This window comes from Staphylococcus lugdunensis, assembly GCF_001558775.1.
Lineage (GTDB): Bacteria > Bacillota > Bacilli > Staphylococcales > Staphylococcaceae > Staphylococcus > Staphylococcus lugdunensis.
The window spans coordinates 2,338,258-2,395,928 of record NZ_CP014022.1 but is presented as its reverse complement, the minus strand read 5'-3'; the positions used below and the strand labels follow the sequence as shown (position 1 = coordinate 2,395,928).

The 57,671-nt window shown below is 33.4% G+C and carries 59 protein-coding genes, 2 pseudogenes and 1 riboswitch (1 of these 62 running past the window's edge); of the genes and pseudogenes, 8 read left to right on the top strand and 53 right to left on the bottom strand.

Annotation, left to right across the window (positions count from 1 at the left end; all coding sequences use genetic code 11):
* The 4 genes from AL499_RS11205 to AL499_RS11190 all read right to left on the bottom strand — a co-directional run.
* Positions 1-144, bottom strand: partial view of a PH domain-containing protein gene (locus AL499_RS11205; RefSeq protein ID WP_002492078.1) — the start only. The gene continues 339 nt to the left of window position 1, outside the view; the window shows 144 of its 483 coding nt (coding positions 1-144); the start codon lies at positions 142-144; the stop codon falls past the left edge of the window.
* 321 nt (positions 145-465) lie between these two features.
* Entirely contained in the window at positions 466-1,980 is a 1,515-nt protein-coding gene (cshA, locus tag AL499_RS11200; protein WP_002461201.1) for a degradosome RNA helicase CshA, read from the bottom strand.
* A gap of 234 nt (positions 1,981-2,214) precedes the next feature.
* Positions 2,215-3,573 (bottom strand): UDP-N-acetylmuramoyl-tripeptide--D-alanyl-D-alanine ligase, encoded by a 1,359-nt coding sequence (locus AL499_RS11195; protein ID WP_002492089.1) that lies wholly within the window; start codon positions 3,571-3,573, stop codon positions 2,215-2,217.
* 17 nt (positions 3,574-3,590) lie between these two features.
* Positions 3,591-4,661, bottom strand: a complete 1,071-nt coding sequence (locus AL499_RS11190; protein WP_002461204.1) for a D-alanine--D-alanine ligase — start codon at positions 4,659-4,661, stop codon at positions 3,591-3,593.
* 355 nt (positions 4,662-5,016) lie between these two features.
* Between AL499_RS11190 and AL499_RS11185 the strand changes: the two genes are divergently transcribed.
* Positions 5,017-6,207, top strand: a complete 1,191-nt coding sequence (locus AL499_RS11185) for an FtsW/RodA/SpoVE family cell cycle protein (protein ID WP_002461205.1) — start codon at positions 5,017-5,019, stop codon at positions 6,205-6,207.
* Between the two features lie 413 nt (positions 6,208-6,620).
* Here AL499_RS11185 and AL499_RS12585 read toward each other — a convergent pair whose 3' ends face one another.
* From AL499_RS12585 to csoR, 3 genes are all read right to left on the bottom strand, one after another.
* Positions 6,621-6,758 (bottom strand): Lmo0850 family protein, encoded by a 138-nt coding sequence (locus AL499_RS12585; protein WP_002461206.1) that lies wholly within the window; start codon positions 6,756-6,758, stop codon positions 6,621-6,623.
* 90 nt (positions 6,759-6,848) lie between these two features.
* Positions 6,849-7,061: a putative copper chaperone CsoZ gene (csoZ, locus tag AL499_RS11180; RefSeq protein WP_002492077.1), complete on the bottom strand. Its 213-nt coding sequence runs from the start codon at positions 7,059-7,061 to the stop codon at positions 6,849-6,851.
* A gap of 12 nt (positions 7,062-7,073) precedes the next feature.
* Positions 7,074-7,367 (bottom strand): copper-sensing transcriptional repressor CsoR, encoded by a 294-nt coding sequence (gene csoR, locus AL499_RS11175; RefSeq protein ID WP_002492098.1) that lies wholly within the window; start codon positions 7,365-7,367, stop codon positions 7,074-7,076.
* 165 nt (positions 7,368-7,532) lie between these two features.
* Between csoR and cls the strand changes: the two genes are divergently transcribed.
* Positions 7,533-9,017, top strand: a complete 1,485-nt coding sequence (cls, locus tag AL499_RS11170) for a cardiolipin synthase (RefSeq protein WP_062248904.1) — start codon at positions 7,533-7,535, stop codon at positions 9,015-9,017.
* Between the two features lie 121 nt (positions 9,018-9,138).
* Complete coding sequence (locus AL499_RS11165; protein WP_002492092.1) at positions 9,139-9,780, top strand: HD domain-containing protein; 642 nt, start codon at positions 9,139-9,141, stop codon at positions 9,778-9,780.
* Between the two features lie 383 nt (positions 9,781-10,163).
* Here AL499_RS11165 and yidC read toward each other — a convergent pair whose 3' ends face one another.
* From yidC to AL499_RS11130, 7 genes are all read right to left on the bottom strand, one after another.
* Complete coding sequence (yidC, locus tag AL499_RS11160) at positions 10,164-11,039, bottom strand: membrane protein insertase YidC (protein WP_002461212.1); 876 nt, start codon at positions 11,037-11,039, stop codon at positions 10,164-10,166.
* An 89-nt stretch (positions 11,040-11,128) separates the two neighbouring features.
* Positions 11,129-11,767 carry a thiamine phosphate synthase gene (thiE, locus tag AL499_RS11155; protein ID WP_002492090.1) on the bottom strand — a complete coding sequence of 213 codons (639 nt, stop codon included), beginning with the start codon at positions 11,765-11,767 and terminating at the stop codon, positions 11,129-11,131.
* 2 nt (positions 11,768-11,769) lie between these two features.
* Positions 11,770-12,558 carry a hydroxyethylthiazole kinase gene (gene thiM / locus AL499_RS11150; protein ID WP_002492088.1) on the bottom strand — a complete coding sequence of 263 codons (789 nt, stop codon included), beginning with the start codon at positions 12,556-12,558 and terminating at the stop codon, positions 11,770-11,772.
* Positions 12,551-13,372 (bottom strand): bifunctional hydroxymethylpyrimidine kinase/phosphomethylpyrimidine kinase, encoded by an 822-nt coding sequence (thiD, locus tag AL499_RS11145; protein WP_002478968.1) that lies wholly within the window; start codon positions 13,370-13,372, stop codon positions 12,551-12,553. The genes thiM and thiD overlap by 8 nt, the downstream gene beginning before the upstream one ends.
* 4 nt (positions 13,373-13,376) lie before the next feature.
* Complete coding sequence (tenA, locus tag AL499_RS11140; RefSeq protein WP_002461217.1) at positions 13,377-14,054, bottom strand: thiaminase II; 678 nt, start codon at positions 14,052-14,054, stop codon at positions 13,377-13,379.
* Positions 14,055-14,140: 86 nt separating this feature from the next.
* Positions 14,141-14,244: riboswitch (TPP riboswitch) on the bottom strand.
* Between the two features lie 222 nt (positions 14,245-14,466).
* A complete protein-coding gene (locus AL499_RS11135) occupies positions 14,467-15,174 on the bottom strand; it encodes a transglycosylase family protein (protein WP_002492081.1) in 708 nt (235 codons plus the stop codon).
* 478 nt (positions 15,175-15,652) lie between these two features.
* Positions 15,653-16,054 (bottom strand): single-stranded DNA-binding protein, encoded by a 402-nt coding sequence (locus tag AL499_RS11130; protein WP_002461219.1) that lies wholly within the window; start codon positions 16,052-16,054, stop codon positions 15,653-15,655.
* A gap of 189 nt (positions 16,055-16,243) precedes the next feature.
* On the opposite strand from AL499_RS11130, the gene AL499_RS11125 reads away from it, so the two are divergent.
* Positions 16,244-16,696 carry a YwpF-like family protein gene (locus AL499_RS11125; protein ID WP_002461221.1) on the top strand — a complete coding sequence of 151 codons (453 nt, stop codon included), beginning with the start codon at positions 16,244-16,246 and terminating at the stop codon, positions 16,694-16,696.
* Between the two features lie 339 nt (positions 16,697-17,035).
* Here AL499_RS11125 and AL499_RS12580 read toward each other — a convergent pair.
* The 3 genes and pseudogenes from AL499_RS12580 to AL499_RS11115 form a co-directional block, all read right to left on the bottom strand.
* Positions 17,036-17,143: pseudogene (locus AL499_RS12580) on the bottom strand (IS200/IS605 family transposase); the annotation flags it as partial.
* On the bottom strand, positions 17,142-18,653 hold the full coding sequence (locus tag AL499_RS11120) for an ABC transporter ATP-binding protein (protein WP_425424578.1): 1,512 nt from the start codon (positions 18,651-18,653) through the stop codon (positions 17,142-17,144). The gene AL499_RS11120 and the pseudogene AL499_RS12580, both read right to left, overlap by 2 nt.
* Before the next feature lie 192 nt (positions 18,654-18,845).
* A complete protein-coding gene (locus tag AL499_RS11115) occupies positions 18,846-20,672 on the bottom strand; it encodes an ABC transporter ATP-binding protein (protein WP_002492095.1) in 1,827 nt (608 codons plus the stop codon).
* Between the two features lie 77 nt (positions 20,673-20,749).
* Between AL499_RS11115 and AL499_RS11110 the strand changes: the two genes are divergently transcribed.
* Positions 20,750-21,724 carry a helix-turn-helix domain-containing protein gene (locus AL499_RS11110; RefSeq protein WP_037540684.1) on the top strand — a complete coding sequence of 325 codons (975 nt, stop codon included), beginning with the start codon at positions 20,750-20,752 and terminating at the stop codon, positions 21,722-21,724.
* Positions 21,725-21,848: 124 nt separating this feature from the next.
* On the opposite strand, the gene tnpA is transcribed toward AL499_RS11110, so the two are convergent.
* The 27 genes from tnpA to fdaB all read right to left on the bottom strand — a co-directional run bounded on the left by tnpA (position 21,849) and on the right by fdaB (position 45,177).
* On the bottom strand, positions 21,849-22,331 hold the full coding sequence (gene tnpA, locus AL499_RS11105; protein WP_062248903.1) for an IS200/IS605 family transposase: 483 nt from the start codon (positions 22,329-22,331) through the stop codon (positions 21,849-21,851).
* A 291-nt stretch (positions 22,332-22,622) separates the two neighbouring features.
* Positions 22,623-23,063 (bottom strand): 3-hydroxyacyl-ACP dehydratase FabZ, encoded by a 441-nt coding sequence (gene fabZ, locus AL499_RS11100; protein WP_002461222.1) that lies wholly within the window; start codon positions 23,061-23,063, stop codon positions 22,623-22,625.
* Between the two features lie 36 nt (positions 23,064-23,099).
* Positions 23,100-24,365: a UDP-N-acetylglucosamine 1-carboxyvinyltransferase gene (murA, locus tag AL499_RS11095; RefSeq protein ID WP_002461223.1), complete on the bottom strand. Its 1,266-nt coding sequence runs from the start codon at positions 24,363-24,365 to the stop codon at positions 23,100-23,102.
* Between the two features lie 163 nt (positions 24,366-24,528).
* Positions 24,529-24,762, bottom strand: coding sequence for a DUF1146 family protein (locus AL499_RS11090; RefSeq protein WP_002478965.1), 234 nt, complete (start codon positions 24,760-24,762; stop codon positions 24,529-24,531).
* 137 nt (positions 24,763-24,899) lie between these two features.
* Positions 24,900-25,301 (bottom strand): F0F1 ATP synthase subunit epsilon, encoded by a 402-nt coding sequence (locus AL499_RS11085; protein WP_002461226.1) that lies wholly within the window; start codon positions 25,299-25,301, stop codon positions 24,900-24,902.
* Positions 25,302-25,322: 21 nt separating this feature from the next.
* Positions 25,323-26,735 (bottom strand): F0F1 ATP synthase subunit beta, encoded by a 1,413-nt coding sequence (gene atpD, locus AL499_RS11080; protein WP_002461227.1) that lies wholly within the window; start codon positions 26,733-26,735, stop codon positions 25,323-25,325.
* Positions 26,736-26,756: 21 nt separating this feature from the next.
* Positions 26,757-27,623: an ATP synthase F1 subunit gamma gene (gene atpG / locus AL499_RS11075; protein ID WP_002461229.1), complete on the bottom strand. Its 867-nt coding sequence runs from the start codon at positions 27,621-27,623 to the stop codon at positions 26,757-26,759.
* Between the two features lie 31 nt (positions 27,624-27,654).
* Positions 27,655-29,163, bottom strand: a complete 1,509-nt coding sequence (gene atpA / locus AL499_RS11070; RefSeq protein WP_002461230.1) for a F0F1 ATP synthase subunit alpha — start codon at positions 29,161-29,163, stop codon at positions 27,655-27,657.
* 19 nt (positions 29,164-29,182) lie between these two features.
* Positions 29,183-29,722, bottom strand: coding sequence for a F0F1 ATP synthase subunit delta (locus AL499_RS11065; RefSeq protein ID WP_002478964.1), 540 nt, complete (start codon positions 29,720-29,722; stop codon positions 29,183-29,185).
* On the bottom strand, positions 29,722-30,246 hold the full coding sequence (locus AL499_RS11060) for a F0F1 ATP synthase subunit B (RefSeq protein WP_002461233.1): 525 nt from the start codon (positions 30,244-30,246) through the stop codon (positions 29,722-29,724). Before AL499_RS11060 ends, AL499_RS11065 begins: the two co-directional genes overlap by 1 nt.
* Before the next feature lie 91 nt (positions 30,247-30,337).
* Positions 30,338-30,550 (bottom strand): F0F1 ATP synthase subunit C, encoded by a 213-nt coding sequence (gene atpE, locus AL499_RS11055; protein WP_002478963.1) that lies wholly within the window; start codon positions 30,548-30,550, stop codon positions 30,338-30,340.
* 31 nt (positions 30,551-30,581) lie between these two features.
* Entirely contained in the window at positions 30,582-31,310 is a 729-nt protein-coding gene (gene atpB, locus AL499_RS11050) for a F0F1 ATP synthase subunit A (protein WP_002478962.1), read from the bottom strand.
* Between the two features lie 26 nt (positions 31,311-31,336).
* Positions 31,337-31,687, bottom strand: a complete 351-nt coding sequence (locus AL499_RS11045) for an ATP synthase subunit I (protein WP_002478961.1) — start codon at positions 31,685-31,687, stop codon at positions 31,337-31,339.
* 280 nt (positions 31,688-31,967) lie between these two features.
* Positions 31,968-32,597: a uracil phosphoribosyltransferase gene (upp, locus tag AL499_RS11040; protein WP_002461237.1), complete on the bottom strand. Its 630-nt coding sequence runs from the start codon at positions 32,595-32,597 to the stop codon at positions 31,968-31,970.
* 21 nt (positions 32,598-32,618) lie between these two features.
* Positions 32,619-33,857: a serine hydroxymethyltransferase gene (gene glyA, locus AL499_RS11035; RefSeq protein ID WP_002492366.1), complete on the bottom strand. Its 1,239-nt coding sequence runs from the start codon at positions 33,855-33,857 to the stop codon at positions 32,619-32,621.
* 22 nt (positions 33,858-33,879) lie between these two features.
* A complete protein-coding gene (locus AL499_RS11030; RefSeq protein ID WP_002492358.1) occupies positions 33,880-34,404 on the bottom strand; it encodes a TIGR01440 family protein in 525 nt (174 codons plus the stop codon).
* A gap of 108 nt (positions 34,405-34,512) precedes the next feature.
* On the bottom strand, positions 34,513-34,935 hold the full coding sequence (locus tag AL499_RS11025) for a low molecular weight protein arginine phosphatase (RefSeq protein WP_002492355.1): 423 nt from the start codon (positions 34,933-34,935) through the stop codon (positions 34,513-34,515).
* Positions 34,936-34,940: 5 nt separating this feature from the next.
* The gene (locus tag AL499_RS11020; RefSeq protein ID WP_002478957.1) at positions 34,941-35,975 is read right to left on the bottom strand and encodes an L-threonylcarbamoyladenylate synthase; all 1,035 of its coding nucleotides are present in this window, start codon (positions 35,973-35,975) and stop codon (positions 34,941-34,943) included.
* An 87-nt stretch (positions 35,976-36,062) separates the two neighbouring features.
* Positions 36,063-36,902, bottom strand: coding sequence for a peptide chain release factor N(5)-glutamine methyltransferase (gene prmC, locus AL499_RS11015; protein WP_002478956.1), 840 nt, complete (start codon positions 36,900-36,902; stop codon positions 36,063-36,065).
* Positions 36,889-37,965: a peptide chain release factor 1 gene (prfA, locus tag AL499_RS11010; RefSeq protein ID WP_002461245.1), complete on the bottom strand. Its 1,077-nt coding sequence runs from the start codon at positions 37,963-37,965 to the stop codon at positions 36,889-36,891. Before prfA ends, prmC begins: the two co-directional genes overlap by 14 nt.
* A complete protein-coding gene (locus AL499_RS11005; RefSeq protein ID WP_002478955.1) occupies positions 37,965-38,564 on the bottom strand; it encodes a thymidine kinase in 600 nt (199 codons plus the stop codon). The genes prfA and AL499_RS11005 overlap by 1 nt, the downstream gene beginning before the upstream one ends.
* 199 nt (positions 38,565-38,763) lie before the next feature.
* Positions 38,764-39,021 (bottom strand): type B 50S ribosomal protein L31, encoded by a 258-nt coding sequence (locus AL499_RS11000; RefSeq protein ID WP_002492359.1) that lies wholly within the window; start codon positions 39,019-39,021, stop codon positions 38,764-38,766.
* A gap of 116 nt (positions 39,022-39,137) precedes the next feature.
* Positions 39,138-40,454: a transcription termination factor Rho gene (gene rho, locus AL499_RS10995; protein WP_002478954.1), complete on the bottom strand. Its 1,317-nt coding sequence runs from the start codon at positions 40,452-40,454 to the stop codon at positions 39,138-39,140.
* Positions 40,455-40,643: 189 nt separating this feature from the next.
* Positions 40,644-42,071: an aldehyde dehydrogenase family protein gene (locus AL499_RS10990; protein ID WP_002492362.1), complete on the bottom strand. Its 1,428-nt coding sequence runs from the start codon at positions 42,069-42,071 to the stop codon at positions 40,644-40,646.
* 248 nt (positions 42,072-42,319) lie between these two features.
* On the bottom strand, positions 42,320-42,652 hold the full coding sequence (locus AL499_RS10985; protein WP_002478952.1) for a winged helix-turn-helix transcriptional regulator: 333 nt from the start codon (positions 42,650-42,652) through the stop codon (positions 42,320-42,322).
* Positions 42,653-42,783: 131 nt separating this feature from the next.
* Positions 42,784-44,052: a UDP-N-acetylglucosamine 1-carboxyvinyltransferase gene (locus AL499_RS10980; protein WP_002461253.1), complete on the bottom strand. Its 1,269-nt coding sequence runs from the start codon at positions 44,050-44,052 to the stop codon at positions 42,784-42,786.
* A 267-nt stretch (positions 44,053-44,319) separates the two neighbouring features.
* Entirely contained in the window at positions 44,320-45,177 is an 858-nt protein-coding gene (gene fdaB / locus AL499_RS10975) for a class IIb fructose-bisphosphate aldolase FdaB (RefSeq protein ID WP_002461254.1), read from the bottom strand.
* 204 nt (positions 45,178-45,381) lie between these two features.
* Here fdaB and AL499_RS10970 point away from each other — a divergent pair, with 204 nt between their 5' ends.
* The gene (locus AL499_RS10970; protein WP_002461255.1) at positions 45,382-45,903 is read left to right on the top strand and encodes a DUF2529 family protein; all 522 of its coding nucleotides are present in this window, start codon (positions 45,382-45,384) and stop codon (positions 45,901-45,903) included.
* Between the two features lie 47 nt (positions 45,904-45,950).
* Here AL499_RS10970 and AL499_RS10965 read toward each other — a convergent pair whose 3' ends face one another.
* From AL499_RS10965 to AL499_RS10955, 3 genes are all read right to left on the bottom strand, one after another.
* On the bottom strand, positions 45,951-47,558 hold the full coding sequence (locus AL499_RS10965) for a CTP synthase (protein ID WP_002478950.1): 1,608 nt from the start codon (positions 47,556-47,558) through the stop codon (positions 45,951-45,953).
* Between the two features lie 322 nt (positions 47,559-47,880).
* Positions 47,881-48,402, bottom strand: coding sequence for a DNA-directed RNA polymerase subunit delta (gene rpoE / locus AL499_RS10960; RefSeq protein WP_002478949.1), 522 nt, complete (start codon positions 48,400-48,402; stop codon positions 47,881-47,883).
* Between the two features lie 110 nt (positions 48,403-48,512).
* Entirely contained in the window at positions 48,513-49,373 is an 861-nt protein-coding gene (locus tag AL499_RS10955; RefSeq protein WP_002461258.1) for a GNAT family N-acetyltransferase, read from the bottom strand.
* A gap of 157 nt (positions 49,374-49,530) precedes the next feature.
* Between AL499_RS10955 and coaW the strand changes: the two genes are divergently transcribed.
* On the top strand, positions 49,531-50,331 hold the full coding sequence (gene coaW, locus AL499_RS10950) for a type II pantothenate kinase (protein ID WP_002492349.1): 801 nt from the start codon (positions 49,531-49,533) through the stop codon (positions 50,329-50,331).
* A 47-nt stretch (positions 50,332-50,378) separates the two neighbouring features.
* Here the strand turns inward: coaW and AL499_RS10945 are convergent, their stop codons facing one another.
* The 3 genes and pseudogenes from AL499_RS10945 to AL499_RS10935 all read right to left on the bottom strand — a co-directional run bounded on the left by AL499_RS10945 (position 50,379) and on the right by AL499_RS10935 (position 53,680).
* A complete protein-coding gene (locus AL499_RS10945) occupies positions 50,379-51,044 on the bottom strand; it encodes a DUF2750 domain-containing protein (RefSeq protein ID WP_002461261.1) in 666 nt (221 codons plus the stop codon).
* A gap of 261 nt (positions 51,045-51,305) precedes the next feature.
* Positions 51,306-52,493 (bottom strand): annotated as a pseudogene (gene ldmS / locus AL499_RS10940) (L-aspartate--L-methionine ligase LdmS).
* Positions 52,494-52,495: 2 nt separating this feature from the next.
* Positions 52,496-53,680 carry a M20 family metallopeptidase gene (locus AL499_RS10935; RefSeq protein ID WP_002492361.1) on the bottom strand — a complete coding sequence of 395 codons (1,185 nt, stop codon included), beginning with the start codon at positions 53,678-53,680 and terminating at the stop codon, positions 52,496-52,498.
* Between the two features lie 254 nt (positions 53,681-53,934).
* Here AL499_RS10935 and AL499_RS10930 point away from each other — a divergent pair, with 254 nt between their 5' ends.
* The gene (locus AL499_RS10930) at positions 53,935-54,405 is read left to right on the top strand and encodes an S-ribosylhomocysteine lyase (RefSeq protein ID WP_002461265.1); all 471 of its coding nucleotides are present in this window, start codon (positions 53,935-53,937) and stop codon (positions 54,403-54,405) included.
* Between the two features lie 404 nt (positions 54,406-54,809).
* Here AL499_RS10930 and AL499_RS12415 read toward each other — a convergent pair whose 3' ends face one another.
* The 3 genes from AL499_RS12415 to AL499_RS10920 are packed head-to-tail and all read right to left on the bottom strand — an operon-like array spanning position 54,810 to position 57,214.
* Positions 54,810-54,971 carry a FeoB-associated Cys-rich membrane protein gene (locus AL499_RS12415; protein WP_002478945.1) on the bottom strand — a complete coding sequence of 54 codons (162 nt, stop codon included), beginning with the start codon at positions 54,969-54,971 and terminating at the stop codon, positions 54,810-54,812.
* A gap of 11 nt (positions 54,972-54,982) precedes the next feature.
* Positions 54,983-56,977, bottom strand: coding sequence for a ferrous iron transport protein B (feoB, locus tag AL499_RS10925; RefSeq protein ID WP_002492360.1), 1,995 nt, complete (start codon positions 56,975-56,977; stop codon positions 54,983-54,985).
* 9 nt (positions 56,978-56,986) lie between these two features.
* On the bottom strand, positions 56,987-57,214 hold the full coding sequence (locus tag AL499_RS10920) for a FeoA family protein (protein WP_037540521.1): 228 nt from the start codon (positions 57,212-57,214) through the stop codon (positions 56,987-56,989).
* Positions 57,215-57,671 lie beyond the last annotated feature (457 nt).

The following is a 57,671-nucleotide window of genomic DNA, read 5'->3' as shown; positions in this document are numbered from 1 at the left end:
ATGGTACCAATGATTTGTGTACCAAAAATAAGTCAAAACACTCAAAACAATAAATTCAATTACAAAGTAAAGACTATACTTTATCCAGTAATATTTTAATGCCTGCTTAGGACTTTGCTTAAAAACATTGTCACTATAATCCATAAAGAACTCCTTCCTGAAATTTACGTTCATTATATCATAGAAGTAGTGGTAATTGATGGCTACTTAATACTTCAATGGAGGCACATAAATGGATTTATAGTTATAACATATAACACTCTAAGGTTTTAAATAATAATAGGCATTAAATTTGTATATAAAAAAGGAGCGTGACAGAATTCATAATGAATTCGTAGCCCCGCCCCAGCAAGGTTGACTAGGATTGAAAAAGCTTGGTATAAGCTTATTTTCAATCCAATCAACTACTGCCATTATTTAGTTCATAGTTTAAGACATGATGTCCCAGATTCAACAATAGTTATATTATTTTTGCATGTCAGCAAATGTACGTCCTTTTGTTGTACGATTCTTGCTTGATTTATCTTTACGATCGAAATTATTTGACTTTTTCTTATTATAATTACCTTTTGTACGTTTATTACGTGTTTCAAATTTTCCACCACGTTTTTTGTTACTTCTTCTGTGGTTTCCACCGTTCTTGCTTTGGCGATTTTTACGTGCTAAAGGTTTTTCGAATGTTAATTGAACTTCTACTTCATCATTTGCCTCAACTAATTCTTGAAGTAATGACGCAACTAATTCTGTTGAATCGTATTCTTTTAACAATTCGCTTGAAATACGTTGTAATCTTGGTTCATTATCTTTTGACATCCAGTTTTGAACTTTTTCTTTAATGTCATCCTCACGCGCTTTTAAAACTTCTTTACGATGCGGTGGTCTCAAAGCAGTCATTCTTCTACTATTAACTTCTTCAATTTGACGAATATAATCCATCTCAATTGGATTGACAAAGGTAACAGCTATACCTTCTTTACCAGCACGGCCAGTACGACCAATGCGGTGTGTATAACTTTCTGTATCTTGAGGGATATCAAAGTTATAAACGTGACTTACCCCTGAAATATCTAAACCACGCGCTGCTACATCTGTAGCAACTAAAATATCAATTTGATCATTTTTGAATTTTTTTAATACTTCTAGACGTTTGGCTTGTGTTATGTCTCCATGCAATCCTTCTGCTTTATAACCTTTTGATAATAAAGCACTTGTTAATTCATCAACACGGCGCTTTGTTCGACCAAATACAATGGCAAGTTCTGGTTGATGAACGTCTAAGAAATTAGTAAAAGTATCAAATTTTTCTAATTCTTTAACAATTGTATAATACTCGTCAATTTGAGGATCTGACATTTCATTGTTCATAGTCTTAACAATTTGAGGTGTTTTCATAAATTGTTGCACGAGTGCTTGAATCGCTTTTGGCATTGTAGCAGAGAATAGCATCGTTTGTCTTTGCTCTGCCGGTATCTTATCCATAATGAATCTCATGTCATCGATAAAGCCCATATTCATCATTTCATCAGCTTCATCTAATATCAATGTGTGAATGCCATTCGTTTTCAATGTTCTACGATTTAAATGATCAATAACTCGTCCAGGTGTTCCTACAACAATTTGAGGTCCTTTTTTAAGCGCCTTGATTTGACGGTCAATTGGCATACCTCCAAATACCGTAACAACCTGAACATTTTGTCCACGACTAAACTCTCTTAATTGTTCTGCTACTTGCATCGCTAGTTCACGTGTAGGTGCTAAAATCAGTGATTGTACACCTGATTTATTTACAACTTTTTCTATTAGAGGAATACCGAAAGCACCAGTTTTACCTGTACCTGTCTGTGCTTGTCCGAGGATGTCTCTTCCTTCTAATGCATAAGGGATACTGTCTTTTTGAATTGGCGTAGGTTCTTTAAACCCCATATTTTCTAGGGTTTGAACTGTTTTTTCAGAAATCCCTAAGTCTTTAAAATTTTGCAATATAATTCTCCTTTTATCTATTTATTTCTCGTCGTACTATTTACGTATACGTTCGTATTTGTTTCGTCAACTTCTTAATAGTACCACCTATATTATCTTATAGCAATAAAGGGTTTCTGCAATCAGATAGAAAAAATTTAATCATACATTGCTAAAAGCGCTTGGATAGGCTTTTTTTATAAAAAATGACCTAATTATATTTTTCAATACAATTAGGTCTTGAACTACGTTATATTAAATAATTGCGTTAACAATATCCTCTAATTTATTACCTCTAGAACCTTTCACTAACACTTTGTCGCCAGCAACTAATTCTTTTTTCAATTGCTCTATAATTGCTTCTTTAGACTCAAAATGTTGTGCATGTGACACATAGGGCTGTCCAGAACGATGAATATATTGTGCTTCTTCACCAAAAGTATATAGCTCATCAATATTTCTATTTTTTAAATATTCACCTATTTCTTCATGCATATGTTGACTGTTGTCACCTAACTCCAGACAATCGGCCAAAATCAATATTTTTCGTCCCTCCATATTACTTAACGTATCTATAGACGCTTTCATACTTGTTGGACTTGCATTATAGGCATCATTAATCACTGTAATTTGCTGTTCTGTTACATGTCTTTCCATGCGCATGCCAGTTAATTGGACATGTTTAATATTGTGTTGAATCATCTCATATGATAAGCCTAACTCATGTCCAACTGCAATGGCAATCGCAGCATTCCTCATATTATGAACGCCTAAAATAGGTAATTCATAATGTTCTGTATTATTAATATTAAAAGCAATACCATCATTTTGATTGGAATCAATTGTACAAACATACGTATTATGTTGTTCCAAGCCCACACTGATTAATTTCGCATGCTTTACTTGTGCTACATGTGGCTGTAATAGTGGCTCGTCCCCGTCATAAATAAAAATACCGTTATCTTTTAGTCCAGTAACAATTTCAGATTTCGCTTTTGCAATACCCGCTCTTGAACCCAAATCTTGCATATGCGATTCACCAATATTCGTAATCACGGCAATATCTGGCTCTGCAATACTAGACAATAATTCAATTTCATGAAATCCAGACATACCCATTTCTAAAATTGATATATCAGTGTCATAATCCAATTCTAAAATTGTTAAGGGCATACCAATTTCATTATTATAATTACCTTGCGTTTTTTTCACTTTAAACTGTGTTTTTAATACGCTCTCTATCATATCTTTAGTAGTCGTTTTGCCATTTGACCCTGTCACAGCTATCACTTTAGGTTGAACATAATTCAAATATGCTTTAGCAAGCTGTTGTAATGCAGTCAAAGTGTCAGAAACATAAATTAATGGTTGCTCTTCTAATGAAGAACCAATTTCTTGACCTGTTTGATAAAATGCAGCTGCAGCACCATCTTGTATACTTTGTTTAACAAAGCGATGCCCATCTACATGCTCTCCTTTAAAAGGAATAAATAACATTTGCGGTTGAACCGCACGTGAGTCAATTGTTACGCCTTTGATTTTAACATCTAAAAATTGGTCATCTATATCACAATCGATCCATGATTTAATTTGTCGCAAAGTTACTTCTATCATAATGACTTACCTCGCTCTTAGTCTATGCTATATTTATTTTTCTTTTTATCTTCGTAACGCTCTTTTGCTAATTCTATAAGTTTTGTAATTAAATCTGAATATGATAAGCCCATATTTTCCCATAAACTTGGATACATACTAAATGCAGTAAATCCAGGCATGGCATTCGTTTCATTGATGAAAATTTGGTTGTCTTCAGTTACGAAGAAATCGGCACGTACTAAACCTGAACAGTCCGTTGCTTTAAAAGCTTCTAGTGCCATATTTCTCAAAGTAAGTTGCACTTCTTGATCTAACTCTGCTGGGATTTGTAATCTAATTTTCCCATCTTTATATTTGGATTTGTAATCATAAAATGCAACATCTTTAACTACTTCTCCAGGCCAAGTCGTTTCTGGATAATCGTTACCTAAAACTGCAACTTCTACTTCACGGGCATTTATGCCTTGTTCAATTACTAATTTGCGATCAAATTGAAATGCTTCGGCAATGCCAGCTTTTAATTCTTGTTCATCGTTACATTTACTAATACCTACACTTGATCCCAAATTCGCCGGTTTAACAAAAACAGGATACTCTAATTTGTCTTTTACCAATTTAATGATATTTCCTTGATACTTTTCATATTCACTGCGTAAAAAACTAATATAAGGTAATTGTGGTAGCCCTCTATGCTCAAACAATTGTTTCATTACGAGCTTATCCATTGAGCTTGAAGCAGCTAACACGCCATTTCCGACATATGGAATATCCAATACTTCAAACAGACCTTGTATCGTACCGTCTTCCCCATTAGGTCCATGTAATAGTGGAAATACTGCATCATATGCTTCACCAGCACTACTTTGCTTTAATAATAAAGTAATATCTTCTGGCTCAACATCTGTTAAAGTAAGTTCTTCTGGAGATTCAATCGTTGCTGTTATGTTACCTTTCTTTTTCCATAAACCATCATTTGTTATATAAATAATGTCCACTAAATATTTTTCTTTATCAATAGCATTTAATACATTTTGTGCTGTTAGCTTTGAAACGTCGTGCTCCGCACTTTTACCACCATAAATAATACAAATATTTTCTTTTTTCATTATGTATTCCTCCAATATTGATTCAACATTAAGCAATTCAATACGTTATACCAGGTCAAAGTATAAAATGAATACCTTTAAATTCATTACTGTTTATACAGTATTCACACAAAATATGCGACTTAACGATCCTCTAAAGATTACTTTCTGAAACTTAATATTACCATAAAACATGAGTTGAATGCATTTGATGATATAAAGGTTATCCGAAAATTTTGTAACATTTTTAAAACGATTTACAACACGTTGTTGTGCAACTAGCTGCTATCATAGATATTCTATAGTCAAATGTTTTAATCTACAGTAAAATCATTGTATAATCAATTTAGAAACTAACGAAATTAAGGAGTTACAAATGAAATATTCATCCCGTCAAACGCCTAATAAACATTGGCTCAAACGAATAGACTGGGTGCTCATAGGTATTTTAACTATACTAGCCATTTTTAGTGTCACACTCATTAGTTCAGCAATGGGTGGCGGTCAATATAGTGCCAATTTTAGTATAAGACAAGTTATTTATTATATTTTAGGTGCTTTCATCGCTCTTATTATCATGCTTTTTTCACCTAAAAAAATTAAAAAAAATACATATTTATTATATTTTATTTTTTGTGTATTGCTTATCGGTTTACTAATTTTACCCGAAACGCCTATTACACCTGTGATTAACGGGGCATCGAGTTGGTATAGTTTTGGACCAGTAAGTATTCAACCATCAGAATTTATGAAGATTGTATTAATTTTAGCATTAGCGAAAATTGTAGAACGACATAATCGTTTTACATTCAATAAGTCACTACAATCCGATTTAGTTTTATTTTTCAAAATAATAGGTGTATCAATTATTCCTATGGCGCTCATTTTATTACAAAATGATTTAGGTACGACACTTGTTATATGTGCTGTTATAGCTGGAGTAATGTTGGTTAGTGGTATTACATGGAGATTGTTAGCACCTTTGTTTATTTCTGTCATTGTGTTTGGAAGTAGCATTATTTTAGCCATTTTATACGCACCTTCTGTAATTGAAAAGTCTTTAGGTGTTAAGATGTATCAAATGGGTCGTATTAATTCCTGGTTAGACCCCTATTCATATAGTGGTGGAGATGGCTACCACTTAACAGAATCGTTAAAAGCTATTGGCTCAGGACAGCTATTTGGTAAAGGCTATAATCATGGTGAAGTTTATATTCCTGAAAATCACACGGATTTTATTTTCTCAGTCATAGGTGAAGAAATGGGCTTTATAGGCGCAGTAATTTTACTATTTGTTTTTTTACTTTTAATTTTTCATTTAATTCGTTTAGCAATTAGAGTAGAAGCTCCTTTTAGTAAAATTTTCATCGTAGGTTATATCTCTTTGATTGTATTTCATATTCTTCAAAATATTGGTATGACAATACAGCTATTACCTATTACTGGTATTCCTCTACCCTTTATTAGCTATGGTGGTAGCTCTCTTTGGAGTTTAATGGCTGGTATCGGTGTTATTCTATCCATTTACTACCATGACGTATCAAAGTCTTCAATAAAGCTTAAATAGAGAGGTTTCAGATTTAAATTACAAAGTAAAGAAAGGAGCGGGACAGAATTTATTATGAATTTGTAGTCCCGTCCCCCAGTAAAGTTAACTAAATTTGAAAAAAGCTTGCTATAAGCTTATTTTCAATCCAGTCAGCTACTGCCAATATTTAGTTCATAGTTTAGCTCTTCTCTATTAATTTTCTTACATTCAATTATCAATATGAAGAAACCATGTTTACTTTTGTCTTAGTTTATTCCATGAGTTCACATTTGAGTGAAAATCAGAATAACAATCATAAATTCAAAGCCAGAAAATGAGCGTATAAACTCATTTTCTGGCTTGTTTTTCTAGGAATGATATCCAATATTCCTTTTTATAGCAATGTAAATCGACTTAAAGACGCACTCGAACCTTTGAATAAAAGTGACATGTTACTTTAGTTTATGAGTGACTGTTGCTGAGGCTGGCAAAGTATTCATTATGTCTAAACGAGATTTTGTTTTCTTAATATTTACACCTAGCGATGTTAAGTATTTAACCATGTTTTGAATTTTATCGACTTGTTTCATAATTTCACCTCGTTATATGGCCTTTCACATACATACTACCCTAATTAGCTGTCGTTTACTACATGAATTGAAAATTTATTTGAAATTATTTTATAAATCATCTATAGCATGATAGCCAGCATCATATATTTCTTTTTCAAGTGCATTTAAATTAGTTGATGTTTCGAAAGTAACATTAACTGCACGTTCATCAAAATTGATCACTACTTCATTAACACCAATCATCTCTAATAACCTTGTTCGTAAGTTTTCCAAGTCGTCTTCATTAGTCACATTTGTAATATAAATTAATCGCTTTTCCACAATTTTCTCCTCCTAGTCTTTTAGCATCTTTTGAAATGTAACTAGCAATTCCTCCATCGCTTCAACTTCCTGCCCATCGTTTATTTTATCCATGATACAACTTTTCATATGATGCTCTAATAGTTTTGTTGCTACACTCGTTAATGCTGAGCGTGTTGCTCTTATTTGTGTTAACACATCATCACAATAAACATCATCTTCAACCATGCGATTAATTGCCCGCACTTGTCCTTCTATACGATTTAATCTAGATTTTAAATTTGCTTTTACAATTTTAGAATGATGTGCATGATCTTGTTCGTTCAAGGTAAACACCCCTTTATTCAATTACTTACTAATTATTGTATATTACAATGAGCAAATTCAACCACTTTTAACAATTACAATATGATATTTATCAACTACATGATACAATTGTATTATTCATTTAATATTGTGACAAACATAAAATGTTAGGCTAGGAGGTTCTATATGGTTGAATTCTTTTCATTAACTTTGGCACATTCTAATTTACTAATAAACATATTTTTAATTAGTGCTTTTATTTTAAACCTTATCTTTGCCTTTACAATCATCTTTATGGAAAGACGCAGCGCCGGATCAATTTGGGCTTGGTTATTAGTTCTTGTATTTCTTCCTATTATAGGTTTCATACTCTATTTACTTTTAGGTCGACAAATTCAGCGAGAACAAATATTTAAATTAAATAAAAACAATAAAATTGGTCTTGAAATGATTGTTGGTGAACAGATGAGAGCTTTAGAATCAGACAACTTTTCTAAAGGGAATCATCAAATTGTTAAATATAAAGATATGGTGCGTATGTTGTTGTATAATAATGCTGCCTTTCTAACTACTGACAACACTATTAAAATATTTACAGATGGCAAAACAAAATTCGATTCGCTCATTGATGATATCAATCATGCGAAAGATTATATACATATTCAATATTACATTTTTAAAAGTGATGACTTGGGTCATAAGATATTGACAGCTCTCGAACATAAGTTGGATGAAGGATTAGAAATTAAAATGCTATACGATGATATGGGTTCACGTGGGCTTAGAAAGAAAGATTTAAAGCATTTTCGAAACAAAGGTGGCAAAGCTGAAGCCTTCTTCCCTTCTAAATTACCATTGATTAACTTGCGTATGAATAACCGTAACCACCGTAAAATTGTCGTTATAGATAGCAAAATTGGTTATGTTGGTGGTTTTAATGTTGGCGATGAATATATTGGAAAATATAAAAAATTCGGTTACTGGAGAGATACACATCTACGCTTAGAAGGAGATTCTGTAAACGCCTTACAATTAAGGTTTATACTTGATTGGAATTCTCAAGCTGCGCGTGACAATATTGAGTACAGTGATCGTTATTTCCCAGATGTAAATTCAGGAGGCCAAAAAGGTGTACAAATTGCTTCTAGTGGACCAGATGAAGATTGGGAACAAATTAAATATGGTTATTTAAAAATGATTTCATCTGCGAAAAAATCAATCTACATACAATCACCATATTTCATTCCTGACCAAGCCTTTTTAGACTCTATTAAAATCGCAGCACTGGGGGGTGTTGAAGTTAATATAATGATACCAAGTATGCCAGATCATCCATTCGTTTATTGGGCTACATTAAAAAATGTCGCCTCTCTATTAGAAGCTGGCGTAAACATTTATCAGTATGACAATGGTTTCTTACATTCCAAAACTGTTGTTATCGATGATGAAATTGCTAGTGTTGGAACAACAAATATGGATCATCGAAGCTTCACACTTAACTTTGAAGTAAATGCCTTTATTTACGATGTGGATGTTGCACATCAATTGAAAACAGCCTTTATAGAAGATATGAAAGTTTCTTATAAATTGACACAAGAACTTTATAATCAACGTGGCTTAATTATTAAATTTAAAGAGGGTATTTCTCAATTATTATCCCCAATATTATGACACAAGTCACATCATTTTAATGATAAGCTTGCCTGTTGAATGTAGCTTACATTTAGCTTTAATCAGTACTATATGAGCTAATATATTTAATTATATCTGAAGAGATTTAAAGGAGTATATAATGAATTTAAAAGCGCAACTTGATTTATGTAGACAATATATGTTGGATTTTCATGCTCATGATTATAGCGGCCATGATATTGCACATGTTGAAAGAGTAACTTCCTTAGCATTAAAAATCGCTAAAGCAGAGCAATGTCAACGTATAGATATTGTTGAAATAGCTAGTCTATTGCATGATACAGTTGATAGTAAACTAACGACTAGTGATGCTGCAACAATAAAACTAGAAAATTTTTTATACTCTATTGATCTCGATACATTAACAATTAATGAAATTATTTTTATTATTAAACATTTAAGCTATCGCAACGGAGAAAATAATCAAATTCCCCTTTCTTTAGAAGGACAAATTGTTAGAGATGCTGACAGACTTGATGCAATTGGTGCTATAGGTATCGCTAGAGCATTCCAATTCGCCGGGCACTTTAATGAACCGATGTGGACAGAGTTACCAACTTCATCAATACCTTCAGCAGATGAAATAACAACCTTTGAACCATCAGCGATACGTCATTTTTACGATAAATTGCTAAAATTAAAGGATTTAATGCATACTGAAACAGCACGTAATATTGCCATACAACGCCATGATTTCATGAAACAGTTCATCAACCAATTTTTTGATGATTGGTATCAATAATAATGCAGTCGAGATAAACGTATTTTGGGTTTGAGCAGAATAGACAACTTACACTATACACTACCAATGGAAACTTCAATTCTTATTCCTACAAATAATATTTCTCGATATGTATGAAACAATCCCAGATAATGAATTCAATCATCATCGTGGTGCAACATCATATCATCCAAAAATGATAACGAGCTGTACATTATCTAATACACAAGGTAAAAGACAATTTCTATCAAATAATTTTAATAGAAATTGTCTTTTTACATTGTTTAAGAACTTAATGTCCTAGCCCCCTAAGTAAACACACCGATAATACGTATTTTTGTAAATAAAGAAGCCAGTAAATGAATTTACAAAACTCATTTACTGACTTCTTTTTCTATGAATTCTTATTTTTTCTTTTTATTATTTTTTGAGACTACTTGTGTGTTTTTACCTTTTTTTGTTCCTTGATTTTTTTCTTTTTCATATTGTTTAATCATTGGTGCTACTTCTTCTTTAGCACGTTTTGAATAATACATGTTAGCGAAGTATGTTTGAACAATCAAGAAAGCGGCGCTGACTGACCAATATAAGCCAAGTGCTGCGGCTGATTGATATGAAATCCATATAATCATGATAGGTGACACAATCATCATCATATATGCCATTTGACGTTGCTCATCTGGCATCGTTTTCGTTGAAATGTAAGATTGAATAAAATATAGTACCCCGGCAATAGCTGTAATCCAAATATCTGGTTTAACTAAATTAAACCATAAAAAATGTGGGTGGTGTGTAATTCCACCGCCAATTTGATATCTAAGTACAAAATATAATCCCATGACGATTGGCATTTGAATTAAAACTGGTAAACAGCCTAACATACTTGCCATTGGATTGATATCATATTTTTTATAAACCTGCATCATTTCTTGATTAGCTGCCATTTTTTCTTCTTGAGTTCTTGCACGTTTAACTTTTTCTTGTACTTCACTTACTTCAGGTTTGGCCACTTTCATTTTTTCACGCATCATATGACTATTTTTATAGTTTGATAACATGAACGGTAATAAAACAATCCGAATAACTAAAACTAATACAATGATAGCTAAACCATAATCATTATTAAAAATGCCTGAACCTAACCAATGTAGTATCTTTTCCATTGGATCTACGAATGTATTATAGAAGAAACCCGTGCGATTTCCTTGCTTAGAGTAGTCACACCCTGCTAAAAAGACCATTATCCCTAGAAACAAAGGTAGTAGTGCTTTTTTCTTCATTTTTCCACCTCTATTATGTTATTTCACATAGATGTTATTTTATCATACTAATACTACAGTAGAAAACAATATGTGGAAAAATTTCTTTGTTAATTATAATAACTTAAGAATTTATTAACAGTGCTGTCAATATTTTGACTTCTAGCGATAGCTGATATAACTGAAATTCCATCCGCACCTGCATCAACTACTGCTTGTGCATTATTTTCGGTCACACCACCAATAGCCACGATTGGAAAATTACCTATTTCTTTTCGTAACGTTAGAATCATTTCAGGACCTACTGGTGTACTAGCATCAGACTTTGATGGTGTCTGGTATATAGGGCCAACCCCAATATAGTCGACATGTGTTAAGTCAGAATGTTTCAATTCATCTAGATTGCTCACGCTTAAACCAATAATTTTATCATGAAATTGTTCAAAAAAGTCTTCAACTTTGGCGTCATCTTGACCTACATGTATACCATCAGCTTGTACTTTTAAAGCAAGTGCAACATTGTCGTTAACAATAAATGGCACCTGATAGTTATGGCAAAGTTCCTTTAATTTTAATGCCAGTTGTTCTATCTCTTTGTCTTGAGATACTTTTGATCCTTTTTCTCTAAATTGAAACATTGTAACTCCAGACTCTAAAGCTTGTGTTACTACCTGTTCTAAACTTTTCCCTTCATGTATATCTTGTGTACCGCATATAAAATATACTTTTAAATCTGTACTTTTAAACATTTCTATACCTCTAATCTTCTAACATTTTGTTGATATAATTCATAGGTCATTTGGTACATATGATCTAATAATTCTGTTTGAAAACTTCCTGGTCCCTGACAATGTGGACTTTGTTCAGCAAGTTCGGCGGCGATATTATAGAAACTTATTGCCTCTTCAAGCTGTTGTAATGATGGGTGTATGTTGCCGAATAAAAAGCTGGCAATAATGCCTCCTAATAAACATCCTGCGCCAGTCACTTTGGCTAATAATGGTGAGCCATTAGATAATTGAACGATTTGATTATCTTGAACAATAATATCGTCTTTTCCGGTTATCACAATGGCAGTTTGATATTTTTGGTATGCTTTTTTAGCAATTGCTATGGTGTCAAGATTGCTTGCTCCATCTGTACCTTTCATTGTTGTATTCATATCAACAAGCGTCAATACTTCAGAAGCATTTCCCTTAATAACAGAAACTTCTACTTCAGCTAAAAAACGTTCACAAAAGGTTTTGCGATATGTTGATGCCCCTACAGCTACTGGATCAAAAACAATTGGCGTTCCTTGTTTATTGGCAATTCTCCCAATCTTAATAATATCCTCTTCATTCGCTTTTGTGAGTGTACCAATATTGATTAACAATGCTTGAGCAACTTTATAAAACGCTTCTGCCTCTTCAGGTGCTTCACTCATTGCCGGACTTGCACCCATACTTAACAATCCATTAGCAGTGAAATTTTTCACAACATCATTCGTATAACAAACAATTAAAGGATTATCTTCACGTAATTTTTCTAAATTATTCATCATCTAGTCCTACTTTCTTTAAGTATGCAAAATGGTTTACTGGCCCTCTACCTTGACCTATTTCAGGTGTATATTCAATGCTTAAAGATATGAATTTCTTTGCCTTTTTCACAGCTTCATAAATTGAGCGACCTTTAGCTAATTCTGCAGCGATAACAGCAGAAAATGTACAGCCCGTACCATGCGTATGCGGAGTGTTAAAACGTTGATTTTCAAATGTATAAACATCATCTTTTGTAAACAAATAATCTTTAGCAATATTTGGGTCTTCGGAATGACCACCTTTAATTACAACACCTTTACTACCAATATCATTGATGAATATATTACCTGCCTTATAAATATTCGCTTCACTATCAATTTTAATACCTGTAATTTCTTCAGCTTCCGGAATATTCGGTGTAACAACATCAGCTAAGGGTAACAATGTTGACTGTAAATGTTTTTTAGTATCATCATCCATAAGTGAATCGCCACTTTTAGCTAACATCACTGGATCGATGACATATGGAATGTCTGCATATTTTGTAAGGTAGTCACGTACTAGTTCCATCGTGTCTTTAGTTGCAATCATGCCTGTTTTAATTGCTTGAGGTAACTCATCATCAAATACGCTATCCAATTGTTCTTTAACCCATGATGTTTCCAGATTATGAATGTGTTGAACACCTTTCGTATTTTGAGCAACGATGCTTGTAATGGCAGCCATACCATAAACACCACAAGAATGAAATGATTTTAAATCTGCCATAACGCCAGCACCACCTGAGGGATCAGTACCTGCAATTGTAAGCGCAATTTTCGGTTTATTCATGCTTTTAACCTCCAAAGTTCCATTGTTCATTCGTATATGCCATATTAAAGAAATGTCTCTCATGAATCGTACTTTGTAAAAAGCTTTCTTTAATTTGTTGTTTTTCTACGTCTGAGCTGTTTTCTGTTAATTGATCTAGCAGCTGATCAAAAACATTTATAAGTTCTCTCATTTCTGTGCTATAAAATTCAAACCATTTAGATAAATTTGTAGCTTTGTTTAATTCAGGGTCTTCTATTGCTCTTAATGCAATCACTTCATAAACATATGGACAAGGTGCCATAGCTGCAATTGCATAGGCCGCATTTTCATGCGTATAAGCATGATAATACATATGTTTAATATAATGATCTCCACTTGGCGGCCAAACCTTTTCTTTAATAATTTCTTCATACGGCTCGTTTATATAATCCGCCAATATTTCATGTGCTTCAACTTCCCCTTCAGTTAAAAACTCAATTTGTTCAACAAGAAATTTAATACTTTCAATATCAGTAACTTTAGGAATAAGTAATGCGTATATATTCATAAATTCTTTTAAATAGGATGCGTCAGCTCTTAAATACTGTCTGATTGCTTCTTTAGAAATTGTTCCCTTTAATAAGTCTTGTATGAAACCATCTTGATAAATTTCATCAATAATTGGTTGTGATGCTTGTTTAATTTCATCTGAAAATTTCACTTGTATTGCCTCCCAGTATAAGTCTTTAAAAAATAAAAACTACATTTCAACGTAGAAATGTAGTTCATCCCAAACAATATAATGGCAGATTATTGTTGCTACTTTCCTACGTTGGTTCTAACCAAATCAGGTTATAAGGGTCTGACTAATTTCGTCATCTCAGCCAATAAAGGCTCCCCTAGTAGTTTCCTATTACATTTAACATATCAAAGCCAAACTCATTAATCAAATGTAAAGCAACCATGTCATACCTCTAGATACATATCATCATATTCATTTTTAAATGTGTTAACTTCAAATACAAAATTTAATTATTGAAGACAGTCAAAATAATAGCTGATATATCTTTTAATATAAATAGAACCCACCTCATGATTATGAAGTGAGTTCAGAATTTAATTTAGGTTGGGCCCTAAGCTGTTGTCCAGTGGCCTGCACCTTCTGTATCATATAATTTTTGTGCTGCAGCATCTTGAACATGTTCTGGAGCATTAGCTGGTGACACACCTTTATATTCAGATGGCGCTACATGATTCCATGTTGACTGCATAAATTGATATTTACCTGCTGCACCAGATGATGGATTAACTGCATGAATATCTCCACCAGATTCACGTTGTGCTATTGCTTTCAAGTGACTGTTAACATTAACTGATGAATGACTTGAAGCTTGGCTTGCTGAACTTGACTGACTATGAGATGTTGCTTGTGTTTGTGGTTGTTGTGTTGATTCGCTTTGAGGTGCTTGCTCAGTTTGAGCTGGCTGAGCTGATGTTGATTGTTGAGTTGCAGCACCTTGAGATGATGACATTGTTCCTTGTTGAGCTTGTGAATTCATTGTTGTATCATCAGCTGCACCATTTGATGGATAGTATTGCCATTCAAAATAAGTACCATCAGAAGCAAAGTGATAAGTAGTCCCTTCATAATTGAATGTAAAATCATACGCTCCTGATTGTACAGGCTTTTCATTTAATGATTGATCATTTGATTGTGCTAATTGTGCTAACTCAGCTTTAGTATTGACATTTAATTCACTCGCATCTGCATCATGACCTGCATTTCCTGCTACTAAACCTAAGCCTACTGCTAGAGATGATGCAATAATTGTTTTTTTCATAATTATATATCCTCCTAAATTTGAGTTCATTTCATATTTAAATTTACAATTCATAATGTAACATCCATAAAAAATAAGCAGGTTACAGTGAAATAAAAATAACTGGTAAAAATTTACAAAGACATTACAAAAACAAAGAAATAATTATACATACCAAATACGTAAAAAATACTTTGATGCAGGACTAAAAAATCTATAAATTCCAATTACCTGTGTAATATTTTGAAATTTGTCAGATTATTGTGTGAGTTTAACAGATATTCTCATATAGAATATGATTGTAATATATGTATATTATTTAATACTTCTTCAATAAACAGCTAGGAAAATATAGCAAAATTTAGCACAATTCACCATATTTCCCATCACTGTTAAGCATAATTGAAAGGATTTATATTAAAGAAGATTATTGGGAGTATGAATAACTAGTCGGATATAATTTATGGATAAAATTTGAGTTTTAATATTGAAAAAGCAATTATTCGATATTTAAGAGTTTCATTTCATCAACTGAAAAAGGTTGAATATTAGTAGTTGGATGTTCTTCGAGGATTTCGTGTGTTTTGCCTTTAGAGGACATGAATTTAATAGTTTCTACGTATAATTCTGTAACAAAATGTGTTTGTTGGTCTTTAGTATACTTTCTTGAGCGCATTTGACCTGTAATACCAACCAATGATCCCTGACTGGTATACTTTTCAATGTTAGTAGCAGTCCTACCATATGCTTTACATAGAATATAATCTACGATTTGCTCGTTGTTATCATCTTTATAATTTCTTTCCGTAGCCACACAAAATGTAGCAATTTTAACCTCCTCTTTCTCGTATATTTGGGCATCTTTAGTTAATCGTCCAACGATTACGATTTTATTTAACATGTGTCACCTCCTTTGATTAGTTATAGTTTATGTATTTCTAATGCTAAAGTCAAAACGGTATAATTTTAATTTTACTTACGCTTTACCGCTAAAATTTGTTATATTTAAAGAAAATAATGTATTTTAGAACACGTACAACTTAAAAATATTATTTTTTATAAAATTGAGAGCCAAAAGGGATGATGAGATATGAAGACATTTAAAGCTGTGCGCTTTCAAATAGTAAATCAAAACGGTGGTATCACTGAGTATGAATTAGAAGATGGTGTAATCATTAATAAAGAAAATAGCGGTACTGGATGGTTGCTAGAAATCGTTATTTCAAATGATCATTATGAACAGATGAAGCAATATCAAGAAGAACAAACTTTATTAGACATTCGTGTAGTTATCACAAGACCGGCTAATGATCCAGCATTATTTGATGCTACAATTAAGCATATTGTTAACTTTGAAACAAAAATGTCAATTGTATTAGAGTGTCACATATACACTTTGAGACAAGTTTATGCAGAAAGTTTATTAGAACAATTAATAGATGATGGTTTATCAGGAGAAGCATTAAAAACAACATTCAAACGTATGATGCAATCTAAACCTAAACTAAAAGATGAAAAATTTGAACGTGATAATACATTATAAAAGACATTTTAATATAAATTCACATATATAAACTTCGACGAGACACTAGAGTAAATAGACAAGCTGAGGAGACCCCGACAGAGAGAATTTCGAAAAGAAATTCACCAAGCAAAGCAAGTTGGGGCGGGACCACAACAAAGAGAAATGCGCTTCGCATTTCAACAAACAAAGCAAGCTAGAGTGGCTGAAGCTGTCTCCTAAGCAAGCGAGCCAATTATATGAATTATTGTAAATATAGAATCAAAACCACCCGTGTTAATGGGTGGTTTGTTCTGCGGCTATACCACTTCCATACTGGCCAGCCCTAAAAGGGTACTGACAACTCAGCCAACTGCACTACTATTCCAGCAACCCTAAAGGGTTACTATTTTTTCTTTCTTCCATTGAATTTTGATCTGCAACGATATCCTCTTGTAATTGATTTCGTATATAATTTTCAATTACCTCAATATACAAATTCTTCTGCTAACCTTGTTTTTTCTAATAAATCATTATAAAGCTTTGATTTTCCCAATAATTCTTTATGACCACCTATACTTTCTACATAGCCATTTTCAAGGATTACAATTTTATCTACATTTTCAATAGATTTTAATCTGTGAGAAATAATAATAACCGTTTTATCTTTTATTAATTTATTTAAACTCTCTTGAATTTTCTTTTCATTGTCCACATCAAGACTTGCTGATATTTCATCTAAGATAAGAATTGGTGCATCTTTTAAAAAGGCTCTTGCAATGGAAAGTCTTTGTCTTTCTCCACCTGAAAGTTCTGCTCCGTTTTCTCCTATAACTGTATCAAAGCCCTTTGGAAGTTTTTCTATAAAATCCATACAATTTGCAAAAATTGCAGCTCTTTTTACTTCTTCATCACTGGCATCTTTTTTACCTATACGGATATTTTCTAATATCGATGTATTAAATAGGGTAACATCTTGAAAAACAATAGAAGTTTTCTTAAATAAAGAGTCTGTGGATATATTTTTTATATCTTTTCCATCTATTAAAATCTCTCCTTTATCATAATCATATAATCTTGAAATTAATCTTAGTATACTTGTTTTCCCAGAACCAGAAGCACCAACAAGAGCTGTAACCTCACCTTGTTTAGCTGTAAAGCTAATATCTTTTAAGACCTCGTTATCATCTTCATAGGAAAAAGCTACATTTTTAAATACTATATCAAACATATTCAACTCTACATCTTTTCCCTCTTGTATTTTTGTTTCTTTAATCTCTCTTATCCTCTCTACACTTGGATCTATAAAGAAAACTTCAAGCAAGCCTTCCTTCGATAGATCAAAAATATCTTTTATCTTTATGGCTGCCATTAAATAACCTATTAGATATAGGATGTCAATTTCTCCAGATAAAATAAGATTCATCCCTACAAGACTAACTACTGCAATGCTTACAAAGGCAAATAGAGAGGATATCCCAAGTACAAAAATAGTGCCTTGTTCAACTTTTAGGTGTATTCTTTCACTGTCCTCCATTTTTTTATATAATGAATTCCTCACCTCATTTGACAAATTAAAGCTACTTATTTCTTGTTGAAGCTCAATAGTTTCCTGAAATTGTTCTGAATTTTCTCTAAGCACTTTGTGGTATTTCTTGTTTGCCTTTACTTGAGATTTTTTAGCTATAGGTATTAAGATAAAGCTTAAAATAGTTGGAACTATTACTGCAAACCCCATTTTTATATTGCCTACCATTAGCATAATTCCTATTAAAGGGAAAAACAAAACCATTGCCCCTACTTTAGGTATAGCATGACTCATAGCGTGTTCTACCATTTCCACATCTGCCATAATTGTCTGAGATATATCAGATAAGTCATGTTTTGAGAAATAAGAAAGTGGAAGTTTAGAAAGTGTTTCAGCAATTCCTATTCTTAAATTTGCACTCTCCTCATAAGTTGTAGAATAAAGATTGTCATATTCTTTTGCTAATAACATATACATAAGTATAAGAGTAATAATAGATGATCCTAAATAAAGATAAGTGCTTTTTATATTTTTTAAAATAAGTTCATCTGCTAAAAGTATTAAAATAAAGGCAGGCACCATATTGATACAGTAAACCCAAAACATGATATAGTCGCTTTTGTAAGGTCTTTTGCTCCTTTATCAGTTAAACAAAAACGCTTTTTATAATACTTTTTCATCTTTAACCCTCCATTCATTTGCGTTAGAATAAAGTCCAACTAAATCCTTATATTTCCCATCTTTTGAAATAAGTTCTTCGTCGCTACCTCTTTCAATTATCATTCCATTTTCTAAAACTAAAATCTCATCAACAGAACGGATACTACTCATCCTATGAGCAATCATAATAACAGTTTTATCCTTTATTAGATTTTTAAATGCCTTTTGTAATTCATACTCATTATCTGGATCAATAGATGCACTGGCTTCATCCATAATTACTATTTTAGATTTTTTAAGCATGGCTCTTGCAATGGCAATTCTCTGTTTTTCTCCACCTGACAAGTAAACTCCCTTTGAGCCAATCATGGTGTCCTCCCTCTTAGGAAACTTATTTAATATAACATTGCAACCTGCAAGTTCCATTGCCTTCATAACTTCATCTCTACTTGCTTTTCTATTGGCAAGTGCTACATTTTCATAAATTGATTTTTTAAAGAGTTTGCTATCTTGAAAGACAAAGGAAATTGTATTTATTAAAGCATCTTTACTATAAGATTCTAATGGCTTTTCCCCTATTTTTATGCTACCACCATCTACTTTATAAAAACCGGACAAGAGTTTGGCAATTGTAGACTTCCCAGAACCAGAATGTCCCACTAAGGCATATACCTTTCCCTCTTTCAATTTAAGGGATAAGTTTTCCAAAACTTTGTTTTCATTGTAGGCAAATGTTACATTGTCAAACTCTATATTATAATTTTTAAATTCACTTTCCTTACCATAATTTATTTTATCTTCGTTCATCTTTTTATATAAGTCTTCTAAAGTATCAACTGCATACTTAGCATTAAAAATATTCATACTTGCCCACATGATTTTCATAAAGGAAATCATCATTACTCCACTTAAAAATAAAACCATAAAAAGTTCTACTACAAGCATATTTTGGTCTGATACCTTATTTAAAATAAAAACAAGTGGAAGCAGTAAAATAGTTATAATTCCAAAAAATATCCATTGATATAGTACATATGGCTTTTTACAGCTTATTGAATAATTAAGAGCATATTTTGAATATTCTTTAATAGCATTGTAAAGATTTTTAAAAGATTCTACTCTTGCTCCAAATATTTTTACAACTTGCATACCTCTAACATATTCAACCGTTTCACCACTTAATGTTTCCAAGGATTCTTGGTAGAGTTTCATAAATTCTCCTCCACCCATCATATTTTTTAAAATTAGGGCACATACTAGGCTTAAGAGTAAAATTATTATTCCTACCCTAAGACTAATAAAAAAAGCAAGTATTAAAGATAAAACTGGAACTAAAAAAGCTTGTGAATTATCTGGAATCATGTGTGCTACAGCTGTATGCGTTTTCGCTGCATTGTCGTCAATTGTCTTTCTTATCCATCCAGATGGATTTAAGTCAAAAAAGCGAAAACTTGCATTAGTAAGTCCATAGATTCCCTTCTTTCTCAAATTGGTCTCCAAGCGAAAACCAAGTTTATGAGAAAAAAAGCCCGACACTAAATATACTAAAGCTCCTACTGTCAAGTACAAAACAGCTTGAATAGACAAATTTTTTGCCAAAGATTGGTTTCCATCAACTACAGAACTTTTTAATAATTTATATACTAAAAGATATCCATACACAGTTAAAAAAGCCGATAAAGCTGATAAAAAAACCGCTATATATCCATTATGTTTCCCTTCAGGAGCATAAGAAAAAAGCCTTTTATAAATTTTCATATTTTCCTCCTTAATAATGTTTTGATAAGCTTGTAATAAAAAAATCACTTCTTCATTGATAAATATTATCATATATATTGTAAAATATTTTTATCCACTGTACTATATAAATAGAGTTTTTACGTCTAAACGTGTTATCGGAGGTTTGTATGGAAAATTTTGAAAGTTTAATAAATAATTATGTTTCATCGGAATTAAAAGACGAGAATTATTTTCATCCTCTGGGGAAATATTATATAGCTAACACAAAATTATATAATGGCTATTACTGGTATTATGAAAGTAGCGACTTTATAATAGACATTCATAATCTTTTTATTCTAGAGGATTTTGTAGAAGATGATTTTAATTCTATGAAAAATGATGTTGTTTTTATTTCTAATTTTGTACTTTCCGGAAATGGAGAATGGTTTAATCCATATCAAGCTATTGAGCCTTTCTCTATGTTTGTTATGGATCCTAGCGATAAAAAGAATAGATATCTTATACATAAGGATTCTAGATTATTTCTTGTAGGTATAAAATTTAAAAAAAGTTTTTTGGAAAAATACTATCCCCCATATGCTTACTCAAATAATATAGATGATTTAAAAAGTATTTTTTTTCAATCTAAAAATTCAATTGTCAATCCAATTAGTAAAATTGCTAAAGAAATTTTAACTTGCAAGCTTGGCAATCAAGAAGCTAAAGAGTTTTTTGAAGAAAAGGTAAAAGAGTGGTTTTGTATAACTGTTAAGGCTAGTGAAGACTTAAAAATTTATAAGTCTCTTTCAGCCGAAGATGAAAAACTTATTGAAAATGTAGAAAGATATATTAGTGATTATTATTCTAGCAACATACCTCAATCACTTCTAGAAAAAATCGCTTGTATGAGTGGAACAAAGTTAAAAGAAAGTTTTAAGAAAAAAAATCACTTGAGTATTACAGAATTTACCCAAAGAAAAAGAATGAATATAGCAGAGCAATTATTAGTAACCACTGATCTTGAAATAAGACATATAGCTAAAACTGTTGGATATACTTCACCTAGCCGATTTAGCAAACTTTACAAAAGATATAAGGGCGTCTATCCTAATGAGGTTAAACTTATAATTAATTTAAATAAATCTCAACCATATTCATAATCAAAACCACCCGTTCACACGGGTGGTTTGTTCTGCGGCTATAAGCCTTTCATACTGGCCAGCCCTAAAAGGACACTGATAAGTCAGCCAACTGCACTACTATTCCAGCAACCCTAAAGGGTTACTATTTTTTCTTTCTTTTTTTAATTTCTTCTCCTGTAAACGGATCTAGGTATTCTTCCATTGAGATTTGATCTGCAACGATATCCTCTTGTAATTGGTTTCGTATATAATTTTCAATTACTTTTTTGTTTCTACCTACAGTATCTACATAATATCCTTTGCACCAAAACTTTCTATTTCCATATCTATATTTCAAGTTGGCATGTCTATCAAATATCATTAAACTACTTTTTCCTTTTAAATAGCCAACAAATGATGATACACCTATTTTTGGCTGAATACTAACTAACATGTGAATATGATCTTTACATGCCTCTGCTTCAATTATCTCTACGCCTTTTCTTTCGCACAATTGACGCAAAATCATTCCAATATCTTTTTTTATTTTTCCATATATCACTTGTCTTCTGTATTTAGGAGCAAAGACGATATAATACTTACAATTCCATTTTGTATGTGCTAAACTGTTTGTGTCGGATGACATTAAATAGCATCTCCTCGTGTTGATTATTTTGGTTGGCTGACCAATATTAATTCTAGTACGAAGAGATACATTTTTTGTGACAATGGTAGAACCTTTTCTGAACCATACGCATAGCGTATGGTTTTCTTTTTACAAAAATACCTAAGACATAATCATTATGTCTTAGGCACTTAACTATATATTGGTGACTAGGATTAAAAATATACTTATTCTAAGCTTTTTAAACCCTAATCAACCTTGCCAGGACGATATTACGAATTCATAATGGATTCTGTCCTGACTCTTTTTATATTATTTTGCGTCTTGAATCGCAAATGTTAATTCACAGCTACATGCAAGTTGCCCATCAACTGTCGCTTTTGCTGTACCTTTACCAATAGGACCTTTTATTTTGGTAATTTCAACTTCTAACATTAAAGTATCCCCTGGTGTTACTTGCTTTTTAAAACGACATTTATCTATACCTGCAAACAATGCGATTTTGCCTTTGTTTGCTTCACTGTTTAACATAGCAACTGCACCTGTTTGAGCTAGTGCTTCAGTTATTAGAACACCCGGCATCACTGCATAATCAGGAAAATGACCTTGGAAAAAAGGTTCATTACCTGAAACTTGTTTTAATCCTACACATCTTTTGCCTTCCTCATATTCAACTACTCTATCAATTAATAAAAAGGGTTGTCTATGGGGAATAATTTTTTTAATGTCATTATAATCGAATATTGTTTCCATAATTGAGCATCCTCCTAATAACTTATAGCTCTATTATTAAGCATTTATACGTTGTATATCTGCTCCTAATTCTTTTAATTTACCATGGAAGTTCACATAACCACGGTCTAAATGTTTAAGTTCAGTAACTTGTGTTGTACCATCTGCTACTAAACCAGCTAAAATAAGTGCTGCTGCAGCTCTTAAATCAGTTGCTTTAACCTGTGCACCTTGTAATTCACTTTTGCCTTCAATTTTAGCGTTACGACCTTCTACAGTAATATTGGCATTCATTCTTCTAAATTCTGCAACATGCATAAAACGATTTTCAAATACCGTTTCTGTAATAACTTTATGGCCCTCAGCTGTCAACAATAAAGCCATCATTTGTGATTGCATATCTGTAGGAAAACCTGGATGAGGTAACGTTTTCACATCAACAGGCTGTAATGTATCTGGCGCTGTTACACGTACACCTTCTTCGTCAAAGGCTAGTTGTACACCCATTTCTTCAAGTTTGTACACTAAGCTTGTCATATGTTCTTTAATAGCACCTCTTACATAAACGTCTCCCCGCGTTATTGCACCTGCAATAATCATTGTTCCTGCTTCAATGCGGTCTGGAATAATAGAATGAACAACTCCGGTTAATTTATTCACACCGTGAATTGTAATCGTATCAGTACCTGCGCCAGTAATTCTACCGCCCATTTCATTTATATAATTCGCTAAATCAACAATTTCTGGTTCTTTAGCTGCATTTTCAATCACAGATTTGCCATTAGCTAAAGATGCAGCCATTATAATATTTTGTGTAGCTCCTACGCTTGGAAAGTCTAAATGAATATTAGCTCCTTGCAAGCCATTTTTTGCATTGGCATAAATATTTCCATTTTCCAAATGAATATCGGCACCTAAGGCTTCAAACCCTTTAATATGTTGCTCAATCGGTCTACTTCCAATAGCACAACCACCTGGTAAAGCTACAATTGCATGACCTAAACGCGCTAGCAGAGGTCCCATAACTAAGATACTTGCACGCATTTTACTTACATATTCATAAGGCGCCTCTTCATTTAATGTCGCAGTTGCATCAACAGTCACAGCATTTCCTGCAATATCATATGAAACATCAGCATTCAGTGTTGATAACACATTATTTATTGTTTCAACATCACTCAATTTGGGAACATTAATCAGTTTGCTAGTACCTTCTGTTGCCAATAATGATGCTGTTAGCACTGGTAATACTGCATTCTTAGCACCTTCTACTTGAACTTCTCCTGATAGGCGATGCCCACCTTTTATAACTATTCTATCCATACATATCCTCCACTTAAGACTACAATATACTTACTTTCATTTCCCTATATTTTATTATTCATTCATTAATTATAGCTATTTTTTCAAAAAAAATACAATTATCTACAAGACAGTCATCATTACTTTAATGACAGAATTTATAATAAAGAATTATAAGAATACTTTATTTTAACAAATATTTTACCTGTGTTGAATATTGCATTAAATCAATAATAAAATTGCTAACACTTGTACCTAACAAAATAGCAAAAAATATCATACAAATTTGAATTTGTCTTATATGCCCTTTTTTAAATAATTGTTCAAGTCTTAAAGCATTAAGTGCCCAATAAGCCACACAAATGCAGATGACGTGTAAAACCAAATGTACAACTGCAAATTGTCCTAAATAATTCATAGTTAACCTCTCTAATAATTATTCTGTAGTACATTGTACCTGAATTTGTTTAATAATGATACTATTCATTATTAAACAAATTAAAACACAAATTAAAAAGGTTTGGAAATACAGTTACTCTGTACTTCCAAACCTTTTTATTTTAAGTTAGCTACTCGTAATCTATTTTCTGCTCTAGCAAGTGCGCGTTGTGCGCGATAAATATCACTATTATCTTCATCATTCAAATGAGATTGGGCACGTTGCTTAGCCAATTTAGCTCTTTCTACGTCTATTTCTTCAGCTGTTTCAGCCGTTTGTACAATAACAGAAAGTTTATGTTGTCTAACTTCAACAAAGCCACCACTAACAGCTAAGTATTCAGAACCATTGTGAAATCTAACTTTGATATGGCCTGTTTTTAATGCGGCTACTGTCGGAATATGTCCACTCATGATACCCATTTCACCTGCTGTGGTTTGTAACACAACAAGTTCAACATCTTCTCTTTTGTAGACTGAACCATTAGGAGTGACAATATCTAGATTTAATGTATTCATTATCCATTCCTCCTAATTTGATTAGACTTCAACACCCATATCTTTAGCTTTTGCAAGTACATCTTCCATACTTCCAACTAAACGGAATGCATCTTCAGGAATATGATCATATTTACCATCAAGAATGCCTTTAAAATCCTGAACAGTTGTTTTAACTGGTACATAAGAGCCTTTTTGACCTGTAAATTGTTCAGCTACATGGAAGTTTTGAGATAAGAAGAACTGAATACGTCTTGCACGTTCAACCGTTTGTTTATCTTCTTCAGATAATTCATCCATACCTAAAATAGCAATAATATCTTGTAATTCTCTATATTTTTGTAACGTTGATTGCACTTGACGTGCTACATCATAGTGCTCTTGACCAACGATTGAAGGTTCTAATGCTCTTGATGTTGAAGCAAGTGGATCAACTGCTGGATAGATACCCATTTCGGTTAATTTACGTTCTAAGTTAGTCGTTGAGTCTAAGTGAGCAAATGCTGTCGCTGGCGCTGGGTCAGTATAGTCATCGGCTGGAACGAATACAGCTTGAATAGATGTTACAGAACCTTTATTTGTAGATGTAATTCTTTCTTGCAATTGTCCCATTTCTGTAGCCAATGTTGGTTGATAACCAACGGCAGATGGCATACGTCCAAGTAATGCAGATACTTCTGAACCTGCTTGTGTAAAACGGAATATATTATCGATAAACAGCAATACGTCTTGTCCTTGCTCGTCACGGAAATATTCAGCCATTGTTAAGGCAGATAACGCAACTCTCATACGTGCACCAGGTGGTTCATTCATTTGGCCAAATACCATCGCTGTTTTCTTAATTACGCCACTATCGCTCATTTCATAATATAAGTCATTACCTTCACGTGTACGTTCACCTACTCCGGCAAACACAGAAATACCACCATGTTCTTGAGCAATATTGTTGATTAATTCTTGAATTAATACCGTTTTACCTACTCCGGCACCACCAAACAATCCAACTTTACCACCTTTAATATATGGTGCTAATAAATCAACAACTTTAATACCAGTTTCAAGAATTTCTACTTCTGTAGATAATTCATCAAATTTAGGTGCTAGTCTATGAATTGGATCTCTACGCACAGAGTCATCTAGCTTTTCTTCTAAATCAATAGATTCTCCTAAAACGTTAAATACTCTTCCTAATGTTTCATCTCCAACAGGTACACTGATGTCTTTACCTGTGTTTTGAACTTCCATACCACGTTGAACACCATCAGTTGAATCCATTGCAATAGTACGTACAACATCGTCACCTAATTGCAAAGCAACTTCAAGTGTTAAACTGATTGTTGTATCACTTTTAGGAATTTCAACAATTAGCGCATTATTTATTTCAGGCACTTCATTATGTTCAAAACGGACATCAATTACAGGACCCATAACTTGAGTTACACGGCCAATTCCCATGTTGTTTCCTCCTTTAAATAATTATTCTAATGCAGCAGAACCACTTACGATTTCTGTAATTTGTTGCGTGATTTCAGCTTGTCTTGCTCTGTTATATTCTAATGATAAGTCGTCAATAAGTTCAGTAGCATTATCAGATGCATTTTTCATAGCAGTCATACGTGCCGCATGTTCACTTGCTTTGGCATCTAATATCGTGCCATATATTAAGCTTTCTACATATTGAGGTAAAATAACGCTTAATATTGCTTCTTTATCAGGTTCAAATTCGTATGATGACATTTGACCTTGGCCTTGACTAGAATCTTCTTGAGATAAAGGTAGAACTTGTTTAACCGTTGGCTTATTCTCAAGAACACTGACATAATGGCTATGATAAATTTTAAGTTCGTCGATATGTCCTTCCGTATACAAATCAATTGCATGTTTTGCAATGGATTGTATCGATTTAAAAGAAGGTTGGTCTGGAACATCTACAAGTGAATCTTCAATGTCATAATTCCGTGTTTTAAGAAAGTCTACACCTATTTGACCTAAAGCCACAATTGAATATTCACTGGCATCCGCGTGCTTGCTAGTAATATCGTTAACTAATTTTTTTAGTACGTTAGCACTATAGGCACCGGCTAAGCCTTTATCACTAGTTATAACTAGATAGCCTGTACGGTGTACTTCGCGAGGTCGCAACATAGGATGACTTGAATTTGAATTAGCACCTGCAATCGCAGTTATAGCATCTTGCATTTTTTCCATATAAGGTTGAAACTGTTTCGTATTCTTTTCCGCTCTACGCAATTTAGAACTTGAAACCATGTTCATTGCCTTAGTAATTTGTTTCATTTTCTTAGTCGATTTAATTCGACCATCAATTTCCTTTAGAGAAGCCATTATCTCACCACCTTTTCGAACTTAACTTTAATTATTCTGATTTACTGAAACTTTTCTTGAATTCATTAATCGCTTGTTCAAATTTTTCACCGTCAGGTAATGATTTTGTTTCTCTAATTTCACTTAACAATTCAGCCGCATTCGATTTAGCCCATTGATTTAATTCATCTTCAAAACGAATAATATCTTCAACAGGAATATCATCTAAATATCCTTTAGTAAGTGCATAAATAATCAAAACTTGATTCTCTACTGGAAGCGGCTTGTTTTGGTCTTGTTTTAATACTTCTACCGTACGTTTACCACGTTCTAATTTGCGTGCTGTAAATTCATCTAAGTCAGAACCAAATTGAGCAAATGATTCTAATTCTCTATATGAAGCTAAATCAAGACGTAACGTTCCGGCAACTTTCTTCATTGCTTTGATTTGAGCAGAACCACCTACACGAGATACGGATTGTCCTGCATTAATCGCTGGTCGCACACCTGAGAAGAATAAATCTGATTGTAAAAAGATTTGTCCATCTGTAATTGAAATTACGTTAGTTGGTACATATGCTGAAATATCCCCAGCTTGTGTTTCGATAATTGGTAAAGCCGTAATTGAACCGCCACCCAATGTATCATTTAATTTAGCTGCACGTTCTAATAATCTACTATGTAGATAGAAAACGTCACCTGGATAAGCTTCACGACCTGGCGGACGACGTAATAATAATGATAATTCACGATATGCAGCGGCTTGTTTTGTTAAATCATCATATACAATTAAGACGTCTTTACCATTAAACATAAACTCTTCACCCATGGCTACGCCAGAATAAGGTGCAATATATAATAATGGTGCTGGTTCAGCTGCAGAAGCTGAGACGATAATTGTATAATCTAAAGCACCAGCTTGTCTTAATTTTTCAACGTTCGCTCTCACTGTAGAATCTTTTTGACCAATAGCTACGTAAATACAAATAGTATCTTGGCCTTTTTGATTCAAGATTGTATCTATTGCAATTGTCGTTTTACCAGTTTGACGGTCACCAATGATTAATTCACGTTGACCTTTACCAATAGGAACTAGCGCATCAATCGCTTTAATTCCTGTTTGTAATGGTTCATCAACTGATTTACGGTCCATTACACCTGTTGCTTTTTGTTCTACTGGACGTGTTTTATCCGTATTTACTGGACCTTGCCCATCAATAGGTTGACCCAATGGATTTACGACACGACCAATTAATTCGTCACCAACTGGAACTTCCATGATACGTCCTGTACGTTTAACCTCATCACCTTCAGTGATATCAGTATATGGTCCTAAAATTACAACCCCTACATTTGATTCTTCAAGGTTTTGTGCTAAACCAAGTACGCCATTTTGGAATTCTACTAACTCACCAGCCATAACATCGTTTAGTCCGTGAATTAATGCAATACCGTCACCGATTTGAAGAACGGTACCAACATCAGTTACTGAGACTTCAGACTCATAATTTTCGATTTGTGAGCGAAGTAATGCACTGATTTCTTCAGCTTTAATGGCCATCTATGTCACTCCTCTTTTATTAATTCGATCTTTTAAATTTCGTTGTTAATTGTTGAAGGTCATTTTTAACACTGCCATCAATAACAGTTGTTCCAACCTTCACGCGTATACCACCAATTAATTCCGGATTAATTTTAGTAGTAAGTATAACGTGAGATAAATTCATTTGTTGTGTAATCACTTTCTCAATTTGAGCAAGTTCCTCTTCATCAAGTTCATATACTGATTCTACTTCTGCAAAATCTTGATTATATTTCTTGTTGTATAGTTTTTGAAATGAACTAAAAATATCATTTATTAAAGCTAAATGACGATTATTCGCTAACACAAACATCATATTTTTCAAATAGTCATTTACTTCACCAAAAACATTAACTGCAAACGTATGTCTGTCCCTTGCAGAGCGTGTAGGATTTTCATCGAAAGCTTTTAATTCATCAATTTGTGTGCTAGCCACATTACTGACAGTTTTAAATTCATTAAATATATCATCTAAGATATCTTGGTCAACTGATACATCAAATAGGGCTTTGGCGTATTTTTGTGCTACATTTGCCATTATTTATCGCCTGCCTCTTTTATATACTTATCAACTAACGCTTTTTGATCTTGTTCTGAGATTTCTTTTTGGAGTACTTTAGAAGCAATTAATACTGATAGTTCAGATACTTGATTGTTGATATCAGCTAATGCACGTTCTTTTTGACTGTTGATTTCGCTTTGTGCGGTTTCAATCATGCCATTCGCTCGTACGTTGGCTTCATGAATAATCTCTTCTTGTTGCTTACGCGCTTGAACTTTCGCGTCTTCAAGAATACGTTGTACTTCTTCTTGTGTCTCTTTTAATGTTTTTTGATTTTCTTCTTCAAGTTTTTGAGCATTTTCTTTTGCTTGTTCAGCGTCATCAATATCTTTATTAATGTCTCGCTCACGTTTATCCATTACTTCTTTTAATGGACCCCAAGCAAATTTTTTCAAAAGTGCTAATAAAATGGCGAAAGTAGCTAATGTTACAATAATTGTTCCCCATTCCACATCTTTGATTGCTGCACCAAAAACGAATGTGTGAGTTAAAGCAGTCACGGCATATGACACTCCTTTCGTTAATAATCATCACTTGGTCATCAAATAAAATGAATGGCGAAGGTCAAAGAGACTTCGCCTTTAGTGCTTCTTATCTAAATAATGTCATGAATGCAATAACTACACCAATGATTGGCAAAGCTTCAACTAAACCGATACCGATAAACATAATACTCATCAATTGACCACGCGCTTCTGGTTGACGTGCTACACCTTCAACTGTTCTAGAAACGATAAGTCCGTTACCAATACCTGCACCTAGTGCTGATAGACCGATTGCAATTGCTGCTGCGATTAAACCCATATTAATAATTCCTCCTAAAATTTGTTAGTTATTAGTGTGCGTCCGATACTTTATGGGACATATAAACCATTGAAAGCATAATGAAAATATATGCTTGGATAGTTCCAACAAAGATTGAGAATCCTTGCCAGATGATTAAGCCAGGTAAACTAATGATCCAACCCCAATGTGGTTGTTGGAATACAAGTCCTGCTAATAAGGATAACAGTAACTCCCCAGCAAAAATGTTACCGTACAAACGAAGACCAAGTGTTAACGTAGATGAAAACTCTTCAAAGACGTTTATAATTACAAGTGGCCAGAACGGCTTAAAATAATTGCCAACATAAGCTTTACCACCGCGCATCTTAACACCATAGTAATGTGTGAGTAAAATCATCATGGTAGACAACGTCAGTGTTACAGTCGCGTCTGCTGTTGGTGATTTCCACCACAAGTAATGCTCATGTGTCACGATAGAGAATGGTAATCCTAACATGTTGGCAACAAAGATGAATAATATCAATGTGACTGCTAAGAAGTGGAATTGACCACCTTTTTTCCATGCTAAATTACTTTCTATAATACCTCTGACAAAATCAAAAACCCATTCAATAAAATTTTGTTTACCTGTAGGTCTCTTTTGTAGATTACGCGTACAGATGATAGCTATAAGGAACACAATTGCAGCGGTAATCACTAACATTAAAATGCTAGACAAGTTAAAAACAATATCGAAACCGAATACGTCCCAACTTACCTTTGGTGATTTATGATCCATAATCTCACCTCTTTCACTTTTAAATTTTACTCCCTTACAAGTAGAGGGCGAAGTATGATTAAAACATAAGAAATCATAAGACCTACTACAACACCAAGAATATTCATTTCATCCTTAAATAAATACCAGAAGGCACAAACGACAAGTGCAACTAAATAACGCCAAACGCTGCCCGTTGAAATATGTATTGTATCCGGTTGTTTCGCTCGCGCTAAGTAAATTTCAAAGATGAAGGTATTTATTAAAGAACCTATTAAACCAAGAATCATACCTAGAATATATGGTGAAGACCATATTAGATACAAAATATACAATATTATCAATGAATAAAGATAATATTGTATAAATTGTTTAAAAATGAAGCTAAAACGCAACATTAAAGTGTGCCTCCAAACAACTTATATCAACCATGTAAACCGTTCCACTCATACAATCTCAATAATAATATAGTAAACAATTGTGTGTCAATTCTATTCATAGAGATGTTACAAATGACATCGTTTACGACACAAAACCGACACATTTAATCATCTTTTTTAGCAAATTCTAAGGCTGTTTGGTCAATATTGCTAAAAGTCATGTGTCAACCCTTTTAGTTAACACTAGTTCACTTGCTAACGACACGTATTAACATCAGTCATAACTAACTACCAGTTACTATTTTGTACCAAACAATCTATCTCCAGCATCGCCTAAACCTGGTGTAATATAAGCTTTGTCATTTAGTTTTTCATCTAAAGCTGCAATGTAAATATCCACATCATCGTGTGCTTCTTTCATTTTTTCTACACCTTCTGGCGCAGCAATCAAGCACATAAATCTAATGTTTTTGGCTCCGCGTTTTTTCAATGAAGTAATTGCTTCAATAGCAGATGCACCTGTAGCTAACATTGGATCTACAACGATTATTTGACGTTCATCGATATCTTGTGGCAGTTTAACAAAATATTCTACTGCTTTTAATGTTTGTGGATCTCTATATAGTCCAATATGTCCCACTCTTGCAGCTGGAACTAAAGATAAAACACCATCCGTCATACCTAGGCCTGCGCGCAAAATAGGTACAACAGCTAGCTTTTTCCCAGCTAAACGTTTAGCGGTCATTTTTGTAACTGGCGTTTCTATTTCTACATCTTGTAACTCTAAGTCTCTTGTTACTTCATACGCCATGAGCATACCTACTTCATCCACAAGCTCTCTAAATTCTTTTGTTCCGGTATTTACATCACGAATATAACTCAATTTATGTTGAATTAACGGATGATCAAATACGTGTACTTTACTCATTTACATTTCCTCCAGTTAAACTTATTCGTACAACGGGTGTTTAGCAGTTAATGCACTCACACGTTTTGTTGCTTCTTTTATTTTCTCTGCATCATTGGGATTTTTTAGTACAAGACTTATGATTAGTGCAACTTCCTTGATAGCGTCGGTATCAAATCCTCGAGTCGTCACTGCTGGTGTACCTAATCTGATTCCACTTGTTACAAATGCTTTCTCTTGATCAAATGGGATTGTGTTTTTATTACAAGTAATACCAACGGAATCGAGTAATGATTCGGCTTCCTTACCAGTAATGTTGACCGAGCCCTTAACATCTACTGCAACTAAATGATTATCCGTGCCTCCTGACACAATTCTAAAACCTTCTTGTTGTAATGTTTCTGCCAAAACACGCGCGTTATCAATCACTTGTTGTTGATATGCTTTAAAATTCTGATTCAATGCTTCACCAAACGCTACGGCTTTTGCCGCAATGACATGTTGTAATGGGCCACCTTGAATACCAGGAAAGATTACTTTGTCTATGTCTTTTTTATATTCTTCCTTACACAATATTAAGCCACCACGAGGTCCTCTTAATGTTTTATGAGTAGTTGTTGTTACAAAATCTGCATATGGTACAGGATTAGGATGCAAACCAACAGCTACCAGACCTGCAATATGTGCCATATCAACCATTAATTTTGCACCAACTTCATCAGCAATTTCTTTGAACTTTTTAAAATCAATTGTTCTTGAATAAGCTGATGTACCGGCAACGATTAATTTGGGTTGATGTTGCACTGCGAGTTGTCGAATCGCTTCATAATCAAGCAATTCTGTTTCCTCATTCACACCATATTCAACAAAATTGTAAAATTGACCACTAAAATTGACGGGAGACCCATGTGTTAAGTGACCACCGTGACTCAAATTCATTCCTAAAACTGTATCTCCCATGTTTAAAGCTACAAGATATACTGCCATATTGGCTTGTGAACCTGAATGCGGCTGTACATTAACATGTTCGGCTCCAAACAATGCTTTAGCACGTTCAATTGCTATCGTTTCAGTTACATCCACATATTCACAACCACCATAATAACGTCGCCCTGGATAACCTTCAGCATACTTGTTCGTCAACACTGAACCTTGAGCTTCCATAACAGCTTCTGAAACAAAATTTTCAGAGGCAATTAATTCAATGTTATTATTTTGACGATTATATTCACTTTGTATGGCATCAAAAATGGCTTTATCTTGCTTTTCGATATAAGACATAGCACTACCCTTCTTTCATCAACTATTCATATTTCGCTCTTTCTCCACCAATCTTTTTAGGACGTGAAGTTGCAATCGTTACAACTGCTTCACCAATTTTGTCAACAGTTGTACGCACTGGCACACACACATGTTTCACATGCATACCAATAAGTGTTTGACCAATATCAATACCCTTAGGCACTGTAATGTGTTCAACAACGATAGGATCTTGCATGTGACGATAGGCATATGTTGCAAGGCTACCTCCAGCATGGACATCCGGCACCACTGTCACTTCTTCCATTGTAAGTGGATTGAAATTTTTGCGTTCAATGGTAATAGCTCTATTGATGTGTTCACAGCCTTGAAAGGCAAATGATACACCCGTTTCTTCTTGAACTTGCTGCAATTGAGTAAATATTTCTTGTGCTACTTCCATTGAGCCAACTGAACCTATTTTCTCACCTAACACTTCCGATGTTGAACAACCAATAACAACGATTTCCCCCTTTTTGAAAAAGGATTGGGATTTTAATTCGCTTAATAATGTTGTTAACTCTTGCATTTTAAAAACACCCACCTTTTGCATAAAATAAAAAGGAACATAGCAATTTGCTATACTCCTTTATTATAACTTATTTCTTTACCAACATATACTAATTGTAAAAGATTTTTACACAAGCTTATCCTTAACTATCTTGTTAATTTTACGCGCTAATTGTTGGTATGTTTCTTCATAAACATCTAACGCTAAACCATATGGATCCTTGATATCTCCTGTTTCTTGTACAAAATGAGATAATGTATCCATTTGAGGATACGAGCCAAACGATTGGATTAATAATCCAAGATGTTCCTGTGTCATAGTTAATATAAGGTCTGCAGTTAAATCATCTTTAGTAAAAGGCTGCGCATTTGTAGGCAATTCCAAATGATGTTTTTCAAGTATTGTTTGGGCATGTTTAGAAATTGTTTGTTGTGACACAGCAAACAAACCTCTAGATTCTATCTGATGCTCTGGTAAAAGATGTTTCGCTATGCTCTCCGCCATCGGACTTCGACATGTATTACCTGTACAGACAAAAATAATTCTCATTACTCTCACTCACCTATCATTCTATTCGCAGCGGCTTTTAGCATACGATTCATAATAGCTTGCGTGCCATCATTAATATCAAAACCATAAATATAGGCCTTGTGAACATGATCCATGTTATCTAAGTCATGTAAAATTTTATATAAATTATGATTAGCTGTTTTAATATCCTGGTCATCTTTGCACAAAGGTATAAATAGGCTTTCAGAAGGTATTTGTTGGCGATAGACTTCAGGAAAAATGAATGCAGCATGTTCCTTGTCCATGATTTCTGGTATATGTTTACCCTTCATTTTTACAATCGTCACTGGTGTGTCAGGTGCATAATGTTTATACTTCATGCCTGGTGCAATGGGTCGAACCATATCATTATAATTACTGTCAACAACTGCATCAGGCAAAATTGCGTTAATCATAGACTGCGTAATCGCTCCAGGTCTTGCTATTTTAAACGGATATGTAGTGCAGTCTAAAACTGTACTTTCTAATCCTTCTTCACTTTGATCGCCATTAATAATACCGTCGATTTTTCCATTTAAATCATGGTAAACATGGTCAAATGTTGTTGGAGATGGTTTCCCACTCGTATTCGCGCTCGGCGCAGCTATAGGTAAATCAACATATTTCAAAATAGCTCTCCCAATTGGATGACTTGGCATTCTAACTGCAATTGAATCTAAACCACCAGTGACTTTTTCACATAAATAGCCTCTTTTTAAAGGTAAAATAAATGAGATAGGACCAGGCCAAAAATAATTCATTAGTATTTGTACTTTATCGGTTATTGTTTCAATAAAAGGCGTTAATTGTTGCTGGTCATAGATATGAACAATTAATGGATTATCACTAGGTCTACCCTTTGCCTCATAAATCTTTGTTACTGCCTCTTGATCCTTTGCATTAGCACCTAACCCATAGACTGTCTCAGTTGGAAGCGCGATTAACCCACCTTGTTCATATACATGCTTGATTTCATCTAAGTATGGATAATCCTCGCTATGATGACTATATTGACGCATATCCCAAATTTGTGTCTTCATCGTTCTATCAAATCCTTTATCATTAATTATAATAAAAAGGTTTTAACTAAGTTTATCAAACATCCCTCGGTACTGTTAGTCTTTCACCTATATCCACTTAAATGAGACAATTCGATCTAAACCATTTATGTCTTTCGTTACCTTAACGTCTAACTTTGGATAACGTTGTAATACAAGTTGTTTTAATTGAAGACCTTGCTGATAACCAATTTCAAAGGTTACAAACGCATCTTCATTTAATACTTTTGGTAAGTCATCTAAAATCGCTTCGTAGATTGCAAAACCGTTATTTTCTGCAAATAGTGCATGATGCGGTTCGTATTTTAAAACTGTATTTGTCATTTGACATGTTTCTTTTTCACTAATGTATGGTGGATTAGAGATTAAGCCATCAACTTTTATATTCTTTTGAATCAGTGGCTTTAACACGTCACCTTGCATAAAGATAATATCAGCGTCTAAATAACTTGCATTTTCTTGTGCAATAGTCAAGGTCTCTTTATATAAATCAGTGGCAATGACTTTCAATTGCGGATTGAGCTTTTTGATCGTAATAGCGATTGCACCACTTCCAGTTCCCACATCAACTATGCTTCCTTGAGAATGACAACCATTAAGAAAATGGAGCATTACCTCCTCAGTCTCCGGCCTAGGAATCAAACAGTTTTCATTAACCTTAAACGGATAACCATAAAACGACTGAAAACCAACTATGTACTGTATTGGTTCACCTAATAGCATACGTTGCACAGCCAAATTGAATTTGGTTTCTTGTGCAATAGTCATTTCATCATACATATGCATTAAATAATCTGTTCTCGTCCAATGAAACAAATCTAGCATTAACCATTCTGCACGTGACTGTTCAAACCCTTTTTGTGAGGTTGATTGGATTGTTTCTGTTAACTTATCTTTAAAGTTCACCATTGTTAAGTTCTTTCAGCTTTTCAGTTTGTTCAGAAAGCGTTAAAGCATCTATAATTTCATCTAATTTACCTTCCATAATTTGATCTAGTTTTTGAAGTGTCAATCCAATTCTATGATCAGTGACCCTACTTTGTGGATAGTTGTAGGTTCTAACACGCTCTGAACGGTCTCCTGTTCCGACAGCTGATTTACGCTGTGCTGCATATTTTTGTTGCTCTTCTTGTAACTTCATATCATACAAACGAGCTTTTAATACTTTAAGTGCTTTTTCCCTATTTTGAATTTGAGATTTTTCTGATGATGTGGCAATGACACCTGTAGGAATATGTGTGATTCTTACTGCTGAATCTGTCGTATTAACGTGTTGCCCCCCTGCACCACTGGAACGATACGTATCAATTTTCAAATCTTCATTGCGAATTTCAATTTCTACATCTTCTACTTCAGGTAATACTGCAACTGTTGCTGTAGACGTATGAATTCTACCACCTGACTCTGTTTCAGGAACACGTTGAACACGATGTGCGCCATTTTCAAATTTAAGTTTGCTATATGCTCCGGCACCTGATACTTGGAAGCTGACCTCTTTGTAACCACCATGATCACTCTCTGTTGCTTCAACTACTTCTGTTCTAAATCCGTTTGCTTCTGCATATTTCGTATACATTCTCATTAAATCGCCAGCAAAAATTGCCGCTTCATCTCCACCGGCTGCCGCACGTATTTCAACGATTACATCTTTGTCATCATTTGGATCTTTAGGGATTAACAAGAATTTTAATTTTTCTTCAAGTAAAGGCAAGGCATCTTTCAAATTAGAGCTCTCTTCTTTTAACATTTCAATTTCTTCTTTATCATCCGTTTCAGATAACATATCTTCTATATCTGATAATTCTTCTTTTTTATTTTTGTATTCTCGATAAACATCAACTGTTTTTTGTAACTCGGCCTGCTCCTTAGAATACTTTCTTAATTTATCCGCGTTATTTACAACGTCTGGATCACTTAACATCTCATTTAATTGTTCATATCGTTCCTCAACAATATCTAGTTGATCAAACACTACAATTCCTCCTTCTCATCATCACTTGGTGCTATAATATGATGCGCTCTACATCTTGGTTCATAACTTTCATTAGCCCCAACGAGTATAATAGGGTCATCTATTTTAGCCGGTTGGCCATTTATCAATCGCTGAGTTCGGCTTGATGGCGAACCACAAACTGCGCAAACAGCTTGTAATTTCGTAACTTGCTCGCTGACCGCTAATAGTTTTGGCATTGGCTCAAATGGTTCACCTTTAAAATCCATGTCTAACCCTGCAACAATAACTCTATGTCCATTTTCAGCTAGTTGCTCAGCTATATCAACAATTTGATCATCAAAAAACTGTACTTCATCGATACCTATCACATCAACATTCGTTAAATCTTGTGATAATATTTCTTTGGCAGCTACAATATTAATCGCTTCAATAGCATTACCATTATGTGATACCACTTTTTCTTTATGGTAGCGATTATCGATTGCTGGCTTGAACACAACTACTTTTTGTTTAGCATAAATTCCTCTACGAAGTCGACGAATCAGCTCTTCTGATTTACCGCTAAACATGCTACCAGTTATACACTCAATCCACCCAGAGTGATATGTCTCATACATGTTAGTTCCACCCTTTTTTAAAAACATAATCGCTTAATTATATCATATTTTACTACTACAAGTTATTCAGAATTTAATTAAATTTATTCAATTATATAAACTTTAGCACGATTACAATATCGTACTTAGATATGTAAAAATACAAAAAACTGTCTGCATCTCTTTATAGATAGATTACGCAGACAGTTGATATTCACTATTAGTTGTTGTTTGATTTGAGACCAAACTTTTTGTTGAATCGTTCCACACGACCATCCGCAGCAGCGAATTTTTGACGTCCTGTGTAGAAAGGATGTGAATCAGAAGAAATGTCTGAACGAATAACTGGGTATTCATTTCCATCTTCCCATTTCATTGTTTCTGATGAAGTCTTAGTAGAACCACTTAAAAATTTGAAGTCTGTAGTAGTATCTAAAAAGATAACTTTGTGATATTCAGGATGAATTCCTTGTTTCATTATTTTCAGCTCCTTTGCCCTGAACCATCTGGAACAGAGTTATTTGTGAGTTTTTACCCAATACTTGATAAGTATAATAGCTTTGATACTAAAACGCAACCCTTTAAAGCAGATTATTAAATAATTGGTTTTCCTGTTTTAGTACTTTCTTTTGCAGCTTGCTGTAATTGCTCAAAAAATTCTTTGTTTGATTTAGAACGTTTTAACTTACGAATAAATCGCTCAGTAAAATCAGTTGAATCTGTAAACATATTGCGCAATTGCCATAATGAATCCAACTCTGATTTACTAATAAGCAATTCTTCTTTACGTGTTGAGCTTCGTCCAATATCAATAGCAGGGAATACACGACGTTCTGCTAATTTTCTGTCTAAGTGAAGTTCCATATTACCAGTACCTTTAAACTCTTCGTAAATCATATCGTCCATTCGTGATCCCGTATCTACTAAAGCTGTCGCTAAAATGGTTAAACTGCCACCAGCTTCTATATTACGTGCAGCGCCAAAGAAAGCTTTTGGCTTATGCAACGAAGCTGGGTCTAATCCACCAGATAAAGTACGGCCACTAGGAGGTATAACTAAGTTGTATGCTCTTGCTAGACGTGTAATGGAATCCATGAGAATGATAACATCTTCCCCTATCTCAACTAAACGCTTAGCACGTTCTAATAAAAGTTCAGCAACTTTAGTATGGTGTTCTGGAGGTTCGTCAAACGTCGAGTTTACTACTTCAGCAGATTCCACTGATCGTTCAATGTCAGTGACTTCTTCAGGACGTTCACCTACAAGTAAAATAAATAATTTTGCTTCAGGTTTATTCACACTAATTGCATTAGCTATTTCTTTTAATAACGATGTTTTACCAGCTTTGGGTGGTGCAACAATAAGTCCACGTTGACCAAGGCCAATTGGTGTAACTAAATCCATAATTCTTGTTGAATAGTTGTGAGAATCAGTTTCTAAAATGATACGTTCTTCCGGATAAAGTGGAGTTAAAGCTTGGAAGTGAGGACGTTTTTTTACTTCTTCGGCGTTCTGATCATTGACGAAATCTACTTGTAATAGACCATAATACTTTTCATTATCTTTTGGCTTTCTAACTTTCCCAGTAACCTTGTCGCCACGTTTAATTTCAAAGCGACGAATTTGGCTCGCAGATATGTAAATATCTTTTTCCCCTTTTGAGTAGTTAACTGTTCTTAAAAAACCATAACCATCTGGCTGGATATCATCTAAAATACCCTCCATGTAATAATTCCCATCTTTTTCCATCTGGGCTTCCATAATGGCTAATACTAATTCTTTTTTATTTAATTTACTGTAATTAGATAACTTTAAATCTTTTGCTTTTTGCGTTAAATCTTTCGTTGTATAATTTTTATAGAGTTCATGAAATGACTCATATTGCGGTGATGTTCTTAATCTTTCAGGCATAGATTGCACCCATTTCATTATATTTTTATAAACGCCAAAAACAAAATGACGTTAAACACTAGATTAAATATAGCAAATTTTCATTTTAATTACAAAATGATTTTATTAACTATAGACAAAATAAAACAGCACAATGAACATTAAACGTTCATTGCACTGTTTCTTTTTATTTTTAAATTAAAATTTAAATTATTTATAATATCCAGCTATAGACTTGATTTCTAAGAATTCATCAATACCATAATCGCCCCATTCGCGTCCAATTCCTGATTGTTTATAACCGCCGAATGGTAAATCTGGTTTTCTGCCTGCTTCATTAATTTCTACCGTGCCAGCTTCAATGCTACGAGCTACTTTAATTAGTGTGTCTTTATCTTGCCCAATCACATAACCAGCCAGACCATATTTTGTATCATTTGCTATACGAATAGCTTCATCTAGATCATTATACGTGATCACAGAGGCAACCGGACCGAATATTTCTTCTTGTGCAATTGTCATTTGATTATCAACATTGACAAATACTGTTGGACGAACAAAATAGCCAACATCCAAGCCTTCAGGTTTGCCAGGACCTCCGTAAAACAATTCTGCGCCTTCAGCAATGCCTTTATCAATATAGGATTGTACCGTATCAAATTGCTTTTTGCTTACTATTGGGCCAACTTCAGTGTCCTCATTACGAGGATCGCCTACCACTACTTGACTGAACTCTTCTTTTAAAGCCGTTAAAAATTCTTCTTTAATACTATTAGGAACTAATATTCTTGTTCCAGCTGTACACACTTGTCCTGTATTATTAACAACTTTACCTTTTGTTGCTTTTGCAGCTTCTTTAATATCAACATCATCAAGGACGATATAAGGTGATTTACCTCCCAATTCAAGTGACACTTTTTTAAAATCATGCGCAGCTTTTTCCATTATTTTGGCACCTGTTGGACCAGAACCTGTGAAAGACATCATTCTTACTTTTGGATGTTCACTTAATGGTGTACCAACGCCTTCACCGTCGCCATTTACCAAGTTAAATACACCTTTAGGAACGCCTACTTTATCGAAAATTTCAGCTAAAATAATTGCTGCAAAAGGTGTCTCTTCAGACGGTTTTAATACGACAGGACTACCTGCTGCAAACGCTGCCGCTAATTTAAGTGATGTTTGATTTGTTGGGAAATTCCAAGGTGTAACTAAACCAGCAACACCAATTGCCTCTTTAACAACTAAATCATCACCACGTTGTTCTTCAAATTGGAAAGTATCTAAAGCATCTCGTGCAGCTTGGAAATGATTAAGTCCCATTTGATAATGTACATTTTCTGATACTGTAATAGGTGAACCTAGTTCATCTGTAATGGCATCAACGATATCGTCTTTTCTATTCTTATATTCAGCAACAATTTTATCTAACAATGCTTTTCTTTCATCCACGCTACTATGTCTAAATGATAAATAAACATCATCTGCAGCTTGGACAGCTTTATTAACATCTTCATTATTTCCTTTTGCTATTTTACCGATTACTTCTTCAGTGGCTGGATTAATAACATCTATTGTTTCATTGCTCGCACTTTCAACCCATTCACCGTTTATATATTGTTTAGTGAAATTTCTCATTGCATATTCACTCCTTAGTAATTTAAGTCATAGTACTTTAATAACCATTGTCCGCTAATTTCAAACATCTTATTGCTCATGCGAGAACGATTATATTAAATAGTTAATCATTAAAAAGTGAAAGCAACTCATAAATATTAATTAGCACTCAATGACCTCCATTAACATAACCTGCTAAGATACAAAAAGTACTCCCTTCATAGCTATATGATTTATCATCTGCTTTGAAAGGAGCGCTGTATTTAAAATTAATTCTGTTGTGGTTCTTCTAATTCAATATATGATTGCGCCCATTTTTCTATAGGCACTAGTGCTTCCGCTAAAGCTTGACCTTTGTTGGTTAGTTCATAAATAATTGACACTGGGCTTGTTGAAATAATTTTCTTTTCAACGAGTCCCCATTCGGCTAAATCTGTAAGTTTAATACTTAATGCTCTTGGCGTTATCGTTTTTAAATCTCGTTTCATATCTGAAAAATGTGCAGAATGTTGTTCGCATCTCGATAAATAATTAATAATTAAACCGTTCCAACTTCTTCCTACAATTTTAAAGGTTTCTTCTAAATAAGGACAAATTTCCAATATGCTCACCTCAATTCTATCTGCTTCTATGTTGATACTTACTAAACTTGCATTTTCAATTTATTTCCCATACGTTTGCTCATTAATAATTATCCAATGAATTGTACAACTTCGATATAAATAGTATACCACTAATCGACTTTCTCCGTCCAAATATCTGCGCCTAGCTGTTCTAAATGCTCTACTATATCTGTGTATCCTCGGTAGATATGTTTAACATTATAAATGGTCGTTACTCCTTCAGCAATCAATCCTGCAATAATTAGACAAGCACCTGCGCGTAAATCACTTGCATAGACTTCTGTACCATGAAGCGTTGAAGGTTTAATTGTGGCTGTACCGGTTACTTCATCTGCTTCAATATTAGCACCCATATGTTGTAATTCCTCTACATGTTTGAAACGAGCTGGATAGATTGTTTCTGTGACAAAAGAAGGCCCACTTGCTTTAAATAATAATGGTGTAATCGGTTGTTGAAGATCTGTAGCAAACCCTGGATAAACCAATGTTTTAATATCTACATTTTTATATTTTGCTTTACCTTTTATGATTGCATATTCATCTTCTACTGTAATATCAACACCTAATTCTTGTAGTTTAACCATTAAAGCTTCAACGTGTTTAGGTACGATGTTATTTATCTTTACTTCTTGTCCACAAGCAGCCGCCATACACATATAAGTTCCCGCTTCGATTCTATCGGGTATCACCTGATATTCAGAACCATGTAATGCATCAACACCTTTAATTTTTAATGTACTTGTACCAGCACCTTTGATGTTAGCACCCATGCTCATTAAAAAATTAGCTACATCTACTACTTCTGGCTCCTTAGCTGCATTTTCAATAATCGTTTGGCCTTTAGCATGTACAGCAGCAAGCATAATATTGATTGTCGCACCAACACTTACCATATCTAAAAAGATAGTAGTTCCTATAAGTTCCTTTGCTTCTATTTTCATAGAAGTATCACTTGATTCATCAATTTCTGCGCCTAATGCTTTAAAACCTTTGATGTGTTGATCAATCGGGCGGGGTCCAAGCGGACAGCCACCAGGCAAGCCAATCACACATTTTTTAAAGCGACCTAACATCGCCCCCATCATATAATAAGAAGCTCGCAATGATTCAACTTTATTATTTGGCAATGGTGCATTTTTAATTTCTGTAGTATCAACTTCTAAAACTGTGTCATTAAGTTGTGTTTTAATATTTAAATCCTCTAATAAGCTTACTAGCGTTTCTACATCAGAGATTTGTGGTAATCCGTCTAATTGCACTTTACCTTGTGCAAGTAAAGTAGCTGGTATGATAGCAACCGCACTATTTTTTGCACCACTAATATTGACTTCTCCTTTAAGCGTTTGACCACCACGAATTTTGATTACCTCTTGAGTCATATGATTAATCTCCTTTGTTTCTCTAGATATTTAATAAAATTGTACATAATCCATTCAACAAAATACAATATTTAACATTATAAATATTGTACTTCGCTGCTTTGTTTTTATTACATTTAGTAGTCCAGCTAATATATAATATCGCCAGCTCCCCCAATTTTTTATAATGTAATAAGTTTAATTATCGTTTAGTAAAATTCTTCATTTATTATAGCATAAAAAATAAGCCATTAAACCCGTAGGCTCAATGACTTTTTTATGTTGCACTTATTTCGCACGATTAGAAGTACCAAATTCTCTAATTTTACCTTTTACTGTTTCTTTAATTGCTTCACGCGCTGGCCCTAGATATTTACGTGGATCATAAACGTCTTGGTCTTTATTTAATACATCGCGTACCGCTTTTGCAGATGCAATTTGGTTTTCAGTATTAACATTAATTTTTGCTGTTCCATATGGAATTGCTTTTTGAATATCTTTAGTAGGGATACCAGTACCACCATGTAGTACTAATGGTAAACCAGTTGAAGCTCCAATTTCTTCCATTTCTTTAAATCCTAATTTAGGTTCGCCTTTATACGGTCCATGAACAGAACCTAAGGCAGGTGCTAAAGCATCTATTCCAGTTTTTTCAACAAGCTCTTGACATTCTTTAGGATCAGCATAGATTATGCCGCCAACAACATCATCTTCTTGACCACCAACCGTTCCTAATTCAGCTTCAACAGATACACCATGTTGATGCGCATATTCAACCACTTTTGATGTGATTTCAATATTTTCTTCAAACGGGCTGTGTGAAGCATCAATCATCACTGAGGTGAAACCAGCATCAATCGCTTCTTTACACTTATCAAAGCTTGAACCATGGTCTAAATGTATTGCCACAGGAATCGTGATATTTAAATCATGTATTAAGCCCTCAACCATTTTTACTACAGTGTAAAAACCACTCATATAGCGTGCTGCACCTTCTGAAACTCCAAGAATAACTGGTGCTTTTTCTTCTTGAGATGCTTCTAAAATTGCTTGAGTAAATTCTAAATTATTTAAGTTGTACTGACCCACAGCGTAACCATTTTCTTTTGCATCGATTAACATTTCTTTCATTGAAACTAAAGGCATGAAAGTTCCTCCTTGTTGTGCATATGCACGATTTGTTTGTTTATTATACCAAATTTATATTAGTAATGCATTGGAATATACTTTGTTTTCTGAATATATGTTTTTATCATTTATCATAGCCTACAATGTCATTATTAAAGTATCTAACTTATTGAATATTATATTGCATCGTTTTACACTATTATCATAGAATGGAGGATTTAAATGTCTAAAATATTAAATACACAGCTAACTGGTATTTTTAATCGCATAGAAAAACAAGCTATGGAAATTCAAATGGCTGCTCAATGTATCGTACAAGCTATTGGTGGAGAAGGTTTTGTCTATATTAAAGGATATGAAGATTTGGCATTTTTTGAGCCCTTTATATTACAAAGCCAAGAACGTTTGCGATCGAGTCGTCAACTCTCAACATTAAACAGTTTTGATGATTTAGATACAACAGATAGAGTATTTTTATTTTCACCTTTTTATAATGAAGCTGTTGCTCAAGATATATCCGCTTTACTTCAGCGCGATATTGATATTGTACTCGTTAGTAATCGCCCTAAATCAGACGATTTCCCAGAACACTTACTACATTTTATTAACTTATCGACACCGAGACCTATCGTCTATACTGAAGATTACGATAAAATTGTCCAACCACACTCAATGGCATTTAATTATATTTATTATGATATTTACACTCAAATGGTGGAAATGACACGAGATTTAGAGTTATAGAAATAAAGCACATCTAACCTTATCACAGCTAGATGTGCTTTGTTACATTATTTATTTTGATATTTATAAGCTGCCTCAACAAACGCCTTAAATATAGGCTGAGGTCTATTCGGACGAGATAAAAATTCTGGATGGAACTGACAAGCAATAAAGAAATCATTTGCTGGAATTTCAACCATTTCAATTAAACGGCCATCAGGACTTGTACCAGAAAAGACCATTCCTTTATCTTCAATTTGTTGACGATAATCATTGTTAAATTCATAACGATGTCGATGTCTTTCTTCAACGTGATCTACACCATAAATATCGTATGCTAATGTATCTTTTTTAATTTTACTTGGATATAAGCCTAAGCGTAATGTACCGCCTAAATCTTCAATGTCTTTTTGTTCAGGCAATAAATCAATAATTGGATGTGGTGTATTTGGATCTAATTCTGCAGAATGTGCGCCTTCTAATCCTAGCACATTACGTGCAAATTCAACCGTAGCTAATTGCATACCTAAACATATTCCAAAATATGGTACGTTATTTTCTCGTGCATATTTAATTGCAGCGATTTTTCCTTCACTCGCTCGGAATCCGAAACCACCCGGGACTAGGATACCATCCACATCACTCAGATAACTCGCAACATTTTCATCTGTAACCACACTAGAATCAATCCATTTTACTACGACATCTTTTTTCAATGGATAACCTGCATGTTTTAAAGCTTCAACAACTGATAAATAGGCATCTTGTAAACTAACATATTTTCCAACTAAGCCAATAGTGATCGTTCCATCTAAGTGATTAACAGTATCTAATAGATATTGCCATTCATCTAATTGCGTATCATATTTAGCATCTAAGCCCAAACGTCGAATAACGATATCATCCATATTCTGTGCGCTAAGTTGCAGTGGAATTTCATATAGCGATGACGCATCTCTACACTCAATAACACTCTCTTTATTGATATCACAGAACAATGCAATTTTATCTTTTAAGTCTTGAGTCATTTCATATTCAGAACGAACGACAATCAAATCAGGTTGTATACCTAATCCACGAAGTTCTTTAACACTGTGTTGTGTTGGTTTTGTTTTCATTTCGCCAGCTGCTTTAATAAATGGTAATAATGTACAGTGAACATACATCACATTATCTCTACCTAAATCACTGCGAATTTGTCGTATAGCCTCAATAAATGGTAAAGACTCGATATCACCTGTTGTTCCGCCTATTTCTGTTATTACTACATCTGCATTAGTACTTTCACCAGCCAGTAATAAACGTTCTTTAATTTCATTTGTAATGTGTGGAATGACTTGAACTGTACCACCCAAGTAGTCACCACGACGTTCTTTTTTCAAAACATGTGAATATACTTTCCCAGCTGTTACATTAGAATACTTATTAAGATTAATATCAATAAAGCGTTCATAATGTCCTAAATCTAAATCGGTCTCTGCACCATCGTCCGTTACAAAAACTTCACCGTGTTGATAAGGACTCATCGTACCTGGGTCAACATTTAAGTATGGATCAAACTTTTGTATTGTAACTTTTAATCCTCTGTCTTTTAATAATCTTCCTAGAGAAGCAGCTGTAATACCTTTCCCTAGAGATGAAACTACGCCACCTGTTACAAAAATAAACTTTGTCATATTTTGACCTCCTGCATATATAAAGGGTTGCTTTCTTTATTTAACACTTTTTAACAAGTCTTGATTATTAAAATATTCCATTCAAAATGTATAGTTATAATTTAAACTTTTATTCATTTCCTTCTCTATACATTTAATGCTGAAATAATTTTTAAAATAAAAAAATCGCTCCCTCTCACATCCATTGTAAGGGGAGCGCATAACATTTATACACGTGTCCTAATTAAAGGAGCCCGAATAAAATTTTATCATTTTTTTAATAAAAGTCAATTGTCAATTTTATTAACTTAAGCAAAGCCTTACCATTCAAGGCCTCACTAAATTAAAATTTTTCTTCGTCGTCAATTTCCTCTTCGTCGTCTAAATCTTCATCATCTTCATCTAAAACAATATCTGTTTCATTCATTTCATCTTCTACTGGTTCATTGTCATCATCATCTAATGTTTCTTGATCGTCAGTTTGAGCTGGAATATCATCGTCGTCATCCATTTCGTCTTCGCCCAATAATTTAAGATTTTTATCTTCTTCATCTTCATCATCTAAAATATCAAATTTTTGAATTGTTGGTGCAATCTTTTCTTCGATATCATCTACTGAGTACCAGTCACGTAATCCCCATTCATTTTCACCAACATTTAAAAAGCGTCCATCAGTATTTAAATCAGTATAGAATTGCACAACTCGATTTTCAATTTCCTCGTAATCATAACCACCTAAAGATCTAAATTCATCAATAATATCATATAAATTCATTGTTGCGCCTTTTTCATGTAATAACGTATAAGTCATATCAATGAATGATCTCTCATCGATCATTTCTTTTGTGTAATCTTGAATTTTCATTAAAAAATACTTCCTTTCACAGGATTTTTTGAAATTTATAAGTTATTTTGCATTTATTAATAGTAACAAAATTAAATTATAAATGACAACTCTTGATTTCGCAATGTCTACTAATAATTAATATACTTTTCAAAAATTGCGACATCTTCTGATTGTTCAATCTCAACAAATCCACTATTCTGACATAACGGTTTTAATTCATTATGTTCACCAAATAACATTATATTTAATGTTTGTATATTATTAAAATGTTTTCTAACATACGTTGGTAACTGACGCAATGCGCTTTCAGCAATGCCTGATTGTCTGTGTTCTTTATTAACTTCTATTGCAGCTATATTCATTCTTGTCGCATGCTGTTCTACAGCTATAAATCCTACTTTATCCCCGTCTTTCAATAAGTCTATGATTTGCACTGTTCCAATACTAGATTGACTATTGGCTTGTAACTTTAGTGAAGACACATGTTTCGTATCTAAATCTAGATAATATAATCTTTCCTTCCCTATTGGCCCTTCCTCTTTAGTTGCTGTATGAATAAAACCAGCACGCTCGTATACATTCCATGCACTTTGATTTTCAGTATCAACCACGAGGTACAAGTGATTAAAATCTGGAAATAATAGTTGAACATATTGTGGAATATGCATCATCATTGTAGTGCCATAGCCACGTCCTTGATATTTTTCATTTATTGATAATGATCTTACATAAACGACATTTTCTGGTGTATCGTATCCTTCATGTTGATAGTAACGATGTAGTATAAAGAATCCAACCACATCTCCTTGTTCATTTATAGCAATGTTAGCGACACGATTTTCATCTTCTAATGCTTCTTGAAGCACTGTTTTAGGTAATGATGAATAAACTTGTTGTCTTTCGCTTAATTCAAAATCTAAAACATGTTGTCGATAACGTTCTTCAAATACCTGAATTGTTATATTATCATATTGCTGTTTTATAACCATAATCTATCCCCTTATTTCTAACATTGTTAGCCTTCTGACTACTTATTTAAATTTTATCATATCATGTTATACCCTAATTTTTTTAATTTCTACTTGTATTTCAGTGATTTTATTATACTATAAACATTGACCCTAATTAATTGCAGAGGTGAAAGAAATGAATATCGGTATCGATGCAGGTGGAACATTAATCAAAATTGTTCAAGAAACGCCTGATGAACGTATTTATAAAACAGAATTAACTACAAATATACAACAGGTAATTCATTGGTTGAAAAATGAATCATACGATTCTTTAAGCTTAACAGGTGGTAATGCCGGAGTCATTGCTGAACAACTTGATCACCCTGTGCAAACCTATGTTGAATTTGATGCTTCTTCTAAAGGTTTAAGCATGTTACTTAAAGAACAAGGCCACGATATTGACCAATATATTTTTACTAACGTAGGAACTGGGACGTCTATCCATTATTATGATGGGATATCTCAACAACGTGTTGGGGGTATTGGTACAGGTGGCGGTATGATACAAGGTTTAGGATACCTTTTAACTCAAATATCAGATTATGAGGCATTGACAACTTTAGCTCAACAAGGTGATCGAAATCATATTGATTTAAAGGTCAAACATATTTATAAAGATACCCCACCTCCTATACCAGGCGAATTAACTGCCGCAAATTTTGGTAATGTCCTGCACCATTTGGATGCAAATTTTACATCAGCAAATCAACTAGCATCGGTTGTCGGTGTTGTTGGCGAGGTAATCACAACGATGTCCATTACTGTAGCTCGTGAATATAAAACAAATAATGTCGTGTACATCGGGTCATCCTTCAACAATAATCCATTGTTAAGAGAAGTCATTGAAGATTATACTAAGTTAAGAGGTTGTCAACCATATTATATTGAACATGGTGCCTTTTCAGGAGCCATTGGTGCTATTCATTTATCATAATAGCAAACGCCCTTCAGCATTTGCATCGAAGGGCGTCATTCATCAATTTAAAATGTTGCTTCGTTTGACAAGTACTGTGCCGAGACAATAGTACCAACCACACCGGGTTTCAAGTCAATAGCTACAGCTTTATTATCATCTCTTAATTCATCTAACCACTCACCAAAAACGCTACTTTCTACTTCTATAAGTTCGCATTCTTCAAAATCTTGATCTCGTACTTTCAAAGCGCGCCCTTTCATACTCCAAACAGGCATAATATATGGTTTTTCTTTTTTATCATCCCCGATTAAAATAAAAGATTTTTGTCCTTTTCGAGTTAGTCCAAATACTTCATCATTTTTTGCTATATCTTTAACAAATTCTTTAGTGCGAATGCGATCTAATTCTGTCATGATTTCATCAGTTGTATCAACGACGTTAATCAACTGGCCAGGATGATTTTCTGAAGCATTAATAACCACTTTGTCTCCTTTATCAAATAAATCATCAAGCTCATATGTCGCAAAGGTATCAATGTCAATTTGAACTACTTTATCATAATCTACCTGATGATCTTCAAGGAATGTGCGCGCCATGTATTCATTCGTCCATGCTGCTGGATATAATTGACCTTGATAATAAATCCTTACTAATTTTTTAGATGTACTCGCAAAGAAAAATTCCTCATTGATTAATATATCTTTGAAAAATGTTTCATTTTTAAATGACATGTAACAACCCTCAATTCATTTTAATTTATTCCAAATTTTAAATGACTCGTTTTTGATAGTCAATAAAGCTTGGACATCATTATGTTTTAAGATACGAACTAAATATTGGCAATAGTTGACTGGACTGAACATACGCTTATACTAGGCCTTTTCCAATCCTGGTCAACCTTGCCGGTGCATGACTATGAATTCATAATGAATGCTGCCCCGCTCCCTAACTATTAAATTAAAACAAATGTCTGATTGTACAGTATTTATTATTTATAAATCTAACTCCTCATAAAATGCTTTAATATAATGATCTATTTCTGTTTTGCTATTCCCATGCCAAATACAGCCAAATCTAGAATTAACTTTATTTTTACCATACCAATCACCATCATAATAAGATAGTGGGTACAATACGCCTTTTTTTACAAATTTTAATATAGTATTAAAAAAGTGTTCATTATCACCTTTAGCTACATAGCTATAAAACTTTTGATAATTTGGATGTAGCTCATCTTCTAATAGCAACATACTCGTAGAACCATTTTGTCTAAAATTCAAATCAATCGCAAAGACATCTCCATGTTGATCTAATAATAAATCAAACCCTGCCACTCCAAAGAATCCTTGTTTTACACCTATTTCCATAATTTCGTAACCAGCGTTTATCACTTGCTGAGGTATATCATGGACATTCTCGTTACCAGCATAAAAGCCATATTTATTTGTAAGTTGCTGTGCGGTTCCTAAATACTGGATACCTAACTCTGAAGAATAAGAGAACTGAACACAATAATTGTGAACCTCTTCGATTTTTTGTTCAATAATCAAATGTGATGTAGCTGCTTCTGCTTCAAAAATACGTGTCATTGCTTTTTGCAAATCATTTTGATGATAACAAATCATAACACCATATCCTCCTGCAGTTGGCAAATCATCTCCAGGTTTAATAACAAAAGGAAATGTCCAATCTTGAACTCGCGCTTTAAAATCTTTGATTGATACAATTTCTCTGTTAGGCAAGTAATGATGATTCGTCCATTCAGGAATGCGCGCTTTATTATTTAATGCGACAAATGTATCCTTATTTAAAGCGTAATAAGAAGATTCAAGTACATCTTCTCCATGTATATATTGAAAATAAATCTTTTTCCCTTCTTGATAAGCGAGATGTTGAATAAGCGATTCATAAGATTGCTGATCATGAAATTTATAAATTGAGGTCGGTATCGTTTTTCCTATAGTATTAAAAAGTGCTTCCAATTTATCGGTAACACTGGCTTCGTGTACGATTACAGGTAATTGATTAGCTATCAATAACTCTCTACCGGTCAAAAAATTCGATTGATGTTCTTATGTTTCTAACCATGGATTAGAAACATAAGAGGGTCTTGATGAGTAAACAACATTGTCTGCGTATAAATCACTAAGTGTAAGTAGTTGATTTTGCTTATTTTTCACCATTATTTGTTATTCCCCTTTATATGAGAATGCTGTTCGACTATAGCCTCAAACAGCGGTTGATTTTCAATTAACTCTAGACCCATCAATGCAATAATTTTTGCACCTCGAACAACCGCTTGATCTCCATGTACACTTGCAGCAGCTTCTCTAAAACGATGTGTATGACCAACTAAGTTTCTTGAGCCTATTTTGATATGTGGATGTATCGTAGGAACGACATGACTCACATTGCCAGTATCCGTAGATCCATATCCAAAATCGTCATGGCTGACTGCTTCACCTATTTCAATGGCATACTTTTCAAATAATGCATCTAATCTAGGTGTTTTAATAAATTCATTTACGCCATTTTGAATAGGCCCAAATTCATAATCGCACCCCGTTTGAATTGAAGCACCACGTGCAGTTTGTTTCACGCGTTCTGTTAATACATCTAATTCTTTGCGTGTTGTTGCGCGTGTATAAAAACGTGCATGAGTAAAATCTGGAATGATATTTGCTGCTTTGCCACCATCTAAAATCACACCATGTACTCTTTGATCTTTCTTAATATGTTGTCTGAGTTGTGCCACACCATTAAAATAAGAAATCATAGCATCTAAAGCATTGAGCGCTTCATCTGCATTTTCAGAAGCATGTGCACTTTTTCCGTAAAATTTAATATCCAAAACATCTACTGCTAATGTATTGATGGTTGGATATGTTTCGTTGCCAGGGTGAATCATCAATGCTATATCAATATCATCAATCACGCCGGCTTTAACATACGATGCTTTTGCACTTCCATTCTCTCCACCTTCTTCTGCTGGACAGCCTAAAACGACTACTTTACCACCAATTGAATCAATCGTTTGCTTTAATGTCGATCCAGCCAATACACTCGCAGTACCTATAATATTGTGGCCGCATGCATGTCCTAACCCAGGTAAAGCATCATATTCGGCTAAATAACCAATCGTTGGACCTTCACGTTCTGAATCATAAGTGGCTATAAATCCTGTTGCATGACCTGCGATATCTGTCTCTATCTCAAATCCTTGTTCAGCTAGTTTCTCTATAAGTATTCGAGACGCAAAAATTTCTTCATTTCCTAACTCCGGACGTTCATGTATTCTATGACTGATTTCTATATAATCGTATTTATTATTTTCGATATAATCCAAAATTTTTTGTTTACTGTTCATTATTACAACTATCTCCCTTACGTAACCCAAATAATCGAACAACATCTTTTACCCAATATGTTTTTTAATTAATCATTACTTATTTTATCGGAATAATACTTGATTGTCATTATATTTACAAAATTTTCTAACAATAATGTTCTATACCCGCCTCAACGGCATATGATGCATTAGGTCAAAATTGTCATTATACAGTCGTCTTGTTACAATCAATATATTAGATAAGTTTTAAAAGTAATTTAGGAGGATGTCAAATGGCAAAAATGAATGTAGAAAGTTTTAACTTAGATCATACAAAAGTTGTCGCGCCTTTTGTGAGATTAGCAGGTACGATGGAAGGCTTAAACGGTGATGTAATCAAAAAATATGATATCCGCTTCAAACAACCAAATAAAGAACATATGGAAATGCCTGGTTTACACTCACTTGAACATTTAATGGCTGAAAACATTAGAAACCATACTGACAAAGTTGTAGACTTAAGTCCAATGGGTTGTCAAACCGGTTTCTATGTATCCTTTATTAATCATGACGATTATAATGATGTTTTAAATATTATTGAAAAAACATTAAATGACGTATTACAAGCTAACGAAGTTCCAGCTTGCAATGAAGTACAATGTGGATGGGCTGCAAGTCATTCATTAGAGGGTGCAAAAGAAATCGCTAAAGCGTTCTTAAACAAACGCAATCAATGGCATGATGTGTTCGGTGAAGCTAAATAATTAGTTACAATATCCTGGATGATAAATCTCAAAATTCGCTCTAGGGAGCGGGACAGAATTCAAAAATGATTTTTGTCCCGACCCCTAGAGTTTTTTATATCACGTATTAATATTTCTAAGTGCAGTACTCCATCTTATTCCAATGGATAGTAACCGATATTTTATTTTCGAATATTTCTTAATTGGATACTCGCGATTCAACTTATCCTAACCCTACTTAAAGTTTTGCTCTCAAAACGATGTATATGCATGTGAACTGGCATTTTATTAGCAGAAGAAAGTAACTCATAATGAATAGAAACATAACTAATCTCAGTATGTTTCATACAACAAAAAAGCTTCTCTATTTGAATTCGTTCATTCAAAAATAGAAAAGCTTTTACTTTTATTTTAAAATTTGATTCTTAAGGCTTTAAATGTTTCTTATGTGACGTTGTATCACAATGACAATTAGATTTGCAACTTCCGCATTGCCCTTCTTTACTACGTTTAAAAAATTTTACTAATGTTAAAACCGTATAAAAGATGATAACTACGATAATTAAGATGTTTATAAATATATACATAAAAATCGTCCTTATATAAAAAGATTACTTATTTGATAAAATGCCAATGTTAAAAGATATGCTGTAACTATTGGGTAAAATAATGCAATGAGTGTCCATTTCCATGAACATGTTTCTTTTCTTATTGTAGCTACTGTCGAAATACATGGAACATATAATAGTATAAATATCATAAAAGCATAGGCTGATAAGGATGTGAATTGATGTTGAATTACGTTAACAAGCCCATTCTCATTTGAGGAATAAAGTATCGCCATTGAACTGATTATGACTTCTTTCGCTAAAAATCCTGGTATCAAAGTGGCACCTGCTTGCCACGTACCAAATCCCAAAGGTGAAAGCATAGGAGCTATTGCTTCTCCTATTATATGCATAAAGCTTTGATTAATTTTTACATCAAATCCATTAGGTCCTGTATATGTTAATGCCCATATGATTACTGAGCCAGCAAATATAAATGTCCCTGCTTTTTTTACAAAGCCTTTTGCCTTTTCCCAAGTGCTACGCCATAAAGTTCTAATAGAAGGTACACGATAAGTTGGTAGCTCAACAATAAATACTGAACTATCGTTTTTCAAAATAAATCGATTCATAATAGTACTAACTATTAAAGCAACTAAAATCCCAAGCAAGTATAAACTTAAAACTATGAGAGATTGATAAGTTTTAAAGAATACTCCCACAAACAATGCATATATTGGCAGACGTGCTGAACAAGACATGAAGGGAGCTATTAAAATTGTTATCAACCGTTCTTTTTCATTTTCAATACTACGTGCAGCCATAATGCTTGGTACATTACAGCCAAATCCAATAATCATAGGAATAAATGACTTACCACTTAGTCCAATTGATTCCATTGTCTTATCCATTAAAACAGCTATTCTTGCCATATAACCCGAATCTTCAAGCAAAGAAATAAAGAAGAATAATACCACGATCTGAGGAACAAATACAAGCACTGAGCCGACACCTGCAATAATACCGTCTGTGATTAAATCTTGTAGAAATGGCAACAAGTGTAAGTATTGCATCATCATCTTTACCCAGTCGGTAAATTGCCCACCAATGAAATCATCCATTTTGTCGGATAAAGGCGTACCTACCCAAGTAAATGTGATTTGAAAAATGAGCCATATAATGCCTAAAAATATGGGTATCCCTAAATACTTATTCATCAATATTTTATCTAACTTAGCAGTAAAAAATTGCTTTTCTTCTTTAGGATATTCGACAACATTTTTTAAGATATCATCTATAAATTTATCTCTAATCAATTCCATACGTTCACGTACACGCATATTCAAATTTTTTTCTAATTCTTTTTTTATTGGTTCTAAACAATTAATCATTTCAGAACCTATTTCCTGATAAATTTGATTATTATCAAGTAAATATTGTATCGCTATAAAACGTATTCGTTCTTTAGGATATTCTGTCTCTTTTAAGATAATTGAACTTATTTTTTCAATAGCATCTTCTATATCATGACCATAGTTAATTTTAAATTGTTTTCTTTTATCAGGTTTTAAAAATTTCAATTCATGTAAAAGTTCATTAGTCCCTTTAGCTTTTCTCGCTACAATCGGAAAAACAGGTACTTTTAATTTTTTCATTAAAGTATCATATCTGACTTTAAGACCATGTTGCACTGCTACGTCAATCATGTTTAAACCAATAATTAAAGGTGCATTAAGTTCTAACAATTGAATAGTAAGGTTCAAATTTCTTTTTATTTGGCTAGTATCAATGATATTAATCATACCTGTAAAAGAAGATTCCATTAAAAAATCTGTTACTACAGTCTCATCTTTAGAAACTGGAGATAAATCATAAATGCCAGGTAAATCAATAAGCTGCCCTATGTTTTCTTTTAATTTACCTACCTTTTTTTCAACAGTTACACCACTCCAGTTACCTACATATTCATAAGACCCTGTTAATGCATTAAACAATGACGTCTTTCCTACATTTGGATTTCCTAAAATACAAAAACTTTCGCCCATATATATAACCTACTCCTCTAATGTAATGTTTCTGGCGTCAGATTGTCTAATGCACAAAAATTGACCATTTACTTCAATAATACTTGGTCCATTAAATAAGCATTTTCGTTTAATACATACTTCACTGCCTTTTTTTATACCTAATGCACTTAATCGATATAACATATTTTTATTACATATACTTATACTTTTAACTTTGTAATTTTTATTTTTTATCCCAGTCTTTAAATTCAACAAAATACTCACACTTTCTAAATATTAATTAATAATCATTATCATTAAGAAAATTATATGACTAATTTTTATTAAAAACAATATCTACAAAAAACTATTTGTGTCGATTTATAGAACTGCTATAAATTTTAAATTCTTCTTAATTACAATCATTTTCTATCAACGATATCGTTTAAACTTACAGTACAGATGAGAGAGGTTATATTATGAAGGAACAAGACTTAAGAGTAACAAAAACTAAAAAAGCGTTATCGATGCGTTTTATCAATTATTGGAGAAGCGACGATTTGAATCCATCCCTGTAAATGAACTCTTTGACAATGTAATGGTTCATCGTACAACTTTTATAAATACTTTATGGTAAGTAGGATTTGTTAGTTTATCTATTCAAATTACTAACTAAAGATTACTTTCAACAGATTTTAAAAAATGCTTGAATAATCCTTTTCAAACAATTGAA

What these genes read in the sequence shown, in the direction of transcription:
- atpE (WP_002478963.1), bottom strand. Translation starts at nt 30,550, where the DNA reads ATGGGTTTAATCGCAGCAGCAATTGCAATCGGTCTATCAGCACTAGGT.
- atpA (WP_002461230.1), bottom strand. Translation starts at nt 29,163, where the DNA reads ATGGCCATTAAAGCTGAAGAAATCAGTGCATTACTTCGCTCACAAATC.
- glyA (WP_002492366.1), bottom strand. Translation starts at nt 33,857, where the DNA reads ATGTCTTATATCGAAAAGCAAGATAAAGCCATTTTTGATGCCATACAA.
- upp (WP_002461237.1), bottom strand. Translation starts at nt 32,597, where the DNA reads ATGAGTAAAGTACACGTATTTGATCATCCGTTAATTCAACATAAATTG.
- fabZ (WP_002461222.1), bottom strand. Translation starts at nt 23,063, where the DNA reads ATGGAAACAATATTCGATTATAATGACATTAAAAAAATTATTCCCCAT.
- AL499_RS11125 (WP_002461221.1), top strand. Translation starts at nt 16,244, where the DNA reads ATGAAGACATTTAAAGCTGTGCGCTTTCAAATAGTAAATCAAAACGGT.
- AL499_RS11085 (WP_002461226.1), bottom strand. Translation starts at nt 25,301, where the DNA reads ATGAATACATTAAATCTAGATATTGTCACTCCTAATGGTTCAGTCTAC.
- AL499_RS10955 (WP_002461258.1), bottom strand. Translation starts at nt 49,373, where the DNA reads ATGGTTATAAAACAGCAATATGATAATATAACAATTCAGGTATTTGAA.
- AL499_RS10980 (WP_002461253.1), bottom strand. Translation starts at nt 44,052, where the DNA reads ATGACTCAAGAGGTAATCAAAATTCGTGGTGGTCAAACGCTTAAAGGA.
- coaW (WP_002492349.1), top strand. Translation starts at nt 49,531, where the DNA reads ATGAATATCGGTATCGATGCAGGTGGAACATTAATCAAAATTGTTCAA.
- AL499_RS11045 (WP_002478961.1), bottom strand. Translation starts at nt 31,687, where the DNA reads ATGTTGCGTTTTAGCTTCATTTTTAAACAATTTATACAATATTATCTT.
- atpD (WP_002461227.1), bottom strand. Translation starts at nt 26,735, where the DNA reads ATGGGAATTGGCCGTGTAACTCAAGTTATGGGTCCTGTAATTGATGTC.
- AL499_RS11110 (WP_037540684.1), top strand. Translation starts at nt 20,750, where the DNA reads ATGGAAAATTTTGAAAGTTTAATAAATAATTATGTTTCATCGGAATTA.
- AL499_RS10990 (WP_002492362.1), bottom strand. Translation starts at nt 42,071, where the DNA reads ATGAGAAATTTCACTAAACAATATATAAACGGTGAATGGGTTGAAAGT.
- fdaB (WP_002461254.1), bottom strand. Translation starts at nt 45,177, where the DNA reads ATGCCTTTAGTTTCAATGAAAGAAATGTTAATCGATGCAAAAGAAAAT.
- AL499_RS12415 (WP_002478945.1), bottom strand. Translation starts at nt 54,971, where the DNA reads ATGTATATATTTATAAACATCTTAATTATCGTAGTTATCATCTTTTAT.
- AL499_RS11165 (WP_002492092.1), top strand. Translation starts at nt 9,139, where the DNA reads ATGAATTTAAAAGCGCAACTTGATTTATGTAGACAATATATGTTGGAT.
- rho (WP_002478954.1), bottom strand. Translation starts at nt 40,454, where the DNA reads ATGCCTGAAAGATTAAGAACATCACCGCAATATGAGTCATTTCATGAA.
- murA (WP_002461223.1), bottom strand. Translation starts at nt 24,365, where the DNA reads ATGGATAGAATAGTTATAAAAGGTGGGCATCGCCTATCAGGAGAAGTT.
- atpG (WP_002461229.1), bottom strand. Translation starts at nt 27,623, where the DNA reads ATGGCTTCTCTAAAGGAAATTGATGGTCGAATTAAATCGACTAAGAAA.
- AL499_RS11005 (WP_002478955.1), bottom strand. Translation starts at nt 38,564, where the DNA reads ATGTATGAGACATATCACTCTGGGTGGATTGAGTGTATAACTGGTAGC.
- AL499_RS11130 (WP_002461219.1), bottom strand. Translation starts at nt 16,054, where the DNA reads ATGTTAAATAAAATCGTAATCGTTGGACGATTAACTAAAGATGCCCAA.
- AL499_RS11030 (WP_002492358.1), bottom strand. Translation starts at nt 34,404, where the DNA reads ATGCAAGAGTTAACAACATTATTAAGCGAATTAAAATCCCAATCCTTT.
- AL499_RS10930 (WP_002461265.1), top strand. Translation starts at nt 53,935, where the DNA reads ATGGCAAAAATGAATGTAGAAAGTTTTAACTTAGATCATACAAAAGTT.
- thiE (WP_002492090.1), bottom strand. Translation starts at nt 11,767, where the DNA reads ATGTTTAAAAGTACAGATTTAAAAGTATATTTTATATGCGGTACACAA.
- prmC (WP_002478956.1), bottom strand. Translation starts at nt 36,902, where the DNA reads ATGGTGAACTTTAAAGATAAGTTAACAGAAACAATCCAATCAACCTCA.
- feoB (WP_002492360.1), bottom strand. Translation starts at nt 56,977, where the DNA reads ATGGGCGAAAGTTTTTGTATTTTAGGAAATCCAAATGTAGGAAAGACG.
- tnpA (WP_062248903.1), bottom strand. Translation starts at nt 22,331, where the DNA reads ATGTCATCCGACACAAACAGTTTAGCACATACAAAATGGAATTGTAAG.
- AL499_RS11185 (WP_002461205.1), top strand. Translation starts at nt 5,017, where the DNA reads ATGAAATATTCATCCCGTCAAACGCCTAATAAACATTGGCTCAAACGA.
- AL499_RS11190 (WP_002461204.1), bottom strand. Translation starts at nt 4,661, where the DNA reads ATGAAAAAAGAAAATATTTGTATTATTTATGGTGGTAAAAGTGCGGAG.
- AL499_RS11135 (WP_002492081.1), bottom strand. Translation starts at nt 15,174, where the DNA reads ATGAAAAAAACAATTATTGCATCATCTCTAGCAGTAGGCTTAGGTTTA.
- AL499_RS10945 (WP_002461261.1), bottom strand. Translation starts at nt 51,044, where the DNA reads ATGTCATTTAAAAATGAAACATTTTTCAAAGATATATTAATCAATGAG.
- AL499_RS11120 (WP_425424578.1), bottom strand. Translation starts at nt 18,653, where the DNA reads ATGTTATTAGCAAAAGAATATGACAATCTTTATTCTACAACTTATGAG.
- AL499_RS11090 (WP_002478965.1), bottom strand. Translation starts at nt 24,762, where the DNA reads ATGAATTATTTAGGACAATTTGCAGTTGTACATTTGGTTTTACACGTC.
- thiM (WP_002492088.1), bottom strand. Translation starts at nt 12,558, where the DNA reads ATGAATAATTTAGAAAAATTACGTGAAGATAATCCTTTAATTGTTTGT.
- AL499_RS10970 (WP_002461255.1), top strand. Translation starts at nt 45,382, where the DNA reads ATGTCTAAAATATTAAATACACAGCTAACTGGTATTTTTAATCGCATA.
- AL499_RS11115 (WP_002492095.1), bottom strand. Translation starts at nt 20,672, where the DNA reads ATGATAATATTTATCAATGAAGAAGTGATTTTTTTATTACAAGCTTAT.
- AL499_RS11195 (WP_002492089.1), bottom strand. Translation starts at nt 3,573, where the DNA reads ATGATAGAAGTAACTTTGCGACAAATTAAATCATGGATCGATTGTGAT.
- AL499_RS10935 (WP_002492361.1), bottom strand. Translation starts at nt 53,680, where the DNA reads ATGAACAGTAAACAAAAAATTTTGGATTATATCGAAAATAATAAATAC.
- AL499_RS12585 (WP_002461206.1), bottom strand. Translation starts at nt 6,758, where the DNA reads ATGAAACAAGTCGATAAAATTCAAAACATGGTTAAATACTTAACATCG.
- AL499_RS11020 (WP_002478957.1), bottom strand. Translation starts at nt 35,975, where the DNA reads ATGAAGACACAAATTTGGGATATGCGTCAATATAGTCATCATAGCGAG.
- AL499_RS11000 (WP_002492359.1), bottom strand. Translation starts at nt 39,021, where the DNA reads ATGAAACAAGGAATTCATCCTGAATATCACAAAGTTATCTTTTTAGAT.
- AL499_RS11065 (WP_002478964.1), bottom strand. Translation starts at nt 29,722, where the DNA reads ATGGCAAATGTAGCACAAAAATACGCCAAAGCCCTATTTGATGTATCA.
- atpB (WP_002478962.1), bottom strand. Translation starts at nt 31,310, where the DNA reads ATGGATCATAAATCACCAAAGGTAAGTTGGGACGTATTCGGTTTCGAT.
- yidC (WP_002461212.1), bottom strand. Translation starts at nt 11,039, where the DNA reads ATGAAGAAAAAAGCACTACTACCTTTGTTTCTAGGGATAATGGTCTTT.
- thiD (WP_002478968.1), bottom strand. Translation starts at nt 13,372, where the DNA reads ATGAATAAACCGAAAATTGCGCTTACAATTGCAGGTACTGATCCCTCA.
- AL499_RS11025 (WP_002492355.1), bottom strand. Translation starts at nt 34,935, where the DNA reads ATGAGAATTATTTTTGTCTGTACAGGTAATACATGTCGAAGTCCGATG.
- AL499_RS10965 (WP_002478950.1), bottom strand. Translation starts at nt 47,558, where the DNA reads ATGACAAAGTTTATTTTTGTAACAGGTGGCGTAGTTTCATCTCTAGGG.
- rpoE (WP_002478949.1), bottom strand. Translation starts at nt 48,402, where the DNA reads ATGAAAATTCAAGATTACACAAAAGAAATGATCGATGAGAGATCATTC.
- cls (WP_062248904.1), top strand. Translation starts at nt 7,533, where the DNA reads ATGGTTGAATTCTTTTCATTAACTTTGGCACATTCTAATTTACTAATA.